This window comes from Streptomyces roseirectus, assembly GCF_014489635.1.
Taxonomy (GTDB): Bacteria; Actinomycetota; Actinomycetes; order Streptomycetales; family Streptomycetaceae; genus Streptomyces; species Streptomyces roseirectus.
Genome location: NZ_CP060828.1, coordinates 5,040,475 through 5,096,171 on the forward strand (window position 1 = coordinate 5,040,475; position 55,697 = coordinate 5,096,171).

General features: G+C 69.2%; 55 protein-coding genes and 2 tRNA genes (1 of these 57 running past the window's edge). 36 read left to right on the plus strand and 21 right to left on the minus strand.

Going from position 1 to position 55,697, the window contains the following annotated elements:
• Positions 1 to 82 precede the first annotated feature (82 nt).
• Both IAG44_RS21220 and IAG44_RS21225 read left to right on the plus strand, forming a co-directional pair.
• Positions 83 to 1,396 (plus strand): DNA cytosine methyltransferase, encoded by a 1,314-nt coding sequence (locus IAG44_RS21220; protein WP_187748663.1) that lies wholly within the window; start codon positions 83 to 85, stop codon positions 1,394 to 1,396.
• The gene (locus IAG44_RS21225) at positions 1,393 to 2,190 is read left to right on the plus strand and encodes a very short patch repair endonuclease (protein ID WP_246561951.1); all 798 of its coding nucleotides are present in this window, start codon (positions 1,393 to 1,395) and stop codon (positions 2,188 to 2,190) included. The genes IAG44_RS21220 and IAG44_RS21225 overlap by 4 nt, the downstream gene beginning before the upstream one ends.
• A gap of 158 nt (positions 2,191 to 2,348) precedes the next feature.
• On the opposite strand, the gene IAG44_RS21230 is transcribed toward IAG44_RS21225, so the two are convergent.
• The 3 genes from IAG44_RS21230 to IAG44_RS21240 all read right to left on the minus strand — a co-directional run bounded on the left by IAG44_RS21230 (position 2,349) and on the right by IAG44_RS21240 (position 4,368).
• Entirely contained in the window at positions 2,349 to 2,555 is a 207-nt protein-coding gene (locus IAG44_RS21230) for a DUF397 domain-containing protein (protein WP_187748664.1), read from the minus strand.
• Positions 2,552 to 3,016, minus strand: coding sequence for a DUF5753 domain-containing protein (locus IAG44_RS21235; RefSeq protein WP_246561952.1), 465 nt, complete (start codon positions 3,014 to 3,016; stop codon positions 2,552 to 2,554). Before IAG44_RS21235 ends, IAG44_RS21230 begins: the two co-directional genes overlap by 4 nt.
• A 107-nt stretch (positions 3,017 to 3,123) precedes the next feature.
• Positions 3,124 to 4,368 (minus strand): MFS transporter, encoded by a 1,245-nt coding sequence (locus IAG44_RS21240; RefSeq protein WP_187748665.1) that lies wholly within the window; start codon positions 4,366 to 4,368, stop codon positions 3,124 to 3,126.
• Positions 4,369 to 4,521: 153 nt separating this feature from the next.
• Here IAG44_RS21240 and IAG44_RS21245 point away from each other — a divergent pair, with 153 nt between their 5' ends.
• The gene (locus IAG44_RS21245; RefSeq protein ID WP_187748666.1) at positions 4,522 to 5,100 is read left to right on the plus strand and encodes a TetR/AcrR family transcriptional regulator; all 579 of its coding nucleotides are present in this window, start codon (positions 4,522 to 4,524) and stop codon (positions 5,098 to 5,100) included.
• Between the two features lie 46 nt (positions 5,101 to 5,146).
• Here the strand turns inward: IAG44_RS21245 and IAG44_RS21250 are convergent, their stop codons facing one another.
• The gene (locus tag IAG44_RS21250; protein WP_187748667.1) at positions 5,147 to 9,964 is read right to left on the minus strand and encodes a hybrid sensor histidine kinase/response regulator; all 4,818 of its coding nucleotides are present in this window, start codon (positions 9,962 to 9,964) and stop codon (positions 5,147 to 5,149) included.
• Positions 9,965 to 10,327: 363 nt separating this feature from the next.
• Here IAG44_RS21250 and IAG44_RS21255 point away from each other — a divergent pair.
• Positions 10,328 to 10,418, plus strand: a tRNA-Ser gene (locus IAG44_RS21255).
• Between the two features lie 169 nt (positions 10,419 to 10,587).
• Positions 10,588 to 10,660, plus strand: a tRNA-Arg gene (locus IAG44_RS21260).
• Positions 10,661 to 11,081: 421 nt separating this feature from the next.
• Here IAG44_RS21260 and IAG44_RS21265 read toward each other — a convergent pair.
• The 4 genes from IAG44_RS21265 to IAG44_RS21280 all read right to left on the minus strand — a co-directional run bounded on the left by IAG44_RS21265 (position 11,082) and on the right by IAG44_RS21280 (position 13,528).
• Positions 11,082 to 11,948 carry a GNAT family N-acetyltransferase gene (locus IAG44_RS21265; RefSeq protein WP_187748668.1) on the minus strand — a complete coding sequence of 289 codons (867 nt, stop codon included), beginning with the start codon at positions 11,946 to 11,948 and terminating at the stop codon, positions 11,082 to 11,084.
• A gap of 88 nt (positions 11,949 to 12,036) precedes the next feature.
• Positions 12,037 to 12,201, minus strand: a complete 165-nt coding sequence (locus IAG44_RS21270; protein WP_187748669.1) for a hypothetical protein — start codon at positions 12,199 to 12,201, stop codon at positions 12,037 to 12,039.
• A complete protein-coding gene (locus IAG44_RS21275; RefSeq protein WP_187748670.1) occupies positions 12,198 to 13,322 on the minus strand; it encodes a radical SAM protein in 1,125 nt (374 codons plus the stop codon). Before IAG44_RS21275 ends, IAG44_RS21270 begins: the two co-directional genes overlap by 4 nt.
• Positions 13,307 to 13,528, minus strand: a complete 222-nt coding sequence (locus tag IAG44_RS21280) for a hypothetical protein (RefSeq protein WP_187748671.1) — start codon at positions 13,526 to 13,528, stop codon at positions 13,307 to 13,309. Before IAG44_RS21280 ends, IAG44_RS21275 begins: the two co-directional genes overlap by 16 nt.
• Before the next feature lie 514 nt (positions 13,529 to 14,042).
• On the opposite strand from IAG44_RS21280, the gene IAG44_RS21285 reads away from it, so the two are divergent.
• Entirely contained in the window at positions 14,043 to 15,389 is a 1,347-nt protein-coding gene (locus IAG44_RS21285) for an NsdA family TPR-like regulatory protein (RefSeq protein ID WP_187748672.1), read from the plus strand.
• Here the strand turns inward: IAG44_RS21285 and IAG44_RS21290 are convergent.
• The gene (locus IAG44_RS21290) at positions 15,367 to 15,900 is read right to left on the minus strand and encodes an NUDIX hydrolase (protein WP_187748673.1); all 534 of its coding nucleotides are present in this window, start codon (positions 15,898 to 15,900) and stop codon (positions 15,367 to 15,369) included. The genes IAG44_RS21285 and IAG44_RS21290 overlap by 23 nt on opposite strands.
• A gap of 220 nt (positions 15,901 to 16,120) precedes the next feature.
• Here IAG44_RS21290 and IAG44_RS21295 point away from each other — a divergent pair, with 220 nt between their 5' ends.
• The 4 genes from IAG44_RS21295 (at position 16,121) to IAG44_RS21310 (ending at position 20,552) form a co-directional block, all read left to right on the plus strand.
• Entirely contained in the window at positions 16,121 to 17,530 is a 1,410-nt protein-coding gene (locus IAG44_RS21295; protein WP_187748674.1) for an AAA family ATPase, read from the plus strand.
• Positions 17,527 to 18,390, plus strand: coding sequence for a hypothetical protein (locus tag IAG44_RS21300; protein WP_187748675.1), 864 nt, complete (start codon positions 17,527 to 17,529; stop codon positions 18,388 to 18,390). Before IAG44_RS21295 ends, IAG44_RS21300 begins: the two co-directional genes overlap by 4 nt.
• A 32-nt stretch (positions 18,391 to 18,422) precedes the next feature.
• Positions 18,423 to 19,370, plus strand: coding sequence for a restriction endonuclease (locus IAG44_RS21305; RefSeq protein WP_187748676.1), 948 nt, complete (start codon positions 18,423 to 18,425; stop codon positions 19,368 to 19,370).
• 822 nt (positions 19,371 to 20,192) lie between these two features.
• The gene (locus IAG44_RS21310; protein WP_187748677.1) at positions 20,193 to 20,552 is read left to right on the plus strand and encodes a YcxB family protein; all 360 of its coding nucleotides are present in this window, start codon (positions 20,193 to 20,195) and stop codon (positions 20,550 to 20,552) included.
• Positions 20,553 to 20,660: 108 nt separating this feature from the next.
• On the opposite strand, the gene IAG44_RS21315 is transcribed toward IAG44_RS21310, so the two are convergent.
• Positions 20,661 to 21,161, minus strand: coding sequence for a hypothetical protein (locus IAG44_RS21315; RefSeq protein WP_187748678.1), 501 nt, complete (start codon positions 21,159 to 21,161; stop codon positions 20,661 to 20,663).
• Between the two features lie 43 nt (positions 21,162 to 21,204).
• Between IAG44_RS21315 and IAG44_RS21320 the strand changes: the two genes are divergently transcribed.
• From IAG44_RS21320 to IAG44_RS21350, 7 genes are all read left to right on the plus strand, one after another.
• Positions 21,205 to 22,083 carry a DUF2797 domain-containing protein gene (locus IAG44_RS21320; protein WP_187748679.1) on the plus strand — a complete coding sequence of 293 codons (879 nt, stop codon included), beginning with the start codon at positions 21,205 to 21,207 and terminating at the stop codon, positions 22,081 to 22,083.
• Positions 22,084 to 23,040: 957 nt separating this feature from the next.
• Positions 23,041 to 23,781: a response regulator transcription factor gene (locus IAG44_RS21325; protein WP_187748680.1), complete on the plus strand. Its 741-nt coding sequence runs from the start codon at positions 23,041 to 23,043 to the stop codon at positions 23,779 to 23,781.
• On the plus strand, positions 23,778 to 25,424 hold the full coding sequence (locus IAG44_RS21330) for a sensor histidine kinase (protein WP_187748681.1): 1,647 nt from the start codon (positions 23,778 to 23,780) through the stop codon (positions 25,422 to 25,424). Before IAG44_RS21325 ends, IAG44_RS21330 begins: the two co-directional genes overlap by 4 nt.
• 14 nt (positions 25,425 to 25,438) lie before the next feature.
• Positions 25,439 to 26,713 carry a bifunctional glycosyltransferase family 2/GtrA family protein gene (locus IAG44_RS21335; protein WP_187748682.1) on the plus strand — a complete coding sequence of 425 codons (1,275 nt, stop codon included), beginning with the start codon at positions 25,439 to 25,441 and terminating at the stop codon, positions 26,711 to 26,713.
• The gene (locus tag IAG44_RS21340; protein WP_187748683.1) at positions 26,710 to 28,863 is read left to right on the plus strand and encodes a glycosyltransferase family 39 protein; all 2,154 of its coding nucleotides are present in this window, start codon (positions 26,710 to 26,712) and stop codon (positions 28,861 to 28,863) included. The genes IAG44_RS21335 and IAG44_RS21340 overlap by 4 nt, the downstream gene beginning before the upstream one ends.
• A 106-nt stretch (positions 28,864 to 28,969) precedes the next feature.
• The gene (locus IAG44_RS21345) at positions 28,970 to 30,376 is read left to right on the plus strand and encodes an MFS transporter (protein ID WP_187748684.1); all 1,407 of its coding nucleotides are present in this window, start codon (positions 28,970 to 28,972) and stop codon (positions 30,374 to 30,376) included.
• Positions 30,377 to 30,433: 57 nt separating this feature from the next.
• On the plus strand, positions 30,434 to 31,156 hold the full coding sequence (locus IAG44_RS21350; RefSeq protein ID WP_246561953.1) for a TetR/AcrR family transcriptional regulator: 723 nt from the start codon (positions 30,434 to 30,436) through the stop codon (positions 31,154 to 31,156).
• Positions 31,157 to 31,227: 71 nt separating this feature from the next.
• Here IAG44_RS21350 and IAG44_RS21355 read toward each other — a convergent pair whose 3' ends face one another.
• From IAG44_RS21355 to IAG44_RS21370, 4 genes are all read right to left on the minus strand, one after another.
• The gene (locus tag IAG44_RS21355) at positions 31,228 to 31,701 is read right to left on the minus strand and encodes a PPOX class F420-dependent oxidoreductase (protein ID WP_187748685.1); all 474 of its coding nucleotides are present in this window, start codon (positions 31,699 to 31,701) and stop codon (positions 31,228 to 31,230) included.
• A 4-nt stretch (positions 31,702 to 31,705) separates the two neighbouring features.
• A complete protein-coding gene (locus IAG44_RS21360; RefSeq protein WP_187748686.1) occupies positions 31,706 to 32,518 on the minus strand; it encodes a YceI family protein in 813 nt (270 codons plus the stop codon).
• A gap of 77 nt (positions 32,519 to 32,595) precedes the next feature.
• Entirely contained in the window at positions 32,596 to 35,067 is a 2,472-nt protein-coding gene (locus IAG44_RS21365) for an MFS transporter (RefSeq protein ID WP_484604794.1), read from the minus strand.
• Between the two features lie 121 nt (positions 35,068 to 35,188).
• The gene (locus IAG44_RS21370) at positions 35,189 to 35,737 is read right to left on the minus strand and encodes a MarR family winged helix-turn-helix transcriptional regulator (protein WP_187748688.1); all 549 of its coding nucleotides are present in this window, start codon (positions 35,735 to 35,737) and stop codon (positions 35,189 to 35,191) included.
• 274 nt (positions 35,738 to 36,011) lie between these two features.
• On the opposite strand from IAG44_RS21370, the gene IAG44_RS21375 reads away from it, so the two are divergent.
• The 6 genes from IAG44_RS21375 (at position 36,012) to IAG44_RS21400 (ending at position 41,985) form a co-directional block, all read left to right on the plus strand.
• A complete protein-coding gene (locus tag IAG44_RS21375) occupies positions 36,012 to 36,218 on the plus strand; it encodes a hypothetical protein (RefSeq protein WP_187748689.1) in 207 nt (68 codons plus the stop codon).
• A gap of 668 nt (positions 36,219 to 36,886) precedes the next feature.
• Positions 36,887 to 37,738: a helix-turn-helix domain-containing protein gene (locus tag IAG44_RS21380; RefSeq protein ID WP_187748690.1), complete on the plus strand. Its 852-nt coding sequence runs from the start codon at positions 36,887 to 36,889 to the stop codon at positions 37,736 to 37,738.
• 773 nt (positions 37,739 to 38,511) lie between these two features.
• Positions 38,512 to 39,258 carry an ATP-binding cassette domain-containing protein gene (locus tag IAG44_RS21385; protein WP_187748691.1) on the plus strand — a complete coding sequence of 249 codons (747 nt, stop codon included), beginning with the start codon at positions 38,512 to 38,514 and terminating at the stop codon, positions 39,256 to 39,258.
• Positions 39,255 to 40,502: a hypothetical protein gene (locus tag IAG44_RS21390; RefSeq protein ID WP_187748692.1), complete on the plus strand. Its 1,248-nt coding sequence runs from the start codon at positions 39,255 to 39,257 to the stop codon at positions 40,500 to 40,502. Before IAG44_RS21385 ends, IAG44_RS21390 begins: the two co-directional genes overlap by 4 nt.
• The gene (locus IAG44_RS21395; protein ID WP_187748693.1) at positions 40,495 to 41,187 is read left to right on the plus strand and encodes a hypothetical protein; all 693 of its coding nucleotides are present in this window, start codon (positions 40,495 to 40,497) and stop codon (positions 41,185 to 41,187) included. Before IAG44_RS21390 ends, IAG44_RS21395 begins: the two co-directional genes overlap by 8 nt.
• A 12-nt stretch (positions 41,188 to 41,199) precedes the next feature.
• Positions 41,200 to 41,985 (plus strand): alpha/beta fold hydrolase, encoded by a 786-nt coding sequence (locus tag IAG44_RS21400; protein ID WP_187748694.1) that lies wholly within the window; start codon positions 41,200 to 41,202, stop codon positions 41,983 to 41,985.
• Here the strand turns inward: IAG44_RS21400 and IAG44_RS21405 are convergent.
• Positions 41,982 to 42,260, minus strand: coding sequence for a DUF397 domain-containing protein (locus tag IAG44_RS21405; RefSeq protein ID WP_187748695.1), 279 nt, complete (start codon positions 42,258 to 42,260; stop codon positions 41,982 to 41,984). The genes IAG44_RS21400 and IAG44_RS21405 overlap by 4 nt on opposite strands.
• Positions 42,242 to 43,084, minus strand: a complete 843-nt coding sequence (locus IAG44_RS21410; RefSeq protein ID WP_187748696.1) for a helix-turn-helix domain-containing protein — start codon at positions 43,082 to 43,084, stop codon at positions 42,242 to 42,244. Before IAG44_RS21410 ends, IAG44_RS21405 begins: the two co-directional genes overlap by 19 nt.
• Before the next feature lie 173 nt (positions 43,085 to 43,257).
• Here IAG44_RS21410 and IAG44_RS21415 point away from each other — a divergent pair, with 173 nt between their 5' ends.
• Both IAG44_RS21415 and IAG44_RS21420 read left to right on the plus strand, forming a co-directional pair.
• Positions 43,258 to 43,671 (plus strand): hypothetical protein, encoded by a 414-nt coding sequence (locus IAG44_RS21415; RefSeq protein ID WP_187748697.1) that lies wholly within the window; start codon positions 43,258 to 43,260, stop codon positions 43,669 to 43,671.
• Positions 43,668 to 43,841: a hypothetical protein gene (locus IAG44_RS21420; RefSeq protein WP_187748698.1), complete on the plus strand. Its 174-nt coding sequence runs from the start codon at positions 43,668 to 43,670 to the stop codon at positions 43,839 to 43,841. The genes IAG44_RS21415 and IAG44_RS21420 overlap by 4 nt, the downstream gene beginning before the upstream one ends.
• 55 nt (positions 43,842 to 43,896) lie before the next feature.
• Here the strand turns inward: IAG44_RS21420 and IAG44_RS21425 are convergent, their stop codons facing one another.
• The 5 genes from IAG44_RS21425 to IAG44_RS21445 all read right to left on the minus strand — a co-directional run bounded on the left by IAG44_RS21425 (position 43,897) and on the right by IAG44_RS21445 (position 48,047).
• Positions 43,897 to 44,817 carry an RNA polymerase sigma factor SigF gene (locus IAG44_RS21425; RefSeq protein ID WP_187748699.1) on the minus strand — a complete coding sequence of 307 codons (921 nt, stop codon included), beginning with the start codon at positions 44,815 to 44,817 and terminating at the stop codon, positions 43,897 to 43,899.
• Positions 44,818 to 45,102: 285 nt separating this feature from the next.
• The gene (locus IAG44_RS21430; protein WP_187748700.1) at positions 45,103 to 45,963 is read right to left on the minus strand and encodes an RNA polymerase sigma factor SigF; all 861 of its coding nucleotides are present in this window, start codon (positions 45,961 to 45,963) and stop codon (positions 45,103 to 45,105) included.
• Between the two features lie 192 nt (positions 45,964 to 46,155).
• Positions 46,156 to 46,332 carry a hypothetical protein gene (locus IAG44_RS21435; protein ID WP_187748701.1) on the minus strand — a complete coding sequence of 59 codons (177 nt, stop codon included), beginning with the start codon at positions 46,330 to 46,332 and terminating at the stop codon, positions 46,156 to 46,158.
• 346 nt (positions 46,333 to 46,678) lie between these two features.
• Entirely contained in the window at positions 46,679 to 47,290 is a 612-nt protein-coding gene (locus IAG44_RS21440) for a GNAT family N-acetyltransferase (RefSeq protein ID WP_187748702.1), read from the minus strand.
• Positions 47,271 to 48,047 (minus strand): GntR family transcriptional regulator, encoded by a 777-nt coding sequence (locus IAG44_RS21445; protein ID WP_187748703.1) that lies wholly within the window; start codon positions 48,045 to 48,047, stop codon positions 47,271 to 47,273. The genes IAG44_RS21440 and IAG44_RS21445 overlap by 20 nt, the downstream gene beginning before the upstream one ends.
• A gap of 520 nt (positions 48,048 to 48,567) precedes the next feature.
• Between IAG44_RS21445 and IAG44_RS21450 the strand changes: the two genes are divergently transcribed.
• The 11 genes from IAG44_RS21450 to IAG44_RS21500 all read left to right on the plus strand — a co-directional run.
• The gene (locus IAG44_RS21450; RefSeq protein WP_187748704.1) at positions 48,568 to 48,837 is read left to right on the plus strand and encodes a DUF6284 family protein; all 270 of its coding nucleotides are present in this window, start codon (positions 48,568 to 48,570) and stop codon (positions 48,835 to 48,837) included.
• A complete protein-coding gene (locus IAG44_RS21455; RefSeq protein ID WP_187748705.1) occupies positions 48,834 to 49,289 on the plus strand; it encodes a Pycsar system effector family protein in 456 nt (151 codons plus the stop codon). Before IAG44_RS21450 ends, IAG44_RS21455 begins: the two co-directional genes overlap by 4 nt.
• The gene (locus IAG44_RS21460; RefSeq protein ID WP_187748706.1) at positions 49,286 to 50,419 is read left to right on the plus strand and encodes a hypothetical protein; all 1,134 of its coding nucleotides are present in this window, start codon (positions 49,286 to 49,288) and stop codon (positions 50,417 to 50,419) included. The genes IAG44_RS21455 and IAG44_RS21460 overlap by 4 nt, the downstream gene beginning before the upstream one ends.
• Positions 50,416 to 50,826: an RRQRL motif-containing zinc-binding protein gene (locus tag IAG44_RS21465; protein WP_187748707.1), complete on the plus strand. Its 411-nt coding sequence runs from the start codon at positions 50,416 to 50,418 to the stop codon at positions 50,824 to 50,826. The genes IAG44_RS21460 and IAG44_RS21465 overlap by 4 nt, the downstream gene beginning before the upstream one ends.
• Positions 50,827 to 50,829: 3 nt before the next feature.
• Entirely contained in the window at positions 50,830 to 51,138 is a 309-nt protein-coding gene (locus tag IAG44_RS21470) for a hypothetical protein (RefSeq protein WP_187748708.1), read from the plus strand.
• Positions 51,129 to 51,449: a hypothetical protein gene (locus IAG44_RS21475; protein ID WP_187748709.1), complete on the plus strand. Its 321-nt coding sequence runs from the start codon at positions 51,129 to 51,131 to the stop codon at positions 51,447 to 51,449. Before IAG44_RS21470 ends, IAG44_RS21475 begins: the two co-directional genes overlap by 10 nt.
• Before the next feature lie 130 nt (positions 51,450 to 51,579).
• A complete protein-coding gene (locus IAG44_RS21480; protein WP_187748710.1) occupies positions 51,580 to 53,745 on the plus strand; it encodes an FtsK/SpoIIIE domain-containing protein in 2,166 nt (721 codons plus the stop codon).
• A gap of 204 nt (positions 53,746 to 53,949) precedes the next feature.
• Positions 53,950 to 54,423 carry a hypothetical protein gene (locus IAG44_RS21485; RefSeq protein WP_187748711.1) on the plus strand — a complete coding sequence of 158 codons (474 nt, stop codon included), beginning with the start codon at positions 53,950 to 53,952 and terminating at the stop codon, positions 54,421 to 54,423.
• Positions 54,424 to 54,436: 13 nt separating this feature from the next.
• Positions 54,437 to 54,727, plus strand: coding sequence for a hypothetical protein (locus tag IAG44_RS21490; protein WP_187748712.1), 291 nt, complete (start codon positions 54,437 to 54,439; stop codon positions 54,725 to 54,727).
• A gap of 87 nt (positions 54,728 to 54,814) precedes the next feature.
• Positions 54,815 to 55,555, plus strand: coding sequence for a DNA cytosine methyltransferase (locus IAG44_RS21495; protein WP_187748713.1), 741 nt, complete (start codon positions 54,815 to 54,817; stop codon positions 55,553 to 55,555).
• On the plus strand, positions 55,552 to 55,697 hold the start of the coding sequence (locus IAG44_RS21500; RefSeq protein ID WP_187748714.1) for a DNA cytosine methyltransferase. Its footprint extends 484 nt past the window's final position; only the first 146 of its 630 coding nucleotides appear in the window; the start codon lies at positions 55,552 to 55,554; the stop codon falls past the right edge of the window. Before IAG44_RS21495 ends, IAG44_RS21500 begins: the two co-directional genes overlap by 4 nt.

A 55,697-nucleotide genomic window follows, 5' to 3' on the forward strand; every position in this document is an offset into this window, starting at 1 on the left:
CTACCTGGCGCGACCGCAGGACACGCGAGGTGAATCACGGGGCATGCCACCATGATCACGAACTCCGCGGTACGCTTCTCTCATGCCTGAGCTGCGAGAAGAACATCAAGGGGTGGGTACCTGCGTCGAACTGTTCGCCGGTGGTGGGGGGCTCGCGATGGCCGTGCACGCTGCGGGCTTCCATCCACTCCTGGTGAATGAGTACGCCAAGCGGGCATGCGAGACCTTGAGGATCAACCTTCCGAATCCTGCCGATCCGACGAAGCCTTGGCCGCTCATCGCGGGTGACGTACGCGACGTCGACTTCACCGATGCCGTCTCTGGCGAGGTCGATGTCCTCGCCGGCGGACCGCCCTGCCAGCCGTTCAGTCTGGGAGGTGCGCACAAGGGCATGGAAGACGAGCGGAACATGTTCCCGCAGATGTTCCGCGCCATTCGGGAGATGAAGCCGAAGGCGGTCATCTGCGAAAATGTTCGCGGGCTGCTCCGGCCGTCCTTCAAGCCCTACTTCAAATACATCCTGAATGAAATGAGGCTTCCATTCGTAGAACGCGATGATGAAGCGACATGGGAAGACCACAACGAAATCCTTGAGAAGTTGCTCGCCAACGAATCAGTTGATCCTTCGGAGCGATACATCGTCAAGGAGATGGAGGTCAACGCGGCTGACTACGGTGTACCGCAGATTCGCAATCGAGTGATCATTGTCGCGTTCCGTGCTGACCTCGACGTCGAGTGGAGCGAGTTCATGCCCAAGAAGACGCACTCCGAGGAGTCGCTGATCCACTCGATGCGCGAGGGCGGACCCTACTGGACGCGCCACAAGGACGTTCCGGCCAATGTCCGCGAGCGTGTCATCGCCGACCTTCCCGCACTCGACTACGAGGACGAGAAGGTCAAGGAGAAGCTGAAGCTGGAACCGTGGCGCACGCTGCGCGACGCGATCGCTGGAATCGACGAGAACGAGGGAAAGCCGCTGCCGTACGTTACGGAAGCGGCCGTCAAGAACAAGCTTCTCGTGGGCGACGTCCCCGATCACATCGGGTGGCCTGGAGCCCGGATGTACACCGGCCATACGCCGAACCTGCTGGACCGGCCCGCGAAGACCGTGAAGGCGGGCGTGCATGGCGTGCCGGGCGGGGAATCCGTCATGCGGCTCGACGATGCGAGCTTCTCCAACTTCGGAGGTGGCGATGGGTACCGCTACATGACCGTGCGGGAAACCGCGCGAGTCATGACGTTTCCGGACCGTTGGCTTCTCGACGGGCCACGAGGGGAGCAGATGCGGCAGTTGGGCAACGCCGTACCCGTCAAGCTCGGGACGGCCTTCTCAAAGGCTGTCGCCGAAGCTCTCAAGTCGGTCGGGGCCCTGGAGGACCCGGAGAAACGGAAGTGACCGAAGCAGCGAGCGATCGGCAAAGGTCCTGGAAGGATCGGATGCCCCCTGATCGGGCTTGGAAGCCGAGAGCGGGTGGAAGCAAGGAGTCCCGAGCCACTGAACAGGACCGGGCCGCCGGCAGCCGCCTCGCGCGAGCGGTCGATCTCGGCGAGGGTCGATTCGCGCGTGCCTCCATCGCCCTGCGCCTGTACCGCGGCACCCGCCGCATCCGCGCCTATCTACGGTGGTCGCAAGAGGGCCAGACACAGGAACGGTACGTCGGTGAAGTGGACGCCGATACCCGCGCCGCGAACCTGGTGCGGGCGTGGGAGATGGCGCACGCCGCGGGTCTCGCGACCACCGAGACCGTTCCCCCCGGCTCGTGGGCGTCCTCCGCCGCGTCCCGAGCGGTCATGTCCGCCAACAAGGGACGGGACACGAAGCCCGAGAAGCTGTTGCGGTCCGCGCTCCACAGGCATGGACTGCGATACCGCGTGGGAGTCAGGCCGCTCCCTGACCTACGCCGGACAGCCGACGTGGTTTTCACCAAGGTCCGTGTCGCCGTCTTCGTCGATGGTTGCTACTGGCACGGCTGCCCTGAACACCACAGGCCCGCGAAGAAGGGCACGGCGTTCTGGCAGGAGAAGATCACCGGAAACCGAGCACGCGATGCCGAGACCAACGAGATATTGCGCGACGCGGGTTGGCTCGTCATCCGCGTGTGGGAACACGAAGATCCGGAGCTAGCGGCACAGGCAGTGATCAGGGCGGTTCGATCGAGACAGGAAGGCGGTGACGGGAAACAGAGTTGAATCCCGCCGCGCAGACACGAGTGGTGACACGACGGCGTTCGGCCCCTGGCCGACGGGTTTCGGAGTCTCGCTCCCCGCGCTGCTTGACGACCTGCTTCCGGAGTCGCACGGCAGAAAGCCCGCCCCATCGGCACGGGCCTGCTTGTGATTCCGGACGCCTACGCTTCCTCGGTAACGGCCTTGAGGAACAGGGCCAGTTGGTGCCGGCCGAGGAGGAGGGCGGGGCCGGTCGATCGCTTGCTGTCTCGCACGGCGACCGTTTGGTCATCGACGACACCGCACTCGACGCAGTCGGACTGGGCTGCGGACGCTGACGACTTGCGCCACGTCACGGGCAGGGTCGACGCGTCGTCAACATGGTTCATGTGCTTGTCTTCCTTATTTCGGTGATCAACTCGGCCGATGCCTCGACCGAAAGCGCGGCGGACGTCAGCCGCTGCCAGGCATCTCGGTAAGTCGCGACCTTGTCACGCTCTTCGACGTACAGGGCCGAGGTCAGTGCCTCTGTGTGCACGACGTCGAGGTCCGCGTGCTGGAATCCCAGGAGGGAGAAGGTGCCTGTCTGGCCGACGTGCGGTGGGGCGTCGGACCGCAGCACCTGGATGTTCACGTTGGCGCGCTTACCCATAGCCAGCAGGCGCCAGAGTTGCTCATCCATCACACCTGGCGTCTCCGACGTCGAACGGAGCGCGTGCTCAGCGATGATCGCCCAGAGAACGAGCGGTTCCTCGCGAGTGAGCACCGCCTGACGAGCGAGGCGTACCTCGACCAGAGCGTCCACCCGTGCTTCGAAGGCTTCGGACATCGCGGTCACGCGGACGGCCAAGCCCACGCACCCAGCCAAACCTACGCACACGACCAACCCCCCGCACAGCCCCGGACGGCCCCCGCCAGCGGACCGAGTCATCGCCGCCCCGGCCCCCGGCCACCCCCCTACCGCCGCCGCACCGCCGTCACCCCCCACCCCACCCCCAACCAAACCCCCGCCACCCCGATGACCCCGCCCCACCCGAACGCCCCGTACGCGACTCCCGCCAACGCGGAGGCAGTTGCCCCGCCCGCGAACCCGGCGACGACGTACGCGCTGTTGGCCACGGACGGTGAGGACGTCGTCGTCAACGCCAGTGTCTGGTTGGCGACATGGGAGGCGACCAGGGCGGCGTGGATCAGGACGGCCGCCACGAACAGCGAGGGCAGCGCCCAACCACCCCACCAGAACAGGGGAATCGAGACGGCGGCCACCGAGTAGGCGCCCCGCACGACATGCGCCGCCCCGAACCGGTCGACCAGCCCGCCGGCCAGCGGTGCGACGACGCTCGCGGCGAGTCCGAAGAGCCCGAACAGCCCGGCCGTGGCGGTGGACATCCCGTACCCGGCGTCGGACCCGCTGCCCTCAACTCCCGTCAGCAGCAAGGCGAGTGACGTCCACAGGGCGGACCAGGCGCCGTACATCCCGGCCTGCCGCACGCACGCCCGCCACAGCTCGGGCGACCGCCGCACGAGCGAGGGCATCGACAGCAGCCCGGCGAACAGGGAACTCCGCGAGGGCCGTTCCCGGGGCAACGCCCAGGCGGTCACCAGCCCCAGCCCGGCCGTCAGAGCGGCGGCGCCCGCGAACACCCAGCGCCACCCGAACGCCTCCCCGGCGAGCCCGCCGACCACCCGCGCGGCCACGATCCCCGTGAACAACCCGGCGATGACGGCGGCCACATGCCGGGCCCGCCGCTCGACAGGCGCCCGCGAGGCGACGAACGGCACGAGCAACTGCGGGACGACGGTGGCGGCGGAGGCGAGGAACACGGCACCGGCGAGCACCCCCGCGCTCCCGGCGAGAGCGCCCCCGACCAGCGCCACGGCCGTCACGACCGCCAACACCCCCACGATCCGCCGCCGGTTGACCCGGTCCCCCAACGGCGCGAAGAACAACAGCCCCGCCGCGTACCCGAATTGAGCGACGGACGCGATCCAGGCGACCGAGGACGCGTCGGTACCGAAGTCCCGCGCGATCAGCGGGAGCAGCGGCGCCGCGAGATAGATGTTCGCGGCGGTGACGGCCGTGCAGAGGGCGATCAGCGGCAGCAGGAGCCGCGAGCCGGGAGGAGACACCGGCTCCCCGGCGGCACCGCGGACCCCGCCCCGCCCCCGCCCCCGCGCCGACACCGGCGACCCGACAGACATGGCCCCTCCAAAAACGTCCAAGGACATTCCCGAACCAGCAACCAACCAGTTGGTTGCTCACGCGGACAGCTCAACAGTCTGGAAGCCCCCCGCATTCCCTGTCAACCAACCAGTTGGTTACGGTTGCGCGACCGCCCCCGCTACCCTGCCCCCATGGCAGTGAGAGACCCCGAAGCCACCAAGGCACGCATCTTCGACGCGGCCGTCGCCGAGTTCGCCCGGCACGGCATCGCCGGTGCCCGCATCGACCGCATCGCGGCCGAGGCGAAGGCCAACAAGCAGCTCATCTACGTCTACTACGGCAACAAGGCGGAGCTGTTCTCGCAGGTCCTGGGCCGCAGGATGGTCGACCTCGCCGCCGCCGTCCCCGTCGACCCGGACGACATCGAGGGCTGGATCGACCGCCTCATGGACTACCACGCCGCCCACCCCGACCTCCTGCGCCTCCTCTACTGGGAGGGCATCGAGTACGGCACCGGCGACCTCCCCGACGAGGACGCCCGCCGCGAGCACTACGTCCACAAGATCGAGGCGATGCGCGACGGCCAGGCACGCGGCGTCGTCACCGACGCGATCCCCGCCGGCGACCTCCTCTTCCTCCTCATCGCCCTCGCCAACTGGATGACCGTCGTCCCCCAGATGAGCCGCGTCATGACCGGCGCGGAGGACGAGGACCGCGAGCGACTGCGCGCGTCGATCAAGGAGGCGGCCCGGCGACTGGTGGCGGTCTGACCGACGCGGACGTCGAACAGGGGCCCCAACTCGGGCCGTACCGAACCTAGTTCGTCCCGATCCGGGCCAGCAGATCCACGATCCGCGACTGCACCTCACCACTCGTCGACCGCTCCGCGAGGAACAGCACCGTCTCCCCCGACGCCAGCCTCGGCAGGTCCGGCTGCTCCACGGCCGCCGTGTAGACGACCAGCGGCGTCCGGTTGAGCTGCCCGTTCGCGCGCAGCCAGTCGAGGATGCCCGCCTGACGCCGGTCGACCTGCATGAGGTCCATCACGACGAGGTTCGGCCGGAACTGGCCGGCCAGCATCACCGCGTCCGCGTCGCTCGCCGCCCGCGCGACCTGCATCCCGCGCCGCTCCAGCGTCGCCGTCAGCGCGAGCGCGATCTCCGCGTGCTCCTCGATCAGCAGGACGCGCGGCGGGTGCTGCTCGCTGTCGCGCGGCGCGAGCGCCTTCAGCAGGACGGCCGGGTCGGCGCCGTACGCCGCCTCCCGCGTCGCCTGCCCCAGACCCGCCGTGACCAGCACCGGGACCTCCGCCGCGACCGCCGCCGTGCGCAGCGACTGCAACGCCGTGCGCGTGATCGGGCCCGTCAGCGGGTCGACGAACAGCGCCGCCGGGAACGCGGCGATCTGGGCGTCCACCTCCTCGCGGGAGTTGACGATCACCGGGCGGTAGCCGCGGTCGCTGAGCGCCTGCTGCGTCGTGACGTCCGGGGCGGGCCACACGAGCAGCCTCCGCGGGTTGTCCAGCGGCTCCGGGGGCAGCTCGTCGTCCATCGGCTGCGGGCGCGGAGTATCCGCGACCTCGATCGCCCCGCCCGGACCATCCAACGGTTCCGGGCCCTCCGCCGCGTTCGAGTCGGGGGCGCCTATGGCGTACGAACGCCCTGCGCCCTCCGTCCCCGGCGCGAGGCGGGTCTGGCCGGCCATCGACGGGTGCGGCAACTGTTGCGCCGGGAGGATGGGCTGCTCGGCGGGGGGATGCGGACGGGCCTCCGGGCCCGGCGGTGTACCCAGCTTGCGGCGCCTGCCGCCGCTGGGGGTGCCGCCGGGTGGGGTGGCCGTCTGCGGCGGTTGCTGCGCCTGGACTGCCTGCGCCGCCTGGGCCGCCTGCCGGGTGAAGGGGACGCCCTGGCCGAGGGTGCGGACGCTGATGGCGCGGCCCTGGGTGGAGTTGGGGTCCGCTTCTGCGGGGAGCGGTTGGGGTTGGGGCTGGGGGGCGGGGGCTTCCGCGGGGAGGGGTTGGGAGGGGAGGGGGATGTGGCCGGTTTGGGGGGAGGGCGTTACGCCGGGTGCGGTGGGGTTGGCGGTGGCGTGAGGGGGGACCGTGACGCCGGGTGCTGTGGAACCTGGGGTGGCGTGAGGCGGGGCCGTGACGCCGGGGGCGGCTTGGCCGGGGATCGCTGCTGTGCCGGGGGGCGTGACGCCGGGTGCTGTGGAACCTGGGGTGGCGTGAGGCGGGGGCATGACGCCGGGGGCGGCTTGGCCGGGGACTGTGACGCCGGGGGCTGCTGAACCGGGGGTCGCTGGAGCCGGGGCTGCGACGCCGGGGGCCGCTTGGCCGGGGATCGCTGGAGCCGGGGCCGCGACGCCGGGGACTGCTTGGCCGGGGATCGCTGCTGTGCCGGGGGGCGTGACGCCGGGTGCTGTGGAACCTGGGGTGGCGTGAGGCGGGGCCGTGACGCCGGGGGCGGCTTGGCCGGGGACTGTGACGCCGGGGACTGCGACGCCGGGGGGCGTTGGAGCCGGGGCCGCGACGCCGGGGGCCGCTTGGCCGGGGATCGCTGCCGCGCCGGGGGCCGGGACGCCGGGGGACTGGGACGGGAGTTGGAGCGCGGGCTGGGGTTGGGGCTGGGCCGGGGGCATGACGTCGGCGGTCTCGGCCGGTTCCGGCTCCTGCGGTACCGCGACGGCCCGGCGACGCCGTCCCGTCGGCGCGCTCGCCGGGTGCGGCTGCGGCGGGGTGTGGTCGTCGGCCTGGTCGTGGGGGACGGCGTCATGCCGTCCGGCGTGTTCGGCGGGCGACTCGGGACCACCCTGCGGCGGAACGGGCACCTGAGCGGGCAACTGCCCCGCAGCCTGACCAGCCACAACCCCCTGCTGCCCCGGCACACCCTGCCCCGGAACCCCGGGCTGGCCCACACCCTGCTGAGCCACCCCCTGCGGAGGCACGGCAACCCCCTGAGGCGGCACGGCCCCCTGCGGAACCTGCGCGACCTGCGGCGGAACAACCCCCTGCACCGGCACGACACCCTGAGCCGGCACAACCCCCGGCACCGCACCCTCCTCCGCAACAACCCCCTGCCCAGGCAAGGCACCCGGCACGGAACCAGCCCCCTGCCCCGGAACGCCCCCTTGGCCCGGAGCAACCCCCGACACGGGACCAACGCCCTGGCCCGGAACGCCCCCTTGGCCCGAAGCAACCCCCGACACGGGGCCAACGCCCTGCCCCGGAACGCCCCCTTGGCCCGAAGCAACCCCCGACACGGGGCCAACACCTTGCACCGGGACAACCCCCTGTGCCGGAGCAACACCCTGCACCGGACCACCCCCCGGCACCCCAACAGCCCCTTCCGCTCCCCCGACCCCTACCTCTTCCCCCCGGTCCGCCTCGGCCGGCGGCAGCGCGAACACAGCCCGAGGCCCCGCCTCTTGAGCCGCCGCCCGCTCCCCCGCAGCAGCCAGCGCGCGACGCCGACGCCCGGTCGGCTGCCCCTGCTCGTCCTCCGTCACTTCGCCCGCCCCCGGCGTCGAGGGCAGCGCCGGCGGCAACGCGTTCTGCTCGGACGCCCCGACGGCCACCCCACCGGGCGGCACCGGCACACCCTGCGGAGGCACGGCGGCCCCCAACCCAGCCCCGACCGCAGCAGTCCCGGCAGCATGCTCGGCGGCGGTCACGACGGCACCCTCGGCGACCTCGTCCCCACCCCGCGCACGCCGGCGTCCGGACCCGGCGTCGGCCTCGACAGCGACGTCCTCCTCGGCGGCGGGCCCACGCCGACGCCGACGCCCGGTCGGCGGCACACCACCGGCCGACGGCACACCGCTAGCCGGCGGCACGCCGACCTCACCCTCGTCGCCGTCGAGAAACGCGTCGACAGAACTCCGCCGCCCCCGCCGCCGTCCGCTCACCTCGGCGGCGTCCTCCTCGGCCGACGGCGTCTCGACGAGCGCGATGCCCTGCCCCGGCACCGCCCCGGCGCCACCCCCGAGCGGCACTTCGAGGACGTACGCGCTCCCGCTCATCCCCGGCACCTCGACGGTCTGCAACACCCCGCCGTGCGCCCGCACGATCCCCCGGACGATCGGCTCGTGCACGGGATCACCGCCCCCGTAGGGCCCGCGGACCTCGATCCGGACGACCTCCCCGCGCTGCGCGGCGGCCACGACGACCGTGTTGTCCATGTACCCGCCGGCCGACACCGGCGCGTTGCCGGTCGCGTCGACCCCGGCGACGTCCGCGACGAGGTGCGCCAGCGCCGTCGCGAGCAGCCGCGCGTCCACCTCGGCCTCGATCGGCGGCGCGTGCACCGCGAACTGCACGCGCCCCGGCCCGATCAGCTCGACGGCCCCGTCGACCCCGGCCGCGACGACCGCGTCCAGCATCACCTTCGTCCGGCTGACCCGCGCCTCACCGGTGTCGAGGAGCTGGTAGTTCAGGACGTTGTCGATGAGCGTCGTGATCCGCGAGTACCCGGCGGAGAGGTGGTGCAGCACCTGGTTGGCCTCGGGCCACAGCTGCCCGGCGTCGTCGGCGGCGAGCGTCGACAGCTCGCGGCGCAGCTCGTCGAGGGGCCCGCGCAGGGAACGTCCGAGGAGGGTCAGCAACTGCTCGTGCCGACCGGCCAGCGCCTCGTAGCGGTCCTTCTCGCGCTCGCCGAGCGCCGCGTACCGGTCCTCACCGGCCGCGATCTCCTCCGCGTGCCGCTCGGTCAGCTCCTCGATCTCGGTGACGTGCCGCTGGCGCAGCGCGGTCAGGTCGGAGGCGTGCTCCTCGGCGAGGCGTTCCAGCTCCGCCGTGTGCTCGGCCTCGACCGTCTCCTTGTCCTTGGCGAGCGCGTCGTAGGGCCGCCGGTCGGTGAACGTCATCACCGCGCCGACCAGCTGATCACCGTCCCGCACGGGCGCGGTCGTCAGATCGACGGAGACCTTGTCCCCGTTCTTCGCGAACAGCACCTGCCCGCGGACGCGGTGCTTGCGGCCGGAGCGCAGCGTGTCGGCCAGCGGTGACTCGTCGTACGGGAACGGCGAGCCGTCCGCCCGCGAGTGCAGCACGAGCGTGTGCAGCTCCTTGCCGCCCAGGTCGCTCGCCCGGTACCCCAGGATCTGCGCGGCGGCCGGGTTGACGAGCACGATCCGCCCGTCCGTGTCCGTGCCCACGACCCCCTCGGACGCCGCCCGCAGGATCATCTCCGTCTGCCGCTGCGACCGGGCCAGCTCCGCCTCGGTGTCCACGGTGCCGGACAGATCGCGTACGACGAGCATCAGCAGTTCGTCGGGCGCGTAGCCGTATCCGTCGTACGCCTGCTGGCCGTTCTCCAGGTTCGCGCTCGTGACCTCGACGGGGAACTCGACGCCGTCCGTCCGGCGGGCGGTCATCCGGGCCGGCTTGGTCCGGCCCCTCGGGTCGATGTGATCGGGCCTGCGCATCGACCCCGGGATCAGCTTGGAGTCGAACTCCGGCAACAGGTCGAGCAGCCCGCGCCCCACCAACGCGGTCCCCGGCGCCTCGAACGCCTCCAACGCGATCGTGTTCGCGTTGACGACCGTTCCGTTCGCGTTGACCAGCACCAACGCGTCCGGCAGGGCGTCCAGTATCGCCGCGAGGCGAGCAGCGCCTCGGGATGGCCTGCTGCTCACGAGACGCTTCCTCCCTGTCACCGCACCTTGCCGACCGCTCGGGCCATCTTGCCAACCGGCCCGCGGGGTGTCACGCGAGGGAGTCTAAGGGCTGGGGTCTGCCCCAGGGCCCCGGATGAGAGCCACCTCGCACGAACCCCCTCCCCTCCCGAACACCCGCGCGAACCAGGGGTTGCGGGACCTTTACGAGGGTGGAGATTCTGTCGGGAGAGGTGTGCGGAAGCCCGCCCTCCCCGCTCCGTCCCGGATACGCCTTTGCCCCGCCCCCCGGCTCCCTAGTACGGTGGACACCGATTGGTGACACAGCACTCACCTGTGTCATCATCTGCACGCACCACTCGCACCCACGTGAGCGGTTGTGCTGGAGGCGTCGCCTAGTCCGGTCTATGGCGCCGCACTGCTAATGCGGTTTGGGCCTTAAAGCCCATCGAGGGTTCAAATCCCTCCGCCTCCGCCCCACCCGAAGCCCCGGTCCTCCCGACCGGGGCTTCGCCGTTCCCCCAGCTCACAAGGGGTACGCCCAACGGATTTCACATGACGCCGCCAGTCATGTAATGTTCTTCCTGTCGCCGGGAACGAGCCGAAAGGGCCCGAACCGGAGACACCGAGAAACAACAAAACAAGCACTCGTAGCTTAACGGATAGAGCATCTGACTACGGATCAGAAGGTTGCAGGTTCGAATCCTGCCGAGTGCACAGCAGGCCAGGGGCCCTCAGGAGAAATCCTGAGGGCCCCTGGCGTATGTCATGACGGCAGTGTTTGACGGCACCCGCCTTCGGAAGTTGATCAGACGGCTACGAGGACGCCGACCGTGCCGTCGTCATCATCCGGCCCGTTGCTGTCACCCCTCAGCATGTCCCTGACGCGGTCGAAGGCGGAGCGCTGGGAGTCCAGCCGCACGAACTGTCCATCCGTCAGGCGGTGCTGGACGCAGCGCTCAGGCTGCAATGTGGCTGAGACCGTGACGGATTGGGAAGCGTGGCTGGGGCCGGTGGGTGGTTGCTGGAGACGCACGTGGCAGGTGCTTGTTCGGCGCACGCCGTCGTGGCTGATTTTCTATGGCTGAGGTCGCCAAAACACGGGTCAGCCGACCAGTGAAGGCGGCGCGGCCTGGAGTTATACCGATGTGGTGTGGGTGAAGCCGAGGGAGGAGAGTCCTTCGGCCCGGCACAGGCGGTCGGAAGGGCCGTCGACCTCGGTCTGGAGGAGTTGGTAGGCGGCGCCGTGGCTCTGGCCCCAGTACATGGCGGCCTGCCACAGGACGCGTCCGAGTCCCTGCCCCCGGATTGCGGGGAGGACGGCGAAGTACTGGGGGAGGAGCTGGGGACGTCCGATGGCGTCGGGCTGGATCTCCATGGGGCCGATCGCGCCCACGATGCGGTCGTCGACGGCGGCGGTGAGGACTGGGCCGCACCGGCCGGCCTGCATCCGGGCGTGGAGGAAGGCCAGGCCGTCGGCGGCCATTTCTTCGGCGAACGGCGCGAAGGTCTTCTGCACGGAGGCGGGCCAGGTGGTGACGGGGTGGACCGGACTGTCCGGGGCGGGGCAGGGGGTGTCGGTGAAGTCCTTCAGCTGAATACGGGTGCCGCGCGGGTGCGTGGTGTCGGAGCCGAGGGGTCGTACGACCCGGGCGCCTGCCGCGTCGTGTACGGAGGCGAGCTTGGCGGCCAGCTCGGCGGCCTCCTCCACGACGCTGCCGTGGAGCCCGTAGGCGAAGACCTTCACGGTGCCGCGTCCGCGCCGGGTCAGGGTGGGAACGAGGGTGCGTCCGGGCTGGTGGACGACGTCCTCGCGGAGGACTTTCTCGTCCTTCTCACCGCCCCAACGCCGGTCCTTGTCGTAGGGCAGGAAGTCCCCAGTGCCGGCCGCTCGCAGGGTGTCCTCGAAGAGGCCGACGGCCAGGGCATCGGGGTGGACAGGACCAAGAGTCGGCACGATTGGCGCGGTCAGTTGGGGTCGAAGCCACTCCCAGCGGAAGAACATGAGCGGCACCCTAGCGGTGAGCCGGTCAGGGCTCAGGCCCCGACGCGAGTACGCCGGGGCCTGAACGGAGTTGACCGGATCATGTCGGTCAGTGGGGGTTGTCGTCACCGGCGTCGCAGGAGCACTCCGCGCTCTCCACGATCACGTCGAGGTCCTGGACGGCGGTGATCGACGCGGTCGCGACGGGCGGGGCCGCGCGGCGAGCCGAGGCCGGCGGGCCGGACAGGATGGTCACTGGTACGGGCGGGGTCATGAGGCGTTCTCCTTGTCTCCGTGCTGGCAGTAGCTGTGCAGCGGCGCATTTGCCTCCTGGTAGTGCTTGGCCAGGGGGCGGCAGACCCGGCAGGTGCCGGACAGGGCGCAGCCTTCGCACCCTCCGGTGCGAAGCATGAGGCGGTCGGCGATGGCGCCGAGCCGGGGGAGGCCGTCGACGCCTTCGGCCATGAGGTCGATCTGGTCGTCGCGGCCGACCTTGCAGATCGAGACCTTGGCGTGCGGGTCGGCGTGGAAGAAGGTGTGTCCCGCGTTGCAGCCGGCGAACGGTTTGCGCTGCCGCAGGTGGGCGGCGGACTGGGCGAGCAGCGGCTCGCCGCCGCCGTAGATCGTGGGCGTCATGTTCGTGTACGCGTGGTTCTCGACGTTCCACTCGTCGGCGAGAGCGGCCATCTCGTCGGCCTCGGAGGCGTTGTCCTCGGTCACCACGACGTTGATCCGCAGCGGCAGCCCGGCCTCGCGCGCGGCGTCCATGCCGCGCCGGAACGCCTTCCACGCCCCGCGGCGCTGGGTGAGCGTGTCGAAGGATTCCTCGCTTGCCCCGTACATGCTCACGACCAGGCGGTACGGCGGGCAGTCCCGGAAGAGCTTGAGGAGGTCCGGCCGCCAGAGCAGCGAGCCGTTCGTGGAGATGGTGAGCATCATCCCGGCCTGCCAGGCGTACCGGTAGGCGCCCTGGAAGTGGGGGTCCATGGTGGGCTCGCCACCGGTGATCTGGAGCCAGAGGACGCCAGCCTCGCGCATGATGTCGAGCAGCCGCACCTTGTCGTCCCAGCCGAGGCCGGAGAAGGGCCGCTCGCCGAGGTAGCAGTGCTTGCAGCCGAAGTTGCAGCCGAGGTTGATCTCCCAGGAGGCGCGACAGTAGCCGTACGGAGACGGTTCACGCACCAGCACCGTTCCCCGCGCGGGCTGGCCGATCAGGTCCAGGCCCCATATGCCGGCGGCTGTCTGCACTGCCCAGGCGGGCAACCTCCGGCCGTCGGCGACGGCTTGGCGAAGCTCCTCGTAGTCGTCGGCGGGAAGCCGTGCCCCGGCCCTCGCTCCGGGGCTGAGGAGCAGGTGTCCGTCGAGGAACGGGGAGGCGATCAGAGCGTGGGCCATCGGTGGCCCTCCTTCCAGATCACGGAGCGGGACAGTGCGCGGGGCTCTTGGCGGTCGGTGCGGCAGTAGATCTCGCCCAGTCCGTTGCAGGTGCCGCAGGCTTTGCCGGACGAGTTGGCGCCACTGCCACCGCAGTCCCCGCAGCTCTCGTTGCGAGGCGAGCGAGGATGCCGGGGCTTGTGCGGGCTCGTGGTCAGCTGGTGCACGAGACCTCCTCCAGGACGTCTTCCCAGGTGCGCTGCATGGTGTGGTCGGCGAACAGACAGCACTTGCCATCGGGCCCCGGGGCGGCCACCGAGCAGTCCGGAAGTACGACGAGTCGTGCCTTGCCCGCCTCATGCCAGCGGAGCTTCCCGGGCCAGGCCGAGGGACACTCGACGCCAGTGCGAGCACTGCATCACGACACCATCCGGAAGGACGTGGCGGCGTTCTGTTCCTGCTGTGAGCACCGGGGCAGACGCGCGGCGGGAAGCGGCCCGGGTTGTCAGGGACTACCGGGTTTTCGCCCACACGTACCTCCGCGAGGGCCCCCACGCCCGGCCGGAGTCGCGGGAGACCCGCAACGTCATTCGTACGTCGTCCTGTCCGTTCGCCATGGAACAAGAGCATCGCGATCTGGGAGACCGGCCAGAAAGGCCAAGCGGATTACCCAACTTGGGTAACATCACCCTCGGTTGACCAAGTGCAGCGATCCGTAGTCCTCATGCCGGAGCGTGCCCGATGCCCGAGCCATCTCGCTCGAAGGAACTCCCGGTCAGCCTGCTCACGGACCCAGTGATGATCGAGGCATGCCAGGCTAGAGACTTCGGCCGCATCTTTCAGCTGGTCAAGGCACGAGCAGGCATCTATCCGTCGATGATCGCGCGCCGCTGCGACCTGACCCCGAGCCGCGTGGGCGAGGTGATCGCCGGACGGCGGCAGTTGCTGCACATGGACGTGATCGAACGGATCTCGGACGGACTGCGAATTCCCGGACACATGCTCGGCCTTGCACGACGATCCTGGGAGACGCCGCCCAGCCTGACGGTCACACCCCGCCAACCGGCCGAGGTACCGGCCTCAGCCGTCGAACCGCTGGTCGCCGGACTACCGGGGGCGGACGTCGACAGCATCCTCGCCCTTGCTGCCGAGCGGGATCTCAGCGCCTCGACGCTGGACGCGTTGCACTCGTCGATCGCGGACTACTGGCGCCGGGACGACGAGCACGGCGGCGAGACCTTACGGCCGGCGGTCGTCGGCCAGCTCCGCTACGTCGTCGACCTCCTCAAGGAGCAGCGTCCAGCTCCTTTACGGGACGGCCTGCACAGCATCGCGGCCGAGCTGGCCCGGCTCACCGGATGGACCTACTTCGACGCCCGCCAGTACCACCAGGCACGCGCCTACTTCACCGAATCCCTCGGCCTGGCCAAGGCCATCGACGACCGCCAGTTCATGGCCAACGTCCTCGCCTGCATGAGCCTCCAAGCCACATACCAGGACAAGCCCGGCGACGCCCTCGCACTCGTCACGGCCGCCCAGGACCAGGCCCGAGCGGCCGCAGGGACGACACCGCGCGTGCTGGCCATGCTCGCGATGCGAGAAGCCTTCGCCCACGCCACCCTCGGCAACCACGGTGCGACCCACACCGCGATCTCGGAAGCCCACACCCAGTTCGGCCGGATCAGCACCGGCGATCCGGATCCGGCCTGGGTCGCCTACTTCGACGAACCGAAGCTGATCGTGGACACCGGCATCGCACACGGCCGCCTGGGCGAAGCCGCCCTCGCCGAACCCCTCATCGCGGACGCCCTCCGCCGCGAACACGCATCGAACCACCGAGGCCGCGCCTTCCACGCCTTCTGGCTCGCCCGTACCCAGCTCCAGCGCGGCAAACTCGACGAGGCATGCCACACGGCCATGGACGCCCTGGCCCCGGCAGCGGCCGTCAGCTCGCAACGAGTCGCCGGCCACCTCCGGGAGTTCTACGAACAGCTAGAACCCTTCCGCCGCGAACCGGCCGTGGTGGCATTCGAGTCCCGGCTCCGGGAAGTGCTGCCCCGCCAGATCAGCGGATCGCCTCGTCCATGAGCACGTAGAGCAGCCCGACCAAGGAGCCACTGCTGACGATCTCGCGACGGTCGATCATGCCCCGCACGTCGGCCAGCGGGATCCACTCGATCTGGTCCGACTCGTTCTTCTCGGTCGGCGGACCCTCGTACGTCGCTCCGTCGGCCCGGAAGACGTGGTGCTGGGAATCAGTGATGCCGTTCGCCGGCTCGGCGTAGATCAGCGGCTCGATCGGGCCAGGCCGCCAGCCGGTCTCCTCCAGCACCTCACGGGCAGCCGCGTCGGCCGGCGTCTCGCCCTCCTCGACCAGGCCCATGGGCAGCTCCCACGCCCAGGCGTCCGTGATGAAGCGGTGCCGCCACATCATCAGCACCTCGCGTCGCTCGTTTACCACGGCAGCCACGGCCAGGTGTCGGAGCTTGACGACGTGGTGCTCCCAGCGGTTCCCGTCCGGCGTCTCGACGTCGGTGAGCCACAGGTTCACCCAGCTGTTCTCGTAGATCGGACGTTCCCCGTGGATCTTCCACTGCATCGCTGCGGCCTCTCTCGATCGGCTTCCAGCATCGCAGACATGGCCGAACCGCCAAGTCAATCCAGGTTGCTTGTTGGTCAGAGTGAGCAACGCTTCCGGCATCGAGGGGGCGAGGTCCCCCAACCAGGCTGTTGAAGCTGCACCAGTTCTGGCGTCTACAGGGCCATCGGGCGCCAGCCTGACTACTGTTAGCTACCTCGATGTGCTGGAAGGGTAGGCCGTGGAACAGTTGGCAAGAGCTAAAGAGTCCAAGCGTCGACTGGTTGACGTGCAGGTCGAGCAACTTCTAGGTCGATTTGACCACAGGGTTGAGTTCCCGGCGGAACAAGATTTTGTCATCCTTCATGGGCCGAACGGAATTGGCAAGACAAAACTTCTCGAGCTGATCAATGCGACATTCTCGGGAGATATGCAGAAGGTGGCTGAAATTCCATTCCGAGCCGCCTACTTCAAGTTTGATGATGAGAATCAGATCGTTATCGAGCGACCCGGACAGGAAGCCCTTCCTGGTCTTGGCGAGGATGAGTCTTCTGGAATTTCGTTCAATATGCTCCTGAAGCAGCCAGGGGGGCGGGTAATCCCTTGGAGTCCTCCAGAGGCTATTTCTCCCAAGGACTTCCCTAGCTCCTTTCTACGCGCAATGGAGCGCGAACTCCCATTGCGTCGCGTTGGGGCTTCCTCATGGCGCGACATGGCTGAACGTGACGTCCTGTCTACAGCGCAGGCGTATCTACGTTACCGCGACTATTTGCCAAGAATCGAAATTCCTGGAATGGATGAGATGCCGGATGAGATGAAAGAGGTTATTTCGTCCATCTCGGTGCATCTCATTGAAACGCAAAGGTTGATCGATTCCGACGTGTATGATCCGGCGCGCCGAGTTCGGGAAGGAGAGAGGGTTCGCCGTCCAACCGTCCTGGAATTCTCTGCAGATTTCTCGCGACGGTTGGGTGAGGCTATGGAGGAGAACTCTGAGGTCTCTCAAAAACTGGACAGGGAATTCCCCCGGAAGATCCTGGTTTCAGAGACGTCACTGTCTCCCGAGATCACGGAGAAAGCCATTCGGGACAGGTACTCGCGGCAGAGTAAAACCAGGGAGAAGCTGACTCAAATTGCAGTCTTGGACACCTCTGGTGAACTTCCTCTGCCACCCCGCTCCCTGCAAGATTGGGAGATGCGAGTTCTGTGGACTTACCTGGACAACACCGAAATTAAGCTCGACACTTTCCGATCTCTTCTCGATCGTGTCGAATTGTTGCGTGAAATTGTGAACTCGCGCTTCCTTTATAAGGAGCTAAGGCTCGACCGATCTGGTTTCCGCATTACGACATCCGGTGGCCGCGAGATTGGAGCGAACAGGCTTTCCTCGGGTGAGCAGCATGAGCTAGTTATGGCGTACGATCTTCTCTTTAATGTGGAGCCCAACAGCCTCGTTCTTATCGATGAGCCTGAAATCTCCCTTCATGTCGCATGGCAGAAACAGTTCTTGAGTGACATCGTCCGGATCGCCGCCATTACCTCCTCGCGGTTTATGGTGGCAACCCACTCGCCTCAGATTATTCACAAGTACTGGTCGCAAACTGTTGGCCTGGAGCCAGGGTATGGCGAATTTGGGCGGGAGCGACTGTGAAGGAGTACTTGACAGGGGAGGATCTGTTCTCCTATCTGATCATCCTCGGCGTTCCTGGGAAGTCGAAGAGATTCCTTCTCTGCGAAGGGGATTCGGATTGCGCTGTCCTGGATCCGCATCTGGACGACGGCGTCATTGAAACGATCCCTGGCTACGGCAAGGATTCGGTGATTGAGGCGATTCAGATCGCCTATGATAGTGGATTCACTAATGTTGCTGCATTGATCGATCGCGATTGGGGGAAATCGCGTCGCAAGCCTTGCGATCTAGCCGTCCCTACAGACAAATATGATATTGATGCAACGGTCTTTTACGCGGGCGACGTCTGTCGGCGCGTCGTTTCGGCATTCTGTGATAGAGATCGGGTTCGGGAATTTCTTGCAACCCATGGGTGGAGTTCCCCCATGGAAGCGGTGTCCGCTCTAGCGTTTCCTCTGGGTGTGCTTCGTAAGCTCTCGTACGACGAAGGCTGGGGAATTAAGGTGGCTGGCACGCCATTCGATAAGGTTGCGCAACCTGACTGCAATGGAGTCGATCTCTCCGCTCTGGTCGTTTCAGCTATTGAGAGAGCTGGCAAGCCGCGAATTTCCGAGCGGGATGTGCCTGATGTTATCGGCAGTGTCAGTCGTTTCATGGCGCAGGTCGAGGATATATCCGACTACTGCTGCGGACATGACCTCAACTCTGCTCTTGCATTCCTGATGCGAAAGAAATGGTCTGGAAAGGCTAGTAAAGACCTTATCGAGAGAAGCATGCGGGGCGCTTTCTCGTGTCGGGAAATGCTTGGTTCTAGATTCTTCAAAGGCATTCATGGGGCGTTCGGGGTTCCGGAGGGAGATCTCTTTACCTGTGCGTCCTGATTTCGTGGATCGTATGCATTGAGGAGGGGGAAGTGTCTCAGTCAGGTTCCCATCGCAGCAAGGCCATCAACCCGAGTGCATACAACGCACTGGCTGACGCTTTGACGGTCATCTTTTGGAACAAGCCGCCCTTCGAGCGGTATGTGCGCGGCATGCTCATAAATCACAGTGAGCTGCTGGCTCGATTGGACTTCGGTGCGACCAAGCGTGAGACCTCCGGCCTCTTGGTTGATCTGCTGCGCGCCAATGAAGCCCGGTACCGCGACCTGGCCGTCCACATCATGTTGGACATCGCCGAGATGAAGCGGTTTCCCAACCTGGAGCAGCAGGTAGACCGGGACGAGATGGTGCCGAGAGCCGAAGCCGCCGTGTCTGTTCTGCGCGAGTGGACGGAGAGGCAGCGAGAGGCGATCCGGGAGCGAGAGGAGCATGAGGCTGCCATCGCGGAGGACGTCAAGAAGTCGCAGCAGGCGAGGCTGTTCAACGAGGACCATGAAGCTCTTAAGCACCGCTTCTTTGCGATGCACGGAGCCTCCGATCCGCACAGGAGAGGGACAGAATTTGAGGGCTTCATAAACGATCTGTTCGGGCTGTACGATTTTGAGCCGCGGGCGTCGTACACCCTGGCCTACGAGCAGATCGACGGCGCGTTCCTCTTCGACACCGACCACTACGTGCTTGAGGCAAAGTGGTGGAAAGAGGCCATTGGGCGCAGAGAGTTGGACGTATTCAAGGCCAACATTGAGCGCAAGGGCAAGAACACGCTTGGTATGTACGTCAGCATGAGCGGATTCACTGCGGACGCGCTGGCTGTGTACAGCTTCGGCACCCCGTTCATCACGATGGACGGGAGCGACTTCATGGCAGTGCTAGAGCAGCGCATCCGTCTGGATGACCTGATTCGCCGGAAGAAGCGGCATGCGAGTGAGACGGGGCACTGCTTCCTTCCCGTCTCAAAGGTCTTCTCGGATGGTGACTAGGGTCGGCGCTGGCGATCTCGGCGGTTACGCCACCATCGGCGGATGCGGGCGGCCGGCCTTCGCCACGCATCGAAGAGTTCGTCTACCTCGCGGCCGAGCTTTGTGCCGAAGCCGAGGGTCAAGCTGAGCAGGCCAAACACCGCCAGGGTTCCGAGAGTGAGCTCGTTCAACGTCTCGTCCTTCTAACAAAGGCCGGACGGAACGGGCGTGCTCAGTCCGGCCACCAACAGGTGACGAACTGAGATCACGCCGGCGCAGCGACTCAGGGTGGTGCGCCCGGATGCAGGCCGGGGTCTTCCCTCTATACGTGGATCACAGGCCCATGGGTGCTCTCCCACAGAAGAGGCGCGGCAAAATCCTGGGCCGTCACCGGACAACCCAGAACGGGCCCAACTGGGGCCCCACCTCCAGCACCCTTGCGGGTGCCCACTGCCACCGGGCTGCCGCCCGGCAGCCAGTACTCTAGCGCCAACTCGCGCTTCGGAAAGGCGAGTCATGTGTTTGGGTGGTGTGTCAGGGTGCTTCGTCTTTGCGGCGTGACGGCAGCGGTGACGGCAGCGGTGACGGCAACGTCAGCACACGGCCGCGGGTGATCACTACCGTGAGCAGCCAAGACCGGAGGCTCCCGGGGCCCCTCCTCGTGAGGTGCCCGATCTACGGATCAGAAGGTTGCAGGTTCGAATCCTGCCGAGTGCACAGTGGGCCGGAGGCCCGGCGGAGAGATCCGCCGGGCCTCCGGTGTTTTGTGTTGGCGGTAGAGCGGCCCAGGTCGGCGGCCAGGCGCCGCTGGTGGCGGTGACCGCCGTGGTTTTCGTCTCGGTCTTGCGTGATCTCCCGTTGCCTGGGGTGGTCGTCTCGCTGGTGATCGTTGTGGCGGTCGCGTCCTGGGGCACGCTGCGAGGGCTGCGGACCATGGCCCGCCGGATGTTCAGCGTTGTGGAGCCGTACGGGCGGTGCCGCATGGTGGCCGACGACCGGGGAGCGGTCAGTACCGGTGAGCGCGTGTCGATGACCGTGGACTGGGCTGTGTTCCGGGAGTACCTGGAGACGCCCAGGCTCTTCGTGCTGCTGGGCGGCGACCGCGCGGCCGGACTCGCGGTGCTGCCCAAGCGGGGCGCCCAGGACCCCGCGGACGTGGACCGGCTCCGGGCGATTCTGGACCGGAACCTGAAGCGGCTCTGAGCAACTGCCGGGACACCGGAGGGGGCGTCGTCATGGAGGGCTGACGGATGGTCCGGTCTCCCGGCGTTGGCTTCGTCTGGGGGAGACCTCCGGGCAAGCCGGGGTCTGTCAGGCGTACGTCCAGCGCCATGCGTTCGAGCGGTACGCGCACGTGATGGGGGTGCCGCTCGCGTTCGTCGTCGTGGCGCCGTGGTCCTTGTTGCGGCAGTACTGGCCGGCTGAGTAGCAGTTGCCGGAGTTGGAGACGATCGAGCAGGTGCCGGGGGTGTCTTCGGTGGTGTCGCCGGTGGTGCCGGCGGGCTCGGCGGTGGTGGTCTCGGTGACGGTGACGGTGGGGGCCGGTTTCGGGGTGGCGGTCTTGGTGACCGTGGGGCCGGGAGCGGGAGTGGTGGTCACCGTCGCGGTGATCGTGGCGGTGGGGCTGGTCTTCGCCTCGACCCGTTGTTCGCCGCCGTCCGCCGGGGCGGCTATCAGGGCGCCGGCCAGGAACAGGCCCGCGCCGCCCAGCCAGACGCGCTTGCGCTTGCGGAGCGGGCGGGTGTCCGGTGGACGGGGAGCCGGCGGAGTGGGTGAACTGGTGGAGCGTGTCGACGAGTCCGGTCGGGTCATTGGGGAGAGGGGCGTTGTCAGTAGGGGGATTTACGCTCGGGGGATGGGGCGGACGTGGAAGTGTGCGGGGTTGCGGTGGAGTGTGGCCGGGGGGCCGGTGTTGCGGTGGGAGGGGGGTGTGGGGAGTGCGTTGGGGTGGGGGCGGAGGGTTGCGTTCGGGGTGGTCGAGGGTGGGGTGAGGGTGTGTGTCGGGGCGCGGGGGAACCGGTGTGCGGGGCGGCGGGAAGTGGGGGCGCGCGGTACCGGGGGGCGGTGTGAGGAGTGTGGGCGGCTGGATCGGGTGGGGTCGGTGGCGGCCGACGGGAAGGCCGATGATCCTCGGGAGTACCGGGTGTATCTCGCCTGGTTCGGGGCCGGGTTGGTCAAGGTGGGGATCACCGCCGTCGAGCGTGGGGCCGATCGGCTGCTGGAGCAGGGGGCCGTGTGTTTCACCTGGCTGGGGGCCGGTCCGCTGATGGCCGCGCGCCGCGCCGAGGAACTGCTGCGGGTCGCGCTGCGGGTGGGGGACCGGGTGCCCTACGGGGTGAAGCGGGCCGTGCGCGCGGTCGCCGCGCGTGATCTGGACGCCGGCTGCGCCGAACTGGCCGAACTGCACCGGCGCGCGCTGACGTTGCCCGGCTGGCCGGAAACACTCGCGCCCCAGCCCTTCAGCCCCGTCGACCACGTCCAAGCATTCGGTCTGGACGACGCCCCCGCCGCGACCGGCGAGATCACCGAGCTGACCCCCGCCGCCGCCCTCACCGGCGAACTGGTGGCCGCCGCCGGGCCCGACCTCCACCTCGCCACCTCCTCGCACGGAGTCGTCATCCTCGACACCCGCCTGATGACGGGCTGGGAACTGACCAGCGCCGGGGCGAACGGGATGTTCCCGGTGCGTCCGTTCCCCGACGAACGGACGGAGACGCAGACGGGGTTGTTCTGAGCGGGGGGCGGTTGCGGGGCCGCGTTCAGAGTGAGGGGCCGCTGTCGGAGGGGCCGCGTCTGCTGCCGTGCCGTGCCGTGCTGTGTCGCGAGCGGGGCTCGCCCTTGGCCGGCCGCGTTCGGCCGAGGGCTTGTTATTAGCCGGGCCACGATGTGAGCGGGGTGGGCTGGGAGGGCGAGGGCTTGCTCCTGGTTGGGCTGGGTGTGGCGAGGGCTCGCCCCTGGCTGGGCTGCGTGTGACGAGGGCCTACCCCCGGTTCGGCCGTGTGCCGGGGCTCGCCCCTGGCTGGGCCGCGCCATGACCAGGCCCCACTGCCGACCGGGCCGCGTTCGGCCAGGCCAGGACTCGCCGCCGGCCTCGTGCCCCGGCGGCGTGGGTCCGAAGAACGCCGCCCTGCCCCTCACCGCACCCGCTCCGGCTCCCTCCTCGGGCCGAGGCCCACACAGCCCCCCTTCTCGCCGAGGGCGTGAGATCCGAGGGGCGTCGCGCTCCCCGCCATCGCGACCGAGCGGGGTTCCCACAGGCCCGCGTTCTCGCCGGCCCTTCGGAGCCAAGGGACGCCGTGCCGCCGCAGTCGCCCCCGAGGGTTGTCGCGCCTCCGCCGCTGCCGCCCCCGAGGACCATCGCGCAGCCGCCGAGCCGCCGAGCCGCCGAGCCGCCGAGCCGCCGAGCCGCCGAGCCGCCGAGCCGCCGAGCCGCCGCCTCCGCCAAGAGCCGTCCTGCTGTCTCCGCCCCGCCGCCCCCACCGAAACTACCCCCGCCGCCCCCACCGGAACCACCCCCGCCACCCCCACCGAAACCACCCCCTCCGCCAAGAACCCCACCCCCCCGGGCAAGCCCAGAACCAGCCATCCCACCCACCCCCATCCCACTCCCTGAGAACTCCCCCTGCGTTTCTCAGGCAAATCACAGGAAAGCGAAAGGGCGTTCTCAGAGGGGGTCGACAGGGTGGTCAGTATGACCACGACCTCGCCCCAGGGGCGCACCGAACTGCTGAGGCCGGACGGGAGCCCCGTCCGCGTGCTTGTGGTGGACGACGAGTTGTCGATCACCGAGTTGTTGTCGATGGCGCTGCGTTATGAGGGGTGGCAGATCAGGAGCGCCGGGGACGGTATGGGCGCTGTGCAGACGGCGCGGGAGTTCCGGCCGGATGCTGTGGTGCTGGACATGATGCTGCCCGACATGGACGGGCTGACGGTGCTGGGGAGGCTGAGGCGCGACCTGCCCGACGTCCCCGTGCTGTTCCTCACCGCGAAGGACGCAGTGGAGGACAGGATCGCGGGCCTGACGGCGGGCGGGGACGACTACGTCACCAAGCCGTTCAGTCTCGAAGAGGTCGTCGCGCGGCTGCGGGGACTGATCCGGCGTTCGGGCGCGGCCGACCGCCGGTCGGATTCCGTGCTGGTCGTCGGGGACCTCACGCTCGACGAGGACAGCCACGAGGTGTCGAGGGCCGGCGACAACATCCACCTCACGGCGACGGAGTTCGAGCTGCTGAGGTTCCTGATGCGCAACCCGCGCCGCGTGCTGAGCAAGGCGCAGATCCTGGACCGCGTGTGGTCGTACGACTTCGGCGGCCAGGCGAACGTCGTCGAGCTCTACATCTCGTACCTGCGCCGGAAGATCGACGCCGGCCGGGAGCCGATGATCCACACCCGGCGCGGCGCCGGTTACCTGATCAAGCCCGCGTCGTCATGAGCGGACGACGACGACCGCGTCCGCGACGGCGACGAGCGGGAAAGCCGCGCACGCTGCGGACGAGGCTCGTCGTCGCGTCGGTAGCGCTGATCGCCGTGGTCTGCGCGGTGATCGGGACGGTGACGACGCTGGCGCTGCGCCAGCACCTGTACGACCAGTTGGACCACCAGCTCGGCGAGGTCGCGGCCCGCGCGTCCGGCGCATTCGGCGGCCCCCCGGGAGCCAACAACGCTAACAACGCCAACAACGCCGGCAACGCGAACACCACCGGCCTCGCAGCCATCCCCCAGACCAGAACCCTCAACCTCACCGAGTTCGTCACCCGCGGCCCCCAACCCGGCAGCGCCACCCTGATCGCGAAGGTCAGCGACGGCTCGGTCACCACCGGCGTGGTCGGCGTGAAGACCGGCAGCACCTACGACATGAGCGCGAAGACGCTCACGGAGGCCCAGCTCAAGGCGGTCGACGTCGCGCAGGACGGCAAGGGCCACACCGTCGACCTCCCCGGCCTCGGCAGCTACCGGGTGCAGTACGCGCCAGGCGCCACCGGCGACTACTACGTCGCCATCCCGACCAGCGCGCCCGACAGCACGATCGGCACCCTGATCCTGGTCGAGCTGAGCGTCACCGCCGCCGGCCTGGTCGCCGCGGCCATCGCCGGCCACGTCCTTGTCGGCGTCGCCACCCGCCCCCTGCGCAAGGTCGCCGCCACCGCCACCCGCGTCTCCGAACTCCCCCTGCACACGGGCGAGGTGAACCTCAGTGAGCGGGTCCCGGAGTCGGAGACCGACCCGCAGACCGAGGTCGGCCAGGTCGGCGCCGCGCTCAACCGGATGCTGGACCACATCCACGGCGCCCTGCACGCGCGCCAGCAGAGCGAGACGCGCGTCCGCCAGTTCGTCGCCGACGCCAGCCACGAGCTGCGCACCCCCCTCGCCTCGATACGCGGGTACGCCGAGCTGACCCGGCGCGGACGCGAGGAGGTCGGCCCCGACACCCGGCACGCGCTCGGCCGCATCGAGTCCGAGGCCGGCCGGATGACGTTCCTCGTCGAGGACCTGCTCCTGCTCGCCCGCCTCGACGCCGGACGCCCCCTCCAGTTCGAGCAGACCGACCTCGTCCCCCTCGTCATCGACACCGTCAGCGACGCCCGCGCGGCCGGCCGGGACCACGTCTGGCGGCTGGAGCTGCCGGACGAACCGGCGCTGGTCTCCGCCGACGCGGCCCGGCTGCAACAGGTGCTGGTCAACCTGCTGGCCAACGCCCGCACCCACACCCCGCCGGGGACGACGGTCACCGCGCGCGTGCGGCGGCACGGACCCTGGCTGTGCGTCGACGTCCAGGACGACGGCCAGGGCATCCCCGCCGACCTGCTCCCGCACGTCTTCGAACGGTTCGCCCGGGGCGACTCGGCGCGCTCGCGCAGCACGGGCTCGACGGGGCTCGGCCTCGCCATCGTCCAGGCCGTCGCGACCGCGCACGGCGGTGCGGTGACCGTGGACAGCGTGCCCGGACGGACCGTGTTCACGGTGCACCTGCCCGCACTCGGCCCCGCGATGCCTCAGCCGGCGCCGGAAACGAACTGGCAACGGGACTCACAGGGCCGGCACAGCGCCGCCACATGGGTGCGACAGGGCGCTTGAGGAGAGTCGTCCGTATGCGAACCGACTCTTCTCCGGGCACTCTGCCGGCGCGGGTGCACCTCCCGGCCGGCGCTGCCGGAACACCTGTCCTGGACGTCGTGATCCCCGTATACAACGAGGAGAAGGACCTCGGCCCGTGCGTCGAGCGTCTGCACGCGCACCTCGTCGAGACGTTCCCCTACCCCTTCCGGATCACCATCGCGGACAACGCCTCGATCGACACGACCCCGGCGGTCGCGAAGAACCTGGAGGCGAGCCTGCCGGGGGTGACGTCCTTCCGGCTCGACCAGAAGGGGCGCGGCCGGGCGCTGCGGACCGTCTGGTCGGCCTCGGACGCGCCGATCCTCGCCTACATGGACGTCGACCTCTCCACCGACCTCAACGCCCTGCTCCCGCTGGTGGCCCCGCTCATCTCGGGCCACTCCGACCTGGCGATCGGCTCCCGGCTCGCCCGCAGCTCGCGGGTCGTGCGGGGCGCCAAGCGGGAGTTCATCAGCCGCTCGTACAACATGATCCTGCGGGGCTCGCTCCAGGCGCGGTTCTCGGACGCCCAGTGCGGGTTCAAGGCGATCCGGCGCGACGTCGCACAGGTGCTGCTCCCGCTGGTGGAGGACACCGGCTGGTTCTTCGACACTGAGATGCTGGTCCTCGCGGAGCGGGCGGGCCTGCGGATCCACGAGGTCCCGGTCGACTGGGTCGACGACCCCGACTCCACCGTGCACATCGTCAAGACGGCGACCGACGACCTGAAGGGGGTATGGCGCGTAGGGAAGGCCCTGGCCACCGGTTCGCTGCCCCTGGACCGGCTGACCAGGCCGTTCGGTGACGACCCCCGCGACCGCGAGATCATGGACGTACCCAAGGGACTGGCCCGGCAGCTCGTCGGCTTCTGCGTGGTCGGCGGCCTGTCGACGCTCTTCTACCTGCTGCTCTACAGCGGCTTCCGGACGTTCAGCGGCTCCCAGGTCGCCAACGCGCTCGCGCTGCTGGTCTCGGCGGTCGCCAACACCGCCGCCAACCGCCGGCTCACCTTCGGCGTGCGCGGCTCGGGCGGCGCGGTCAAGCACCAGGCCCAGGGCCTCGTCGTCTTCGGCATCGGCCTCGCGCTGACCAGCGGTTCGCTGGCGGCGCTGAACGCGGCGACCTCGACTCCCGGGCACGCCACGGAACTCGCCGTCCTCGTCGTCGCCAACCTCGCGGCGACCGTGCTGCGGTTCCTGCTCTTCCGCGCGTGGGTCTTCCCGGACCGGCAGGCCGAACGGCAGGACACGGGGGCGAACCGACGATGACGACGCTTCAGGACGAACGCACGTGGGCCGAGCCGCGGTTGACGCCAACGACCAAGCGCTCGCTCGGCACCCGACTCTGGCGAGGCCGCCCCGAGGACCCCGCCTGGGTCCGCCCGGCCTTCCTCGGCCTCCTCCTCACGACCCTCTTCCTCTACCTCTACAACCTCAGCTCCTCCGGATACGCCAACTCCTTCTACTCGGCGGCCGTTCAGGCCGGCTCGCAGTCCTGGAAGGCGTTCTTCTTCGGCTCGCTGGACGCCGCCAACGCCATCACCGTCGACAAGCCCCCGGCCGCGCTGTGGCCGATGGCCCTGTCCGTGCGGATCTTCGGCCTCAGCTCGTGGGCGATCCTGGTCCCCGAGGTGCTGATGGGCGTCGGTACGGTCGCCGTCGTCTACGCGGCGGTGCGGCGCCGGTTCTCCCCGGCGGCGGGGCTGATCGCGGGCGCCACCATGGCGCTGACGCCGGTCGCCGCGCTGATGTTCCGCTTCAACAACCCGGACGCGATGCTCGCGCTGCTCATGGCGGTGGCCTGCTACCTCGTCGTCCGCGCCCTTGAGGACGGCCGGACCAAGTGGCTGCTGTGGGCGGGCGCGGCGATCGGGTTCGCGTTTCTCGCGAAGACCCTCCAGGCGTTCCTGATCCTGCCGGCGCTGGCCCTGGTGTACGGGGTGTGCGCGCCGGTCCCGCTGAAGAAGCGGCTTGGTCAACTCGCCGCCGCGACAGGGGCGTTGGTCGTCTCCGCCGGGTGGTGGGTAGCGATCGTCGAGCTGTGGCCGGCGTCCTCGCGGCCGTACATCGGTGGCTCGCAGAACAACTCCTTCCTCGAACTCACCTTCGGCTACAACGGACTTGGCCGGCTGAACGGCGAGGAGACCGGGTCCGTCGGCGGGGGCGGCGGCGGTGGCACCGGGCAGTGGGGTGAGACCGGCTGGGACCGGATGTTCAACTCCGAGATCGGCGGCCAGATCTCCTGGCTGCTGCCGGCCGCGCTGATCCTGCTCGTCGCCGGGCTCGTTGCGACGCGCAAGCTCAACAGGACGTCCGTCACGCGGAGTTCGTTCCTGGTGTGGGGCGGGTCGCTGGTCATGACGGCGGTCGTCTTCAGCTACATGGCGGGCATCTTCCACCAGTACTACACGGTGGCGCTCGCGCCGTACCTCGCGGCCGTGGTCGGGATGGGCGCGGGGCTGCTGTGGGAACGGCGGTCCGAGCTGTGGGCGTCGATCACCCTCGCGGGGGCGGTCGTCTCGGCGGCTGCCTGGGGGTACGTCCTGCTCAACCGGACGTCGGACTATCTGCCCTGGCTGAAGTGGGTCGTGCTGGTCGGGGGACTGACCGGGGCGCTCGGAATCGTCTTCGCGGGCCGGATCAGCCGTCAACTCGCCCTGGCGGCAGCCTCGGTGAGCATCGTCGCGGCACTCGCCGGGCCCACGGCGTACACCATCAGCACGCTTCAGGAGGGGCACACCGGGTCGATCGTGACGGCGGGGCCCGCGGGGGCGTCGATGATGGGCGGGCGCGGTGGCGGGCCCGGCGGTGGCGGTATGCGGTTCGGCATGGGAGGCATGGGCGGCGGGATGCCGGGCCAGAACCAGCAGGGCGGTAACGGGACCGGGCAGGGCCAGGGCAACGGGAACTCGCAGGGCTTCCCGGGCGGCGGCAACTTCGGCGGCATGCCGGGCGGGACCCAGAACGGCCAGAACGGCAACGGCACCACCCGGGGCCAGGGCTTCCCCGGCGGCATCACCGGCGAGGGCCGCATGGGCATGGGCGGCGTCGGCGGCCTCCTCAACGGCGCGAACGTCTCCACCGAGGCCAAGAAGCTCCTCACGGCCGACAGCGACCAGTACACCTGGGCGGCAGCGGCCATCGGCGCCCAGAACGCCGCGAGCTACCAACTCGCGACCGGCGACCCCGTGATGGCGATCGGCGGCTTCAACGGCACCGACCCCTCCCCGACGCTGGCCCAGTTCAAGCAGTACGTGACCGACGGCAAGATCCACTACTTCATCTCCGGCGGCGGCATGATGGGCGGCTCCAGCACAGGGACGTCGTCCCAGATCACCTCCTGGGTAGAGGCCAACTTCAAGAAGGTGACGGTCGGTTCGGCCACCTTCTACGACCTCACGCAGAAGGCGAGCAGCTAGACGACGACACCGCCGGTTCGCTGATGAGGGCGGCGATCTTCGGGTCGCCGCCCTCACTCCGGCCGTCTCTTGTACGCTGTATGGCAGTACCTATACGCTGTATAACATGCCAACGACCACACCAGCTCCCCCCGAATCCCTCACCCAGGGCCATCCCCGGCGCTGGCTCATCCTCGGCGTCATCGCCCTCGCCCAGCTGACCGTCCTCCTCGACAACACCGTCCTCAACGTCGCGATCCCCTCCCTCACCAAGGAGCTGGACGCGTCCACCGCCGACATCCAGTGGATGATCAACGCGTACTCCCTGGTCCAGGCGGGCCTCCTCCTCACGGCCGGCAGCTCGGCGGACCGGTACGGGCGCAAGAAGATGCTCGTCGCCGGGCTCGTGATCTTCGGCGCCGGATCGCTGGTCGCGGCGCTCGCCTCCTCCACCGGGCAGCTCATCGCCGCCCGCGCGGGGATGGGGGTGGGCGGGGCGCTCCTCACGACGACCACGCTCGCCGTCGCCATGCAGATCTTTCCGCCCGAGGAGCAGCCCAAGGCGATCGGGATCTGGGCGGCGGTGAACTCCCTCGGGTTCGCGGCGGGGCCCCTCATCGGCGGGTTCATGCTGGGCCACTTCTGGTGGGGGGCGATCTTCCTGATCAACCTCCCGGTCGCGGTGGGCGCGCTGGTGGCCGTCGTCGCGCTCGTCCCCGAGTCCAAGAGCCCGCAGGGGGACCGGCCCGACCTGGTCGGCGCGCTCCTGTCGACCGTCGGGATGTCGTCCCTCGTCTTCACGATCATCTCCGGGCCCGAGCACGGGTGGCTGTCGGCGCGGGTGCTGGTGAGCGGGGTCGTCGCCGTCGCCGTCCTCGGGGCGTTCGTCTGGTGGGAGAACCGGATCCCCTACCCCATGTTCGACATGGGCTTCTTCCGCAACGCCCAGTTCACGGGGGCCGTCGCCGGGGCCGTGCTGGTCATGTTCGGGATGGGCGGGGCGCTGTTCCTCCTCACCCAGCATCTCCAACTCGTCCTCGGATACGGGCCGTTGGAGGCGGGGCTGCGGACGGCGCCGCTCGCGCTGGTCATCATCCTGCTCAACTTCACGGGCGTCGCCGCGCGGATCACCGAGAAGCTGGGGCGGCCGGGGACGATCCTCGGCGGCATGACCGTGATGGCCTGCGGGCTCGTCTCCATCGGCGTGCTGGGGGAGCGGGGCTACGCGGGGACGCTGCTCGGGCTCGTCCTCATCGGCGTCGGGACGGCCACGGCCAGCCCGGCGATGGCCCACGCGCTCATGAGTTCGATCCCGCCGGCCAGGGCGGGCGTCGGCGCCGGCATCAACGGCATGCTGGGCGAGTTCGGCATGGGGCTCGGCGTCGCGGTGCTCGGCGCGGTGCTGACGTCGGCCGCGCGGCTGGAACAGGGGCTGCGGGACGGGCAGTTGGTCGGGGCGCTGGCCGTGGTGCTGGGCGGGGTGGTCGCGGGGGTGCTGCTGCGGCGGGCCGCCGGGGCGCAAGCCGCGAAGTGAGGCAGCCCTGCGCGCCCCTTAAGGTGTTGCGGTCGGCGTGATTCAGGAGGTGGGCCGGTGGCTCGGCAAAGCGTGTGGCTCGCCGACAAGGAACGGCGCCGGAAGTCGAGCCAGCCCACCGGGCTCGACCGCGCGCGGATCACCTCCACCACCGTCCGCCTCCTCGACGCCGAAGGGCTCGACAAGTTCTCCATGCGGCGGCTGGCCGCGGAGCTGAACGTGACGGCCATGTCGGTCTACTGGTACGTCGAGACGAAGGACGAACTCCTCGAACTCGCCCTCGACGAGGTCTACGGCGAGGTCCCCCTCCCCCACGCCGACGACTGGCAGACCGGCCTGCGTCAACTCGCCACCTGGTACCGCGCGTTGCTCGTCCGCCACCCCTGGGCCTCCCCCCTCGGCGGCCGCTACCTCAACATCGGCCCCCACTCCCTCGAATTCTCCCGAGCCGTCCAACACGCCGTCCGCAAAACCGAGTTGCCCCCCGAAGACATCACCGGCGTCATCGCCGCCGTCTTCCAGTTCGTCTACGGCTTCGGCACGATGGAGGCCCACTTCCTGGCCCAGACCACAGAGTCGGGCCTCACGCCGGACGAGTACTACCGCCAGTCCCTGAAACTCTTCAGATCCAACGAGGACATGACGCAAATGGCGGAGGAAACAAGGGACTTGGTGGAGGCAAGGGGCACCGCGACGATCGTGGAGATGCACAACAGGGACTTCGACTTCGCCCTAAATCTGCTGCTAGCAGGAATCGAGGCTATGCGGCAACGCCGCTAAGGGGCGCGGGGAACTGCGCGATCAACCACGAATCACCCGCACCCGCCCCACACACAGAACCCCCCACCCCATTAGGCGCCCGGCACACCCAGCCGCGCCGGGAACCCTCCCGTCGCCACCGGCCCCCACCGCACCGGCGTGACCCGGATGATCGACTTCCCCTGCCGGACCATCGCCGCCCGGTACTCGTCCCAGTCGGGATGTTCCCCGGAGATGTTCCGGAAGTACTCCACCAACGGCTCCACGGACTCGGGAGAGTCGATCACCTCGGCCACCCCGTCGACCTGCACCCAGGGCCCGTTCCACTCATCACTGAGCACCACGACACTCACCCGCTCGTCCCGCTTCGCGTTCCGCGTCTTGGCCCGCTCGGGATACGTGGACATGACGATCCGCCCGGAATCGTCGACCCCACAGGTCAGCGGCGACGCCTGCGGCCCCCCGTCCCCCCGCCGGGTGATCAGCAGCGCCCGATGCCGGGTCCGGACGAAGTCCAGCAGCTCTTCGAGGGAGACGGCCGTGTTGGTAGCGATGTTCGATGCCATGCCCTCAGCCTAGATCTCCCCGCACGGCCTGCACGTCGAGCTCGACCCGCAGCGTGGTCCCGATCGCGGCGATCCCGACGGCCACGACCTGGTTGTAGTTCATCGCGAAGTCCTCCCGCCGCAGCTCGGCGGTGGCCCGGAACGCGGCCCGGGTTCCACCCCACGGATCACCCCCGGTCCCGAGGTACGAGAGATCGAGATCGACGTCCCGCACGACCCCCCGCATCCCCAACTCCCCGTGCACAGTCCACCGATCGGGCCCGGCGACACTCAACCCGCTGGACCGGTACGTGATTTCGGGATACGTCTCGACGTCGAGGAAGTCAGCCGACCGGAGATGGTCGTCCCGCATCCCGTTCCCCGTGTCGATGGAAGCAGCCCGGATCACCGCCTCCACCCGGGACTTGGTGACGTCGTCGGGCGCGACCTCGACGACCGCCGAGAACTCCGTGAACCGCCCCCGCACACTGGAGATCCCGAGGTGCTGGGCGACGGCCCCCACGGTCGAGTGCGCGGGATCGACGGTCCAAGTGCCGGGCGGCGGCAGCTCGTTGCCGCCCTGCCGGGCGAGGACGACGTTCCCGACCTCCGCCCGCCCGCTCGCGGTCACCAGCGCCGTGGACGCCGAGGGCGCGTACCCCACGGCCGTGATGATGACCGTGTGCGCGCCGGGCGCGAGCGGCGTCCCGTCCCGGACGACCCCGTCGTCGTCCGCCTCGGCCCGCAGCACCTGCGTCCCCGTCATGTCGGTCACCGTCACGACCGCGTGGGAGACCGCCCACCCGTCCTTCGTCCGGATCCTCGCGCTCAGCGCCATGTCGTACAACTCCTCTGAAGGGAAAGGGCCCGTGGCGGGGAATGGCTACCCCGCCACGGGCCCCGCTCACTGCTGTGTCACTCGCCCGGGTGGGCGAGTTCGATGTCGTGCCCGTCGACCCCGTGCCCGGCGACGGTCAGCGCGGCGGCGACCGGCGGGTACCCCGTCGCGATCACCGTGTACTCCCCGCTGTCGAGGTCGGAGAAGGCGTACGCGCCGTCGTGCCCGGTCGTCGAGGTCCCGACGACGTTCCCGGCCGCGTCGACCAGCGTCACGCGGGCGTCGGCGAGGGGGCCGTAGGGGGCGCGGACGACGCCCTGGAGGTGCGCGCCGGCGTCGAGGACGACCTCGGCGCGGGTCACCCCGGTCGTGCCGATCTCGACGGGCAGGGCGCGCGGCCGGAACCCGCTCGCGTTGACGGCGACGGTCACCGCGCCCGGCACCAGCTCCCCGAACGAGAACTCGCCGTGCTCCCCGGTCGTCCCGGTCGCGAGGAGATCCCCTCGGACGTCCGTGACGACGACCATCGCGTCCTTGACGCCGTCCCCGCTCGCGGCGGCGCGGACGACGCCTGCGAGCCCGCTGGTCCCGCTGAGCAGGATGTCGTACGCGACCGGCTCGCCGTTCACGACGATCGTGGACGCCTGCGGCTGGAAGCCGTCGGCGGAGGCGATCAGGACGTACGAGCCGGCGCCGGGGGCGTCGACGCCGTAGGAGCCGTCGAACTGGGCGACCGCGCGGCCGAGTTGGCGGCCGGTGAGGGAGATGAGGGTGACGGCGGCGTGGGGGACGGGGGCGTTCTCGGCGCCTCGGACGTGGCCGTGGATGGGGGTGCCGGTGCCGTTGCTGTCGCCGGTGCCGAGGGAGGCGGTGGCGGCAACGGGGCTTGCCTGTACGGCGGTTGCCGTAACGGGCGTTGCCTGCGCGGCAGTTGCTCCGGCGAGCGCGGGCACCTTCTCCTCGGCCGGCGCCTCGACTTCCGCCCACGACGGGGTCGTCACCGTCACCGTCTCCGCCGCCTCGGTCTGGCCCGCGGCCTGCGCGATCGCGCCCGTCGTCCGCAACGGGACCTCCTTGATGAACAGCGTCACGAAGAACGCGAGGAACGCGATCGGGGCGACGTACAGGAAGATGTCGGCGATGCCGTGCCCGTACGCGCTCTCCAGCCAGGTGCGGACGGGGCCGGGCAGGGCGTTCATGTCGGGGATCGCGCCGGACCCGCTCGCCTTCGCGGCGGCCATCTGGGACTGCGGGTCGAGGGTGGCGATCGTGTCCTTGGCGTAGTGCGTGATCCGCGTCGACATGACCGAGCCGAGCGCCGCGACGCCGACCGCGCCGCCGAGGGAGCGGAAGAAGGTGACGACCGAGGAGGCGGCGCCGAGTTCGTGCGGGGCGACCTGGTTCTGCGTGGAGAGGACCAGGTTCTGCATCATCATGCCGATGCCGAGGCCCATGACCGCCATGAACAGGGCGATCTTCCAGTAGTCGGTGTCGTAGCGCATCGTGCCGAGCAGCCCGAGCCCGGCGGTCAGCAGCGCGCCGCCCGAGACGAGCCACGCCTTCCACTTGCCGGTCTTGGTGATGATCTGCCCGGAGACGGTCGAGGAGACGAAGAGGCCGGCGATCATCGGGATCGTCATCACGCCGGACATCGTCGGGGACTTGTCGCGGGCGATCTGGAAGTACTGGCTGAAGAACACCGTGCCGGAGAACATCGCGATGCCGACGAACATCGACGCGACGGAGGCGAGGGAGATGGTCCGGTTGCGGAACAGGTGCAGCGGGATGATCGGCTCGCTGGCCTTCGTCTCGGTGAACACGAACAGCGCGGCCAGCAGCACCGACCCGCCGACCATCGTGTACGTCTGCCAGGAGAGCCAGTCGTACTTGTCGTCCGCGAAGGTGACCCAGACGAGGAGCAGGCTGACGGCGGCGGTGATGAAGAACCCGCCGGTCCAGTCGACCTTGACCTCGCGCTTGGCCTCGGGCAGGTGCAGCGTCTTCTGGAGCACGATCAGCGCGATCAGCGCGAACGGGACGCCGACGTACAGGCACCAGCGCCAGCCGAGCCAGCTGGTGTCCGTGATGACGCCGCCGATCAGGGGGCCGCCGACGGTCGCGACCGCGAACGTGGCTCCCAGGTACCCGGAGTACCGTCCCCGCTCCCGCGGCGAGATCATCGCGGCCATGATGATCTGCGCGAGCGCGGTCAGGCCGCCCGCGCCGAGGCCCTGCACGACGCGCGCGCCGATCAGCACGCCGGAGTTCGGCGCGAGCCCGGCGACGACCGACCCGACGATGTAGATGACCAGCCCTATCTGGACCAGCAGCTTCTTGCTGACCAGGTCAGCGAGCTTGCCCCAGAGGGGGGTGGACGCGGTCATCGCCAGCAGCGACGCGGTGACGACCCACGTGTACGCGGACTGGCCGCCGCCGAGGTCCTTGATGATCTCGGGCAGCGCGTTCGACACGATCGTCGACGACAGGATCGCCGCGAACATGCCGAGCAACAGCCCGGACAGGGCCTCCAGGATCTGCCGGTGGGACATCGGGGCGTGCGACTTGGGTGCGTGCGACTTGGGTGCGTGCGCGGGGTTCTGCGCGCCGCCCCCGTGCTTGCCGTGGGCCCGCACACCGGGGGGTGTGGTGGTAGCCATGCGCTTCTCTCTCTTACGTGGTCGTCGTGGGTGTACGGGTCGTGGTCAGGGGTGGGGGCGGGGGAAGGCCGCGACGGGGGACGTCGTACTCGGGATGTACGGGTAGGGGTTCGGACTGCCGCTGCCGTCCCGGCCTGCACTCGCCGAACTCCGCGCGCATCCGCGTCAGCAGCCGGACCAGCTCGGCGACATCACGCTCGTCCCAGTCGCCCAACCGCTCCGCGAGCATCGCCACGCTCCGCCGGGACAGCTCGGCCAGCTTCAGCCGCCCCTCCGGCGTGAGCCGCAGGATCCGGGACCGTTTGTCGGCGGGGTCGGCGGCCCGCTCGATCCACCCGCGCTCCACGAGGTGCGCGACGTGCCGGCTGCTGACGGACATGTCGACGGCCAGCAGTTCCGCGAGGTGCGTCATCCGCATCTCCCCGTACCGCCCGACCAGCCCCAGCACCATCGCCGACCCACCCGGACAGTCCGCCGGCAGCACCCGCTCCAGGTCCCGCTTGACCGACCCGAAAGCGCTGAGCTGACGCGCCAACTCCTCGAACTGCGCCTGCCCGCCCATCACACCTCCAGCCTTCGTTGCCTGAAGCAACCGTAAAACCGCTTGGTTGCTACAGGCAAACAAAAAGACCGTTAGCCCAACAAAAACTTGGCAAAGGCAAGTATTGCGAGAGTAAACGCGCAGGTGACCCCAGGAGCCCCTGTGAACCTCGACGACCCCCCGCCCACCAGCAGACCCCCACCCCGCTCTCACCGCACCCCCAGCCGGCCCTCATCCGGCCCTCACCCGGCCCCCGCTTGGGCCCCCACCCCCCTCTTCGCTAGTCTCTCGACGCATGGCTAACAACCAGGGCCCGCAGGGCAATTACGACCCCGCCGGCAGCACCCAGATGTTCCGCGCGTTCGTCGACGAGGGCGCCCCCCAGGCGTCGTCCCCGGCCGCCACCCCCAACACCTCCTCCGGCCCCCGCACCGGCCTGATCCTCGGCGTCGTCGCGGCCGTCGTGATCATCGCGGCGGTGGCGTGGCTGGCGTTCAGCTAGTCACCACCGGCCCCCTTCCCACCCTCCACCCCAGGCCCGAGCCCCCCGACCCAGAACCGGGACGGCACGGGCCTGTTCGTGTTGCGCGGCCACCCTCATCCGCCCCGTCACCAGCACCTCATGGTTCATGAACAACCCCCCGAGCACATACCGCCGCCGCACCACGGCACTCCACCCCACCCCCGGCCAATCCCCACCACCCCCCACCACCCGCGCCCGCCCCGCCTGCGTCAGAATCCATCTCGCCTGCTCCTGAACCGAGTTACGCCCACCCAACTCCCCGGCCAGCCGCCACAACTCCTCCCCCTCACTCAACTCGTCACCGAGCACCGCGACCACCCCGACATCCCCCAGCCCCCGCGCATCGGACGACTGCGTCGTATAGGCGACGGCCAACCCCTCCAACGAGAAAACGGTGACACGGCTGACGGCGGAAAGCTCGACGAGCGACACGGCGGGGTCCGTTCGGGCAGGGGAGGGGCACCTCCTGAAGGGCCGACGGGTCACGACGTTAGGGAGGGGGAGCGCGCGGCGCGGAACGTTGTGCACGGTTGTGCAGTAGCCCACCTCTGCGAGGGAACTCGCTCGAAGTAGCCGCACACAGCGGCCCGTTGACCGAGAATCGCGTGCACGATCCCGCACACCTCGGCGCGACTGCGAGCCCACTCATGCCCACCTCCCCGTCCTCTTCCGCACAGGCCGCCCGCGAAGCCGTCGCCCGAAGGCTGCACGGCCTACGCAAGGAGGCGGGGCTGACGGTCGCCGAACTGGCCGCTCGGTGCGGGTGGCACCACGCGAAGTCGTCCCGGATCGAGAACGCGCGTACGGCGCCCGCGCCCAAGGACATCCGCGCGTGGACGGACGCCTGTGGGGTGCCGTACCAGGCGGACGACCTGATCTCCCAGTCCCTCCAAGCCGAGTCGCTGTATACGGAGTGGCGCCACCAGATGCGCAGCGGCCTGAAGGAACTCCAGGGCAGCTCAGCCAAGTTGTTCCGCGAGACCCGCCTCTTCCGCGTCTACTCCTCGACCCTCGTCCCGGGCCTGCTCCAGACCGAGGGCTACGCGGCCGCCGTACTCGGCATTGTGGCCCGCTTCCGCGAACTCCCGGTGGACGACAGCGCGGAGGCCGCCCGAGCCCGTGTCGAGCGCTCCCGAGTGCTCCACGAACCGGGCCGGCGCGCCGTGTTCGTGATCGAGGAGTCCGTCCTCCATCACCGCATCAGCGACGCGGACACGATGGCCGCGCAACTCGGCTACCTGATGACGGCAGGAGCCCTGCCCCAGGTGTCACTCGGCATCATCCCCTTCGCAGGAGAAACGCGGACGATGGGAGCAAAGGAAACGTTTCACGTCTTTGACGACAAGCTCGCCTCCGTAGAGCTGGTCTCGGCGCACGTCAAAATCACCCAACCCTCCGAAACCGCCCTCTACCTAAAGGCGTTCGAGCACCTGAGAAGCATGGCCGTCTACGGCGCGGAAGCCCGCACCCTGATCCTCCGGGCGATCGAAGCGCTTTGAGCGGACGGAACAGGGGAGTTCGACGCGATCTACTCGACGTGGGGCGAGGTCTGGTTCGTCGATCCGGACAAACTTTTCCCGCTCGTACGACGACGGCTCGCCCCCGTAGGCACGTTCGCGTTGACGAAGGACGCCTACGAGGTCCTGCGACGCCTCGCCGCATGTCTTGATCGAATGATCGGCGCAGGACATTGGCATCGCTATTCCGCCAACATGGCTGGCGGAACAGGCCGGTCCGGAATGAAGGGGCGGAGGCCGCTTGCCTTGCTTGCCCGGGGTGACTCACGCTAAACGTACAAGGCGAAAAGGAAGGGAAATGCACGGAAAATCCACGAGCCTGAGATCTCGTGCGGCATCGACTGCCGCGTTACTTTTCGTTGCCGTTTGCGCTTCGATGGTGGTTACGCCCGACGCGTCGGCGTACACGGACAGCAACAGGGTCAAAAACTGCTGGGGCCGTTACTACAACACCGACTTCGACCAGATGTGCGGCAGCGGTGGAGCCCGCGAGACGGGGAACTACAGGACCACCGCCCCTTGTGATTTCGAAGGGGACAACTCGCTGACGGTGTCCCGCTCCAGGGGCAGCACCCGGACTTTTGACGGTCCGGACTGCACTTTTGGTGTGAGTACCGGCCAGACCTACTTCTTCTGACCGAACCACCGCCTTGGGCGCGCCGCCCAAAGGCCGCCCAAAGGACCCTCCCGTCCGCATTGCAGCTGCGGACGGGAGGGTCTTCCCCGATGATATACCGCGACCGCTAAAGGACCACATGCACGTTCAATTGTCCGCCTTGCGTCAGGGATATCGGGCGCGAGTCATCCTGGAAGATCTCAATCTGACGCTGACACCCGGAGTTACCGGTCTTCTCGGGCCGAACGGCGCGGGCAAGACGACTCTCATGCGGACTCTGGCCACGGTACTTCCCCCTGCCGGTGGCACCATCGAACTCGACGGCACCGCCATCACCAGCGAGCGAACCGCTCGACAGGCCCGGCGAAACATCGGCTATCTGCCACAGAAGTTCGGCTGGGACGCGGGGATGAAGGTCCAGGACTTCATCGAGTACGGCGCGTGGTTGAGAGAGGTACCGGGAAAACGTCGGCGCGACGCGGTGGAGAAAGCCCTGACTCAGGTGGATCTGTCGGAGCGTCGCGATGAGCGCATGTCCAGGCTCTCCGGCGGCATGCGTCAACGCGCGGGCATCGCCTGGGCCATCGTCGGAGACCCGGGACTGGTTCTCCTGGACGAGCCGACCGTGGGCCTCGATCCGCGCCAGCGCCTTCAGTTCCGCCGCATTCTGTCGGAACTCACCGACACCACCGTCCTCTTGAGTACCCATCTCATCGACGATGTGGCCGCCGCCTGCGACCGGGTGATCGTGCTGCACAGCGGCAGCGTCCTCTTCGACGGCAGCCCAGCCGAGATGGAGGCGTTGGGGCGGGCCGGCTTCCCCGGTGCGACTCGGATCGAACGCGCCTACATGGAACTCCTTCCCGAAGAGGAGCGCCATCTGTGAGGACGTTCTGGCTGCATCTGCGGTGCACCCCGCTTCGCCGGCTCCTTCCCGTGCTTCTCGTCCTGGACGTGGTGCTCGTCCTCACCCGTGACGACTACTGGCACGGACTGTGGGGAGAAACCGGAGCCGTGGCGCAAGGGCCGGCCCTGTACGTGGGTGTCTTCGCGGCCGGAGCCGCCGCTTGGAGCGCCGCCCTGCACGACCGGCCCGAGGTGGCCGAACCGTTACGGTCCATGCCCCGGCCGACGCCGCGCGCCGAGCTGCCACGGCTGGTCACCTTGCTGTTCATCGTGCTCGTGCCGTACGTGGCCGGGCAGGCCGTCGCCTTCACCATCACGGCACGTACCTGGCCACCGGGGTTCGGACAGTATCTCGGGTACGCGCTGCTCGGCGCCGTCTCGCTTGTCCTCGCGACCGCCTGGGGCTGGTTGCTCGGTCGCCTTCTGCCGGGTCGCTGGGGTCCGCTCGCGGGGGCGTTCACCTGGATCATCGTCAACCTCGCGGTCAAGACCGACCTGATCGTGGTGAACGGCCCAGCGCGTGAGCAGACCGACCTGCCACTGATCGTGCTGCGGCTCGCGGCGGCCGTGGTACTGCTGGGTACGTGTCTGTGGCTCCCTCCGGGCCGGGAGTCGGTTCGGCGTGTCTCTCTGTCCACCGCGGCGGTGTCGCTCGCGCTCGGCGGCACTGTCTACCTGTCCGGGGCTTCCGTGATCACGACGCGTCACGGCTCCGCGTCCATGCTCTGCGTGAAGGGGCCGCCCGCGATCTGCCTGTGGCCGGAGGAGGAGAAGTACCGCGCCATGGCGGAACGGGTCCTGGCGCGCGCCGAAGGCATGCCTCAGGAGCTGGCCAGGCCGGAGAGGGTGTACTCCTACGGCCTGGTCCGCGAGGAGGGAGCATGGCTCGGGGACTTCGACATGGACAGTGGATCCGAGTGGGCCATGGCCGACGGCGTGACCCGCGCGATGTCCGAGAAGACGTTCGCCGCCTGCGCGGACGACGACTTCGCCGGCTGGGACAGATACCAGCGCGCCGGTGACACATCGGTCCTGGCTCTGGAACGCTGGCTGGAGAAGCGGCTCGCGGGCGGCGGAAAGCCCGCGTACACCGAGAGCGGTGTACCCGGACCGGAGACGGCGGCGATAGAGAAGGGCAAGGCCATGGCCGACAGACCGGCCGCTGAGCAGGAACAGTGGGCACGCCACACCATCCGGTCCGTCCTGGAGAAGTACTGTGCCTGACACGGCCGACACCGGCAGTCCGGTTCTCCCCGCTGAGCGCTACCGCCGAGGACGGCGTTTCACTCCCTCCTGCGGCGTACGCGGACCGGCGGCCGTACTGCTCACCGTGCTCCTGGTCGGCATCGCGGTGGCGTGGCTGGGGCACGAACCCAGCCCGCTCCCTACCGCGACGGGCACCGAGGCGTCGACCCCCAGCTGGCGGATGCTGGCCATGTTCGCCGGTGTGCTGCCCCTGCTGTCGCTCCACAGCCCCATGCCGGAACTCGAAGCCTGCGCGACGAACCGCTTCCACCGGGGCAGGGCGGTACGCCTGACCGGTCTGTGGCTGGTGAGTATGGTCCTCTTCCTCTCCGCCTGCGCGGTGGAGGTCGAGGGCCGGATCCTCGAGGCCATGGCCGTGGCGCTGCCCGGGTGGACAGGACTGGGCCTGATCAGTGGGCGCCTCCTGGGCTGGCGGCAGTCCTGGGCACTGCCCGCCCTGGTCCTCTGCGCCCTCACCTACTGGGGCGGGGGAGGCGTGAACGACACCCACTTCTGGTGGGACTTCACCGTCCAGCCGGCCCGCGCCCACCCCATCGGCCTGGCCGTGAGCCTTGTCCTCCTCACGCTGGGCCTCGGCGCCTACGCGCTCACACCCTGGCGCTTGAGGACGCTGCCCAAGGGCAGGAAGGCTCAGCGGTCCTGAGATCATCCCCGCATGCGGCAACTCGACGACGACCTCGGACACCTCGCCTACGACGTGACCGGCGACGGCCCGCCCCTGGTGCTCGTGCACGCCGGTGTGGCCGATCACCGGATGTGGGACGGGGTCACAGCGGCGCTCGCCGAGCGGTACACGGTCGTCAGGTACGACCTACGCGGCTTCGGGGAGTCCGAACCCCCGAGGGGCCCGTTCAGGGAGGCGGACGACCTCAGGCGGCTCCTGGACCACCTCGGACACGGACGCGTACGGCTCGCCGGCGCGTCCTGGGGCGCCCGGGTGGCGTTGGACTTCACGCTCGCGCACCCGTCCCGCGTGCACGCCCTGGCGATGCTCGCGGCCCCCTGGCCGGGGTTCGCGTGGTCCGAGGAGATGGTCGCGTACGACGAGGCGGAGACGACGGCGCTGGACGAGGGCGACGTGGACGGCGCGGTCGAGCTGAACCTCGACATGTGGCTGCGCGGCCCCGCGCGGACGTGGGACGAGGTCGAGGCGGGCCTCGCCGATCAACTCCGCGCGCCGATGCGGACGTTGCTCGCGCACCAGGGAATCGTGGGCCGGTATTCGCAGGGCCCCGGCGAGGGGGACCTCGCGGGGCTGGACGTGCGGACGCTGGTCGGCGTCGGGAAGCTGGACATCGCCGACTTCCAGGAGATCGCCCGCAGGTACGCGCAGCGGATCCCCGGCGCGGAGTTCGTGGAGTTCCCGACGGCGGCGCACCTCATCGCGATGGACGCGCCCGCCGAAGTCGCCGGGGTACTGGGGGAGTTCTTCGCGGGTTAGCGGTCGCCCTTGACGGAGTCGACGAAGGTGTTCCACGAGCCGGCGGTGAAGAGGAGGGCGCCGAGGGAGGGGTCCTTGCTGTCACGGACGGGGACGAGGGAGGGGAGGTTGGGGGCGAACTCAAGGCATTGGCCGCCGTCGGAGTTGCTGTAGCTGCTCTTACGCCAGTCGGCGGTGCCCAGCAGGTCGGCGGAGACTTCGAGGCACTCGCCGCCGGATGAGTTGCTGTAGCTGCTCCGGTGCCACGTGATGTTGCTCAGGTTGATGGCTCGCATGGCACGTCCTCCAGCATCCGCATGATGATCTGCCGCGACTCGACGGGGTTCTTGGCCAAGTCACGTACGGAATCATAGGCACGGTTCAGACCCCTAACCATGCTTGGTTCCTCGAACAGATCGCCGCGCACGTCGTTCTCCGTGTAGGCCACAGTTCTCCCGTCCGCGAGCTTGAGGAACATCATGTCGGTGTTGACCAGACCGTGCTGCCCAGAGCCGAACGGCAGTACCTGGATGGTGACGTTGGGGAGTTCCGACACCTCCAGCAGGTGCTCCAACTGCTCGCGCCACGCGGCCGGATCGCGCAGCGAATTCCGCAGCACCGCCTCGGAGAGGATCGTGCGGAAATCGGGCGCGCCCTCTCCCAACAACACCGCTTGTCGCCCGACGCGGGCGTCGATCTGCCGCTCCAGTTCCTCCCCCACGAAGCCACCCGCCGCGAGTGCTTCACGGGCGTAGCCCTCTGTCTGGAGCAGACCTGGCGGCCGGATGACGCCGTAGTGCCAGAGGGCGAGCGCCTGCGCCTCGTACTTCATGTACTGCTGATACTTCGGCCGGAACTGCGCCGCATCCGCAATCGCCAGCTCCCACAACGTCAAGATGAACGGCGTCGTCCCGTAGAACGTGTCCAGCCCCATCGCGACCTGCGCGCTACCGATCGTCGCCCCGCTCTCCAACCTGCTGAGCAGCGACTTGTCCCACCCCAACCGGTCCGCCAACTGCCTGAAATTCAGGCCCCGTGCCTCGCGCAACTCCTTGATCACCTGCCTGAACCGTTCCCGAGGTTCCTGACTCTTCCCCGTGACCGGCAGCCTCCGTGACATCCCGTCCCCTCCGTCCCGTCCCGATCGGTGCACGAACCCCAAAGTCGGTGCACCAACTTCGATTCGACCTGTACGGCGAACACCCCTGGGCCATCCTCGTCTTACCCAGGAATACGCAGAGTAGTACAACTGCCGCATTCCGTACAGATGTTGGGCGAAAGGACCGATAACCGATGGAACCGGGAACCCTCCTCTACGACCCCGCCACCGACAAGGTCGGCGAGTACCAGGACCACCTCGGCAAGTACGCCATGCTCCGCCCCGTCGGCGGCGGCACGGAGTGGTCCGCCGACCCCAAGACCCTCCGCCCCCCGACGGACAGCGAGCGCGTCCGCGCGGGCGTGAAGGCCGCGAACCGTCAGAGCCTCAACAACCCCACGAAGAACCCCCCGTTGGAGCCGGCCATCGACCTGAGCGTCGCCCCGCGCCCCTACCCCGACTGCCCCACCTGCGACGAACTCGCCACCCTCCGCAGGGCCGCCGCCAAGGAGCTGGACTACAGCGCCGCCAGCGACGCGAACGTCCTCCTGCGCCGCCACCACGCCGAGGCGCACACCAAGGCGCACACCGAGGCGCACGCCGAGTGACCTACCGCCCCCGACCCCACCAGATCACCCAGGTCCCCCCGAGCTACGTGACCCCACCCCCGAAGATCCCCCAACCCGCGCCCCTCACCCGCAGGTTCACCCTCTGCACGCTCCTCCTCACCGCCACGAGCGTCCTCAGCCTCGCCACCGCGATCGCCAGGACCCTGTAAAAACAGCAAGGCCGCCGAAGAACCCCTCGGCGGCCAACTGCCCTGCGGAGAAACGTCAGTCGGAGATGAGCCCGTCCCGCAGCTGGGCCAACGTCCGCGTGAGCAACCGCGACACGTGCATCTGCGAGATCCCGACCTCTTCCCCGATCTGCGACTGCGTCATGTTCGCGAAGAACCGAAGCATGATGATCCGCCGCTCCCGGGGCGGCAGCTTCGCGAGAAGCGGCTTAAGCGACTCCCGGTACTCGACCCCCTCGAGCGCCGTGTCCTCGTACCCCAGCCGATCCGCCAACGACCCTTCGCCACCGTCGTCCTCGGGAGCCGGCGAGTCCAGCGAGGACGCCGTGTACGCGTTCCCGACGGCGAGCCCGTCGACGACGTCCTCCTCCGACACCCCGAGAATCGCGGCGAGTTCGGGCACGGTCGGCGACCGGTCGAGCTTCTGGGACAGCTCGTCGCTGGCCTTCGTGAGCGCGAGCCGCAGCTCCTGAAGCCGCCGAGGCACCCGCACCGACCACGACGTGTCCCGGAAGAACCGCTTGATCTCCCCGACGACGGTCGGCATCGCGAACGTCGGGAATTCCACGCCCCGTTCGCAGTCGAACCGGTCGATCGCCTTGATCAGCCCGATCGTGCCGACCTGGACGATGTCCTCCATCGGCTCGTTGCGCGACCGGAAACGGGCCGCCGCGTACCGCACGAGCGGGAGGTTGAGTTCGATGAGCGTGTCACGGACGTACGCGCGCTCGGGGCTGTCCTCGTCGAGCGTGGCGAGCCGCAGGAACAGGGAGCGGGACAGGGTGCGGGTGTCGATCGCCTCCGTGGGGGCGGGAAGCGCCGGAGACGGCCCGGTGCTGAGGTCTGCCGGGACGTCGGCCGTGACGTCGTCGAGCGGGTCCGGCTCGGCGGGCACGGCGGGCGCGGACGCGCTCTTCGCGAGCGTGAGCACCTTCGAGCTGCCCTGGTCTGCGGACATGCCACCCCCTTTGGGTCGCGGGACGGTCGCGGCTGATGTTCCGGGCGGAACGCCAGCCTTCACCTGAATACCGGAGCCTGAGCCCCGGCAAACGCGCTTCCGGCAGAATGTCACATGTCGGCAACACGCTGTAGTGACATGTCGACATGTGACTAACGAAACACCCCTGCACAGACGGGGTCTGACGAGGTCTCAGCCCGAATCGGCCCCAAAAGCGCCGTAGAACCGATTCGCCCACGACGGTGACATATCGATCGTGCTTACGATTCCCCGAACCCGGGAGCGCTATGCCTCGATCCGGTTCGCCGACCGCAGCCGCTGGAAGGACCGCGCCAGCAGCCGCGACACGTGCATCTGGGAGACCCCCAGCTCCGCGCTGATCTGCGACTGCGTCAAGTTGCTGTAGTAACGCAGCAACAGGATCCGCTGCTCCCGCTCGGGCAGCTGCACGAGCAGGTGGCGGACCAGATCCCGGTGCTCGACGCCGTCCAGCGCGGGATCCTCGTACCCGATCCGGTCCAGCAGCCCCGGCAGCCCGTCGCCCTCCTGCGCGGCCTCCAGCGACGTCGCGTGGTACGACCGCCCGGCCTCGATGCAGGACAGCACCTCGTCCTCGCTGATCCGCAGCCGCTCGGCGATCTCGGCGGTCGTGGGCGTCCGCCCGAACGCCGTCGTCAGATCCTCCGTCGCCCCGTTCACCTGCACCCACAGCTCGTGCAGCCGGCGCGGCACGTGCACCGTCCGCACGTTGTCCCGGAAGTACCGCTTGATCTCCCCGACGACCGTCGGCATCGCGAACGTCGGGAACTGCACGCCCCGGTCGGGGTCGAACCGGTCGATCGCGTTGATCAGCCCGATCGTCCCGACCTGGACGACGTCCTCCATCGGCTCGTTGCGGGAGCGGAACCGCGCGGCGGCGTAGCGCACGAGCGGCAGGTTCGCCTCGATGAGCGCCGTACGCACCCGGCGGTGCTCCGGCGTACCCGGCATGAGGTTCTTGAGCTGCCCGAAGAGGACGGTAGTCAGAGCCCGGGTATCGGCACCCCGCCGCTGCTTCTCCGAAGGCTCCGGAGGCTCCGAGGGCTCCGGAACCGTTTCCTCAGCTTCTTGGGGTGGCGCAGTACTGGCCGACACGGTCAACGCCACCTCTTCATCCGCCGTTCATCCGTCAAAAGCGGTCATAGCATCACAAGACATCACCACTGTGTGCAAGCACCGCATAACGCCGTGTTGAGGGGCGAATGGGGGAGTTGAGGCTCAGAACTCGTAGCGGGGTGCTCGGCGTACCGCTTCAGCGCCGCTGCGTCCTCGTCGGACGCTCCTACGGGCGAGGGGCGGCTACTTGGCGCCGTCGGCGAGCCACGTGAAGAAGTCCCCGACCGCCTTCGCCGCGTTGGATATGCCCTCGAACCCTAGCTGTACGTAGTCCGCCGCCTTGGCCGGGTCCGTGATGATCACGTACAGCACGAACACGACGAGCACGTAGACGGCGATCTTCTTGGCGTGCACCGCCACCGCGCCTCCCCTGCGACTTGAGCCCCCTTGGTTGCCGGGCGAGTGTAGCTTTCACACCGGTCGGATCATCGTATTGAGTGGGTGTGAGTTACAAACTCGAAGGGCCCCGCCGTATCGGCGAGGCCCCTCATTCGAGCGGTAGCGGAGGGATTTGAACCCTCGGTGACTTGCGCCACACTCGCTTTCGAGGTCTGTTCGTGCTAGTCAGCCCATGATCCGAGGCCGTTCAGCCCCGTTCATTCCCGTACTCCCGCGCGGTGCGCGGACCGCTGTGAACGACTCCGGACGGGGATGAATGAGACGGAAACTGAGACGGAGACGGGTGCGCTGACCTGCGCGTTAGACCTCACGGGTAGGTGTCTCCGATCCGTCCGGCCACACCCTCGCGCCACCTGTAGTCAGGGTGCACAGTCAAGAGGTCGTCGGGCATGGAGACCTCCCCGGCCGGACGCTGGGCAAGCCACCCCGAGAGCCTGTGGGACGGCGCTTCGGTGCGGACGTGCTTGAAGCCCAACCGCTGGTAGTAGGCGTGCAGCCCGGTGTTGGTGCGCCACGTATCTATGCGCACCCAGGTGCGCCCCTCCAGTTCGGCTAGCCGGGACACCCAGTCAATGACCCGGACCCCGAGATGCCGTCCGGAAGCGGCGCGCGAAACGATCAGCTTGTAAAGGTAGAGCGCCGTTTCGGGGCGGTCGTCGTCAGTCCAGAAGTCCCGGTCGACCGGACCGCGACTCACGGTCGCGAGCGCCTGCCCCTGGTCGTCGACGACGACCCATGCGCGTCCCTCGTCAATGCTCTTGTGCCACTTGGTGATCGCTCGCTCTCCCGTCTCGGGGTCGCTCCACTGGTCGGTGTCCTTGCCGCGCAACCACGCTTCCGCCTCTGTGCGCAGAGCCATCAGGGCGGGAACGTCTTCCGCCGCCGCCGGCCGAAGGTACTCAGTCCGTGCTGACTTCATAGAGGATCTTGTGCCTGTCTCCGGGGAGGATGGTGACCATGCAGCGGAGAGGGCGCCCGTCCGCGTCATAGCCCGTTCTGGTGTGCTCTGCGATCGGTGTTGCCGCTGGTAGAGCAAGTAGTTCCGCCTCTTGCCGGTTGGGCATACGGACTGAGATTTCGTCTCGGTACTTGGCCTGTACGAGCCCGACCGACGCGAGTATGCCGCCGGGTGCCGAGACGTCGCGGGGCTCCATCAGGGGAGTTCCCGTGACAAGTTCCTGAGGGAAGTATGAGTCGGCCAGAGCGTACGGCCGGTTGTCCACGTAACGGATGCGCTTCCGGGCGACCGCCAAGCCGTTCTCCGGCAGCGCGAGGCACTCGCGTACGTGGGGCGGGGGTTCCACGATGGACACGGTGATGTCCTGTCGGGGTGTCTTCCCTTCCTCGGCGACGGCGCTCGCCCACTGGTCGCCGGCCGTTTGGCCCTCAACCGCGTTGGAGTGGCGGCTTCGGCTTTCGAGGGTCGTCCAGTTCCACACCACAGGCGGGTAGTCCTCGCGGACGTACTTCCCTTGCCCCTGCCCCGTGACGACTAGCCCTTCCTCGATCAGAAGCCGGACACCGGCCCGGATCGTCTCGCGGCTGTAGCCGTACTGGCTCATCATCTTCGACTCGCTGGGGAGCACCTCACCGCCCCCCAGTTCCCCGGAGAGGATCTGTTCGCGCAGGTCGTAGGCCACTTCCTGGGACTTCGTCATGCCGCGTCGCATGGGCATCGCATCTCTCCTTCTCCAACTCCTCCGTACAAGTTAGACCAGGGGGCTTGACTCTCAAAGCCAACGTCGGGCAATCTCATGTCACGGCACTCCTCCAGACAAGTCGGAGGTGGTGTCACGTACGGTTCGCCCGTACGTGTGGTACATCCTCAGTCGCTTTCGGGTGGCTGAGGTGCACGGCAAGGGGCCCGGGACAGAGCGGGCCGAGGGCGCCCCCGACCCTGGGCATTCGGGAGGGCTTAGACCGAAAGGTCACGTCTCCATACGCCTACAACGAGGTCATGCCGCGCTACCTGATACGGGCGCAGCACCCTCGAAGGAGACAGAGCAACACCTCATCTCGCCGCCGCGTTCGCGGCGGCCGGTTGCCTCCCTCGCCCGTCCGGCCCGCGCTTCGGCGCGCTGGCCGTACGGGCGGGGTCGAGGGGAGCCGGACATTCCGACTTCAACGGCGAGCGGCTCCCGGGATGCACCCCGGGAGCCGCGACAGGCCGTTTCCTGCGTGAGAGGAACCAACCCAATGAAACCCATCGTGACCGTTGCGGACGCCGTTACGGCGTTCGCGGACTGGATCGAGCCGACCGCCGCCGAACTGGAGGCGATCGAGCGGGAGATGCCCGTCATCCTCGCGGACGTCGACCTGTTGGACGCGGAGATCATGACCCTGGACCGCACGCCCACCGAGCTGGACGTGCGGCGTATCCGCCGGGCCCGGCGCCGGGCGCTGGCCGCTCGGGTCGCGCTGGTGAACAGCACCGCCGGTACGACGCTGCCGGGTGGTGCGGCATGAGCGACAACACGCTGAAGGCTGTTGAGGCCGCGCACGCCGAGGTCAAGGCGGAGATCGCGCGGACGGACACCAAGACGGGGCTGTTGCTGGCGTTCGTCGGCGCGGTCCTGGCGGGTGTGTGGACGGTCGCCAAGGACATGCCGATGACCGTCCCCGCCTACGTGGTCGGAGGACTCGGCGTCGCGGCGCTGGTCGCATCGGCGGGGCTGCTACTGCGGTCGGTGCGCCCGAACATCAAGGGCCGTCACGGGTTCCCGCTGTGGGCCACGATGACCGGTCAGGAGATCACGACCGCGCTCGCCGCGCGGGACATGGCGGCGGACGTCGCGGGGTTGTCGCGGCTGGCGGTCGTGAAGTTCACGTGCCTGCGCCGCGCGGTCGACCTCACGTTCCTCGGGTGCGTGCTGCTGGTCGTGGCGGGGGTTCTCGCCGGGGTCGGGGGTGCGCGGTGAGGGCCCGTACCGAGTTGCCGGCCGTCGGCATGACGGCCGTGTCGATGGTGCTGACCCTCGCCGTGGTGGTGATGTGGCTGGGTGCAGCGATGCCGTGGCCGGTCGCCCTGGTCGTCGGCGTCGGTATCGACGGCGGTTGGCTGGCGACCCTCGCCTACGAACGCCGTCTCGCCGCGCAGGGAGACCACAACCGGACCGTGACCGCCGTCGGATGGGGGTTCGGTGTGCTGGCGACCGGGGTTCTTGTCGCCCACGCCCTGACCGCCGAATCGAGGGTCGGTGCGTGGCTGGCGGTCGCGTGGCTGCCGGTCGCGGCCAAGGCCATGTGGGTCGTGCACGGACTGTGGGAGCGCACCGCGCTCACCCCGGCCGCGCTCGATCAGATCCGCTCGATTAGGCAGACGGCCCGCGACGGCGCGGCCGTCGACCGCGCCCGACTGCGGGCCGAAGCGGGCACGGAGATCACCCGGCTCGACGCCGTCACGGCGGCCGGCGCGGACATCGCCCGCGTTCAGGAGCGGACCGCGCGGAAGCTGTCGCGGTCGTGGTCGAAGCTGGAAGCGGCCCGCAGTCGACAGGACACCGGCAGGGCGCTGCACAGCGTCGCGTCGACCGGTGCGGCGTCCTGGGAGCTGCCGGTGTGGGGTCCGGTCGAGTCGATTCCCGCGCCCGGCGCGAATGCGGAGGAATCTACCGGGACCGTGAGGAAACGGTCTATGGCTGACCTGCGGGAATCGACCCCCGGCCCGTCGCCGGTATCGGTAGTGCTGACGCGCCTTCCGGTGCCCGATCCCGTCGCGGTCGACCTCGGGAAGTCGACCCCTCAGCTCAAACCGATCGCCCCCGCCCCGATCGATCTGTCCCCGGCGCCGTCGTCGGTGGTGCGGGCGGTCGCGGCGGAGTCGAGTCGGCCCCGGCGGGCGACCGGCCGTGTCCCCGAATCCGCCCGATCGCCGCGTGCGAAGCGCACGGCCGATGAGTTGCTCGCCGAAGCACGGGCCCTGACGGCCGGCTGGCCGGACGCGCAGATCACCGCTGAGGGCATCCGCCGGGAACTGCACACTTCCCCGGTGAACGCGCGGCTGCTGCGGGACACGATCCTCGCCGACCGCGCCGCCGGCGCCGCGTGAACCGGCGGTTGACGCTCGCCGACTGCTTCGACCCGTCCGGCGAGCGCTTCGGCATCCCCACCTTTCCCTGGCGCATGGCCCCCGACGGCTACGCCACCCGCCGTCAGCTCCGCGTGCGCGGACTGCGCCCCGGCGGACAGTGCGTCGCAGGTCAGATCCTGCGCCCGCGCCGCCGACGCGAACCGCTTACCGCGTACCTGTACCGGGTCGACCTCGCCCGCCCGGTGCGGCCGATGACCCCGGCGAGGTGGGCGGCGCTCGCCAAGGCGAACACGGCCCGCCGCACCTGCCCCGACTGCGGGCGTGACGCCGGATACGTCATCCCGCCCACCCTCGGGGCCTGCGTGCCCTGCGCCTTCCCCACCACCCCCGACACCTTCAACTCCCATTCCCTGAGGGGGACTTGAGTCATGGGCAAGCCCGACACGAAGCAGGTTGACCGTGAGATCCGTGAGGCGATCCGCAAACTGGAAGCGGTCCGCAACGGTGAGATGTGGCCGCTGACCCGTGAGGAACGCCGTACCGTCGTCACCTCCCTGATCGGTGGCTCGTACCGGGTCCTGCGCGGACGGAGCACCGACCGGGCGGAACAGCGCCTGGAGTCCGTGTCCAGCGCGGCGGAGATGCGTCTTCAGGGCGAGATCACCGCGTTGCAGATCGAGCGCCGCCGCATCATCACCGAGCACGCGCAGAACAAGAAGAAGTCGTCGTGGTGGTAGCCGACCCCGCCCCCGCCGGGCGGTGCGGTGCCGCGCACCCCGAGGACCCCACCGCGTGTGTGGGGCTGGTCGCGGTGAGGGTGTCCGACGCGACCGGGGTGGGTGTCGAGGGGTGCGAGCATCACGCCGCCCGGATGCTGGCCTCCCTCGATGGCGCCCGCGTCACCCCGCTCCCCGACGGGCCCGAGGGTGCGGCCGTCCGCGTCTTCACCGCCGCCGACCGCACACGCCCGTTCTGCTGGGTCGACGGCCCGCGCACCGGCCCGGCTCAGCTCAGCCGTGCCGAGAACCGCGAACGGGACGGGCACTGACCCCGTCCCGCAGCTCGCGCCCGCGCCCCGCCCGTGCCATGTCCGGGCGGGGTCGCCGGGCTGCTTCCTTCCCCTGTCTTCCCGTGCCCCTCCGGGCCTGGTTCCGGGGGGAGTTGAGGAGTTCCTCCGCATGTCCGAGAACGTCGTACGACTCGTCAAAGACACCACCCCGCCCGCCCCGGCCGACACCGCCGCCGTCGACAACGGCGCCGATGCCGGGCCGACGGTCCTCACCCTCGTACCCCCCGCCGCCGAACCGGCCCCGGCCGTCGTGCCGCTGTGGGTCCGCTCCGGCCGCGCCCTGAAGACCGCCGCGACGCATGAGCGGACGCGGACCGCCGCCCGGGTCGTCGCCCGCCACGGCCTCTACGTCGCGGGCGGGGCGCGGATCGTGACCCGGCGGGCGTGGGACGGACGTACCGCCGCCCGCTACGAACGCATGCTCCGCGCGGCGGAAGCGGCGGGGAACTACGAGGTAGCGGCGGAGTGGGAGGAGCGCGGTCAGCGTTTCCGCGATGCCCGCCACCGCCGCCGCATGGACCTGCTGCACTCCCCCCTCGACGCCGCGAAGGGCCTCGCCGTCGGCACCGGCACGGGCATCGGCTCGCTGGTCGCGCTCGGGGTCGTCCTCGCCGTCGCCACCAAGGACCCCTGGGACGTCGTCACCCCGCTCATGGCCGTGGTCGAGTTCATCCGCCTGATGATCACCATCGTGTCCGTGGTGTGGGGGCCGCTGGTCACCCTCGCCCCGTTCCTCGCGCTGCTCGCGCTGTGGTCGGTCGGCGCCCGCCAGCAAGCCGCCCCCGCGTGGGCACTTCCCGCGAACGCCCGCAACGGCGGGGGTGAGCCGATCACCCCCTCGATCGTGGTCAAGGCGCTGCGGGATCTCGGGGTTCCCGCCCTGCGTAACGCCATCAAGGAGATGGGTGACGCCGGCGCGTCCATGCTCGGACCGATCCGCATCGCTGGATGCGGGGTCGAGGTCGACGTTACCCTCCCCTCGGGGGTGTCGACGAACGAGGTGCAGTCCCGCCGGCGCAAGCTCGCCGAGAACCTCACCCGGCATGAGCACGAGGTGTTCATCACGATCCCGGAAGCCGCCCGCACCGTCCGGCTGTGGGTGGCCGACTCCGGCGCGCTGGATGAGCCGATCGGGCCGTCGCCGCTGGTCACTGACGAGACGCTGACCGCCGACTACGTCAAAGGCAAGGCGCCGTGGGGTCAGGATCTGCGCGGGGACGCCGCCGCCCTGTCGCTGTATCAGCGCCACCTGTTGGTGACCGGTCTGTCGAACCAGGGCAAGACGGCCGCGCTGCGGGCCCTCGCGCTGTGGGCGTGCCTTGACCGCACGGTCGAGTTCCGCATCGCCGACCTCAAGGGCGCCGGCGACTGGGGCATGTTCGACGGCCTCGCCACCGTGCTCATCCAGGGGCCGACCGATGAGGACGTGATCAAGGCGACCGAGATGGTCGAGGGTCTGGTCGACGAGATGAACCGTCGCATCGGCATCCGCCAGACCGACCCCCGTGCCGTGTTCCCGCCGCTTATCGGCATCGTTGACGAGGCGCAGGTGGCGTTCATGTGCCCGGCCGTCGACGACGACAAGAAGCCCTACGGCGGTGCCAAGGCCACCTCCCGGTACTTCATGGCCGTCCGCAAGGTCCACAACCAGGGCCGTGTGGTCGACGTCCTGATGTGGGAGGGTACGCAGGACCCCACGGACCAGAACCTTCCCAAGCTGGTCCGCGAGGGCGCCCACACCCGTGCCGCCCTCGCTCTGGGCACGGAGTCGCAGGCCGTCATGGCGCTCGGGGAGAAAGCCGTCAACGGCGGCGCCGCCCCCCACCTCCTCCGGCAGGGGCTGGACAAGGGGACGCTGGTGGTCGCGTCCGACGGGATCGACATTCCCAAGGGCCAGTCGTCCATCACGGTGCGCACGCACTTCGTCGACGACGACGGCGCCAAGGCCGTCACCGACCGGGCCAAGGCTCTGCGCTCCGGCGTCACCACCCTGCGCGCGATCGACCAGGGCGAGGAACGTGACGCGCTCGCCGACGTCGCCGACGTCCTCGGTGACGCGCCCCGGCTGCGGACCAACGAGGTCCTCAAGCGGCTGCACGCCCTGGACCCGAAGGTCTACGGCGACCAGTGGACCAACGACCGGCTCAAGAGCCTGTTGGAGGAGCACGGCGAGGAGCCGAAGAAGTCGCACGGGGTCATGGTCGTCCACCGCGATCACGTCCTCCGGGCGCTCGCCAACCGCGACGGCGAGGGTTCCGCTTCCGCTGCCGGGTAGCGGGGAGGCAAGCCGGTCCGGCCCGGGGAGGCGGGGAGAACTCCCCAACCCCCTCCCCGGACCGCCTCCCCCGCGTTGATCAGCGAAAACACCGTTTCGGGGAGGCGGGGAGGCGCCCCAGCTCAGGCCCTCGAAAACCCCTCCACAGCGTCCCCGGCAGGGGGTGTCTCCGCCTCCCCGACCGACCACCGGAAAGGATTCCGCATGTACTCCGAACACCCGGACGACCGGCCCGCCGTCCCGGCCCCGGTCGACGTCCACCGGCCCATGCCCCTCACCCCCGCCGCACCGTATCCGGCGCCCCTGGTCCCGGTGCAGCCGCACGGTGTCCCGACCGTCACCAGCGTCGTGCTGCCGGACGGGCGCGTCGTCACCGGCTACAGCGTCAGCCCCGTGCAGCCCGAACCGGTCGCCGCGAAACCGGCCGTCTCGCGGGCGGCCGTGAATATCGCCCTCGGGGGCGCCGGGTTCCTCGCGGTCTGCGGGGGCTTGTTCGTCCTCACCGCGTTCATCACCGCGCTCACCGCGCTCATCACCCAGCTCATCACCCTCGCCGCCGTCATCTTCGGCGGCTGGATCGCCATTCAGGCCTTCAGCGGCCACAGCGGCAAGACGCCCGCCGGGACGACGGTCAACATTCGCAAAGCCATCTTCAAGCGCAACCACTTCCACGGCTAGGAGACCCCCGCACATGCTCCGCCTCCGCATCAAGGTCGTCTGTGCGACCCACCGCGCACTGGCCCTCACCGACACACCCCGCCCCCACTGTCCGCACTGCGAGGGCGAGGGCGGTCACCACCACGACTACGGCGACCACAACGGCGAGTACGCCGGTACCGAATGGATTCCCTGCGACTGCTGGGACCCCAACCGGTGCACGGTCCTGCTGCCCCTCCCGCGCCGCCCCCGATGGCTGCGCCGCCGCCACAACGCCCGCGACCCGTGGGCCCCCGGCGGCTACAGCGACGAACCCCCCTTCTAGCAACGCCAAGAGCGGCCCCCAGCTCGCCAAAGTCACGGGGCCGCTCTTGCCAGACCAGCACCATCAAGGGAACTGGAGACCCCCAGCATGACCCAACCGACCCCCTTCCGGCGAGTAGGCCCCCGGCCGCTGCTGCTGGATCTCTTCTCGTGCGCGGGCGGCGCCGCGATGGGCTACCACCGCGCCGGATTCGACGTCCACGGCGTCGACATCGCCGACCGCCCCAACTACCCCTTCCCCCAGCACCGGGGCGACGCGTTGGCCCACCTCGCCGACCTCATCGCGTCCGGCGCCATCGAGCGGTACGCGTTCGTCCACGCCTCCCCGCCGTGCCAGCACGGATGCGCCCTCACCGTCGGCACCAACACCGCACGCGGCTGGGGACGTTCCCACGTCGACCTGGTCGCCCCCACCCGTGCCCTGTTGGACGCGACCGGACTGCCGTACGTGATCGAGCAACCGAACGGCCGCGCGAAGATCCGCAAGGACCTCACCCTGTGCGGGGAGATGTTCGGGCTCGGGGTGATCCGGCACCGCAACTTCGAGTTGGGCGGCGGGTGGACGGTCGTGCAGCCGGCGCACGTCCCGCATCGGGGTCGGGTGCGTGGGTGGAGGCACGGCGAGTACTTCGACGGCCCGTACGTCGCCGCGTACGGCAACGGCGGCGGCAAACCGTCCGTCCCGGAGTTGCAGACGGCCATGGGCATCACATGGACCGACGTCCGCGAGGAACTCACAGAAGCGATCCCGCCCGCCTACACCGAGCACATCGGCCGCGCCGCCCTCGCGCACCCGACCGTGTCCGGCACGACGGGGGTGGCCGCGTGAACGCGCATGTGCTGCCGCTACGGAAGCCGAACGGGCTGCGGGTGCTGGATCTGTGCTGCGGCGCCGGGGGCCTGTCCATGGGCTACTGGCTGGCGGGGTTCGACGTCGTGGGCGTCGACAACCGGCCTCAGCCGAACTACCC

What these genes read in the sequence shown, in the direction of transcription:
- IAG44_RS21425 (WP_187748699.1), bottom strand. Translation starts at nt 44,817, where the DNA reads ATGTCCGCAGACCAGGGCAGCTCGAAGGTGCTCACGCTCGCGAAGAGC.
- IAG44_RS21335 (WP_187748682.1), top strand. Translation starts at nt 25,439, where the DNA reads ATGCGAACCGACTCTTCTCCGGGCACTCTGCCGGCGCGGGTGCACCTC.
- IAG44_RS21410 (WP_187748696.1), bottom strand. Translation starts at nt 43,084, where the DNA reads ATGTCACGGAGGCTGCCGGTCACGGGGAAGAGTCAGGAACCTCGGGAA.
- IAG44_RS21440 (WP_187748702.1), bottom strand. Translation starts at nt 47,290, where the DNA reads ATGAAGTCAGCACGGACTGAGTACCTTCGGCCGGCGGCGGCGGAAGAC.
- IAG44_RS21270 (WP_187748669.1), bottom strand. Translation starts at nt 12,201, where the DNA reads ATGACCCCGCCCGTACCAGTGACCATCCTGTCCGGCCCGCCGGCCTCG.
- IAG44_RS21320 (WP_187748679.1), top strand. Translation starts at nt 21,205, where the DNA reads ATGGGGCGGACGTGGAAGTGTGCGGGGTTGCGGTGGAGTGTGGCCGGG.
- IAG44_RS21220 (WP_187748663.1), top strand. Translation starts at nt 83, where the DNA reads ATGCCTGAGCTGCGAGAAGAACATCAAGGGGTGGGTACCTGCGTCGAA.
- IAG44_RS21365 (WP_484604794.1), bottom strand. Translation starts at nt 35,067, where the DNA reads ATGTCCCACCGGCAGATCCTGGAGGCCCTGTCCGGGCTGTTGCTCGGC.
- IAG44_RS21445 (WP_187748703.1), bottom strand. Translation starts at nt 48,047, where the DNA reads ATGCCCATGCGACGCGGCATGACGAAGTCCCAGGAAGTGGCCTACGAC.
- IAG44_RS21370 (WP_187748688.1), bottom strand. Translation starts at nt 35,737, where the DNA reads ATGGGCGGGCAGGCGCAGTTCGAGGAGTTGGCGCGTCAGCTCAGCGCT.
- IAG44_RS21285 (WP_187748672.1), top strand. Translation starts at nt 14,043, where the DNA reads ATGCCCGAGCCATCTCGCTCGAAGGAACTCCCGGTCAGCCTGCTCACG.
- IAG44_RS21380 (WP_187748690.1), top strand. Translation starts at nt 36,887, where the DNA reads ATGCCCACCTCCCCGTCCTCTTCCGCACAGGCCGCCCGCGAAGCCGTC.
- IAG44_RS21450 (WP_187748704.1), top strand. Translation starts at nt 48,568, where the DNA reads ATGAAACCCATCGTGACCGTTGCGGACGCCGTTACGGCGTTCGCGGAC.
- IAG44_RS21405 (WP_187748695.1), bottom strand. Translation starts at nt 42,260, where the DNA reads ATGCGAGCCATCAACCTGAGCAACATCACGTGGCACCGGAGCAGCTAC.
- IAG44_RS21495 (WP_187748713.1), top strand. Translation starts at nt 54,815, where the DNA reads ATGACCCAACCGACCCCCTTCCGGCGAGTAGGCCCCCGGCCGCTGCTG.
- IAG44_RS21385 (WP_187748691.1), top strand. Translation starts at nt 38,512, where the DNA reads ATGCACGTTCAATTGTCCGCCTTGCGTCAGGGATATCGGGCGCGAGTC.
- IAG44_RS21485 (WP_187748711.1), top strand. Translation starts at nt 53,950, where the DNA reads ATGTACTCCGAACACCCGGACGACCGGCCCGCCGTCCCGGCCCCGGTC.
- IAG44_RS21325 (WP_187748680.1), top strand. Translation starts at nt 23,041, where the DNA reads ATGACCACGACCTCGCCCCAGGGGCGCACCGAACTGCTGAGGCCGGAC.
- IAG44_RS21245 (WP_187748666.1), top strand. Translation starts at nt 4,522, where the DNA reads ATGGCAGTGAGAGACCCCGAAGCCACCAAGGCACGCATCTTCGACGCG.
- IAG44_RS21400 (WP_187748694.1), top strand. Translation starts at nt 41,200, where the DNA reads ATGCGGCAACTCGACGACGACCTCGGACACCTCGCCTACGACGTGACC.
- IAG44_RS21455 (WP_187748705.1), top strand. Translation starts at nt 48,834, where the DNA reads ATGAGCGACAACACGCTGAAGGCTGTTGAGGCCGCGCACGCCGAGGTC.
- IAG44_RS21360 (WP_187748686.1), bottom strand. Translation starts at nt 32,518, where the DNA reads ATGGCGCTGAGCGCGAGGATCCGGACGAAGGACGGGTGGGCGGTCTCC.
- IAG44_RS21275 (WP_187748670.1), bottom strand. Translation starts at nt 13,322, where the DNA reads ATGGCCCACGCTCTGATCGCCTCCCCGTTCCTCGACGGACACCTGCTC.
- IAG44_RS21230 (WP_187748664.1), bottom strand. Translation starts at nt 2,555, where the DNA reads ATGAACCATGTTGACGACGCGTCGACCCTGCCCGTGACGTGGCGCAAG.
- IAG44_RS21490 (WP_187748712.1), top strand. Translation starts at nt 54,437, where the DNA reads ATGCTCCGCCTCCGCATCAAGGTCGTCTGTGCGACCCACCGCGCACTG.
- IAG44_RS21265 (WP_187748668.1), bottom strand. Translation starts at nt 11,948, where the DNA reads ATGTTCTTCCGCTGGGAGTGGCTTCGACCCCAACTGACCGCGCCAATC.
- IAG44_RS21340 (WP_187748683.1), top strand. Translation starts at nt 26,710, where the DNA reads ATGACGACGCTTCAGGACGAACGCACGTGGGCCGAGCCGCGGTTGACG.
- IAG44_RS21415 (WP_187748697.1), top strand. Translation starts at nt 43,258, where the DNA reads ATGGAACCGGGAACCCTCCTCTACGACCCCGCCACCGACAAGGTCGGC.
- IAG44_RS21330 (WP_187748681.1), top strand. Translation starts at nt 23,778, where the DNA reads ATGAGCGGACGACGACGACCGCGTCCGCGACGGCGACGAGCGGGAAAG.
- IAG44_RS21480 (WP_187748710.1), top strand. Translation starts at nt 51,580, where the DNA reads ATGTCCGAGAACGTCGTACGACTCGTCAAAGACACCACCCCGCCCGCC.
- IAG44_RS21240 (WP_187748665.1), bottom strand. Translation starts at nt 4,368, where the DNA reads ATGTCTGTCGGGTCGCCGGTGTCGGCGCGGGGGCGGGGGCGGGGCGGG.
- IAG44_RS21290 (WP_187748673.1), bottom strand. Translation starts at nt 15,900, where the DNA reads ATGCAGTGGAAGATCCACGGGGAACGTCCGATCTACGAGAACAGCTGG.
- IAG44_RS21355 (WP_187748685.1), bottom strand. Translation starts at nt 31,701, where the DNA reads ATGGCATCGAACATCGCTACCAACACGGCCGTCTCCCTCGAAGAGCTG.
- IAG44_RS21345 (WP_187748684.1), top strand. Translation starts at nt 28,970, where the DNA reads ATGCCAACGACCACACCAGCTCCCCCCGAATCCCTCACCCAGGGCCAT.
- IAG44_RS21470 (WP_187748708.1), top strand. Translation starts at nt 50,830, where the DNA reads ATGGGCAAGCCCGACACGAAGCAGGTTGACCGTGAGATCCGTGAGGCG.
- IAG44_RS21375 (WP_187748689.1), top strand. Translation starts at nt 36,012, where the DNA reads ATGGCTAACAACCAGGGCCCGCAGGGCAATTACGACCCCGCCGGCAGC.
- IAG44_RS21315 (WP_187748678.1), bottom strand. Translation starts at nt 21,161, where the DNA reads ATGACCCGACCGGACTCGTCGACACGCTCCACCAGTTCACCCACTCCG.